This is a genomic window from Halalkalibacter urbisdiaboli, assembly GCF_002156385.1.
GTDB lineage: Bacteria > Bacillota > Bacilli > Bacillales > Bacillaceae_D > Halalkalibacter_A > Halalkalibacter_A urbisdiaboli.
This window is the reverse complement of record NZ_MVJM01000001.1, coordinates 1,157,510-1,215,180: the sequence shown is the minus strand read 5'-3', so window position 1 is coordinate 1,215,180 and position 57,671 is coordinate 1,157,510. Positions and strand designations below refer to the sequence as shown.

The 57,671-nt window shown below is 35.4% G+C and carries 45 protein-coding genes and 2 pseudogenes (2 of these 47 running past the window's edge); 40 read left to right on the top strand and 7 right to left on the bottom strand.

Going from position 1 to position 57,671, the window contains the following annotated elements; genetic code table 11:
- Together B1R93_RS06035 and B1R93_RS06030 are read left to right on the top strand one after the other, a co-directional pair.
- Positions 1-237: the 3' portion of an IS110 family RNA-guided transposase gene (locus tag B1R93_RS06035; protein ID WP_088103039.1), read on the top strand. 1,050 nt of this gene lie to the left of the window's left edge; the window shows 237 of its 1,287 coding nt (coding positions 1,051-1,287); its start codon lies off the left edge, out of view; the stop codon is at positions 235-237.
- A gap of 468 nt (positions 238-705) precedes the next feature.
- The gene (locus tag B1R93_RS06030) at positions 706-1,338 is read left to right on the top strand and encodes a class I SAM-dependent methyltransferase (protein ID WP_088103038.1); all 633 of its coding nucleotides are present in this window, start codon (positions 706-708) and stop codon (positions 1,336-1,338) included.
- A 153-nt stretch (positions 1,339-1,491) separates the two neighbouring features.
- On the opposite strand, the gene B1R93_RS06025 is transcribed toward B1R93_RS06030, so the two are convergent.
- A complete protein-coding gene (locus tag B1R93_RS06025; RefSeq protein ID WP_088103037.1) occupies positions 1,492-2,727 on the bottom strand; it encodes an IS110 family RNA-guided transposase in 1,236 nt (411 codons plus the stop codon).
- A gap of 556 nt (positions 2,728-3,283) precedes the next feature.
- Between B1R93_RS06025 and B1R93_RS06020 the strand changes: the two genes are divergently transcribed.
- From B1R93_RS06020 to B1R93_RS06000, 5 genes and pseudogenes are all read left to right on the top strand, one after another.
- On the top strand, positions 3,284-3,697 hold the full coding sequence (locus B1R93_RS06020) for an RrF2 family transcriptional regulator (RefSeq protein ID WP_088103036.1): 414 nt from the start codon (positions 3,284-3,286) through the stop codon (positions 3,695-3,697).
- Between the two features lie 16 nt (positions 3,698-3,713).
- On the top strand, positions 3,714-4,643 hold the full coding sequence (locus B1R93_RS06015; protein WP_342587505.1) for an NAD(P)/FAD-dependent oxidoreductase: 930 nt from the start codon (positions 3,714-3,716) through the stop codon (positions 4,641-4,643).
- Positions 4,644-4,669: 26 nt separating this feature from the next.
- Positions 4,670-5,239: a class I SAM-dependent methyltransferase gene (locus tag B1R93_RS06010; RefSeq protein WP_088103035.1), complete on the top strand. Its 570-nt coding sequence runs from the start codon at positions 4,670-4,672 to the stop codon at positions 5,237-5,239.
- A 350-nt stretch (positions 5,240-5,589) separates the two neighbouring features.
- Positions 5,590-6,108 carry a spermidine/spermine N(1)-acetyltransferase gene (gene paiA, locus B1R93_RS06005; protein ID WP_088103034.1) on the top strand — a complete coding sequence of 173 codons (519 nt, stop codon included), beginning with the start codon at positions 5,590-5,592 and terminating at the stop codon, positions 6,106-6,108.
- A gap of 22 nt (positions 6,109-6,130) precedes the next feature.
- Positions 6,131-6,755: pseudogene (locus B1R93_RS06000) on the top strand (FMN-binding negative transcriptional regulator).
- Positions 6,756-7,254: 499 nt separating this feature from the next.
- Here B1R93_RS06000 and B1R93_RS05995 read toward each other — a convergent pair.
- On the bottom strand, positions 7,255-8,694 hold the full coding sequence (locus B1R93_RS05995; protein ID WP_088103033.1) for a glycoside hydrolase family 1 protein: 1,440 nt from the start codon (positions 8,692-8,694) through the stop codon (positions 7,255-7,257).
- Between the two features lie 231 nt (positions 8,695-8,925).
- Positions 8,926-9,804: a Cof-type HAD-IIB family hydrolase gene (locus tag B1R93_RS05990; protein WP_088103032.1), complete on the bottom strand. Its 879-nt coding sequence runs from the start codon at positions 9,802-9,804 to the stop codon at positions 8,926-8,928.
- A 294-nt stretch (positions 9,805-10,098) separates the two neighbouring features.
- On the opposite strand from B1R93_RS05990, the gene licT reads away from it, so the two are divergent.
- From licT to bglH, 4 genes and pseudogenes are all read left to right on the top strand, one after another.
- Positions 10,099-10,947, top strand: coding sequence for a BglG family transcription antiterminator LicT (gene licT, locus B1R93_RS05985; protein WP_088103419.1), 849 nt, complete (start codon positions 10,099-10,101; stop codon positions 10,945-10,947).
- Between the two features lie 225 nt (positions 10,948-11,172).
- Entirely contained in the window at positions 11,173-13,119 is a 1,947-nt protein-coding gene (locus B1R93_RS05980) for a beta-glucoside-specific PTS transporter subunit IIABC (RefSeq protein ID WP_088103031.1), read from the top strand.
- 80 nt (positions 13,120-13,199) lie between these two features.
- Entirely contained in the window at positions 13,200-14,636 is a 1,437-nt protein-coding gene (ascB, locus tag B1R93_RS05975) for a 6-phospho-beta-glucosidase (protein WP_088103030.1), read from the top strand.
- 77 nt (positions 14,637-14,713) lie between these two features.
- Positions 14,714-15,079: pseudogene (bglH, locus tag B1R93_RS05970) on the top strand (aryl-phospho-beta-d-glucosidase); the annotation flags it as partial.
- A gap of 555 nt (positions 15,080-15,634) precedes the next feature.
- Here the strand turns inward: bglH and B1R93_RS05960 are convergent.
- Positions 15,635-16,642, bottom strand: coding sequence for a DUF3231 family protein (locus B1R93_RS05960; RefSeq protein WP_088103027.1), 1,008 nt, complete (start codon positions 16,640-16,642; stop codon positions 15,635-15,637).
- Between the two features lie 547 nt (positions 16,643-17,189).
- On the opposite strand from B1R93_RS05960, the gene B1R93_RS05955 reads away from it, so the two are divergent.
- Positions 17,190-17,792, top strand: coding sequence for a hypothetical protein (locus tag B1R93_RS05955; RefSeq protein WP_088103026.1), 603 nt, complete (start codon positions 17,190-17,192; stop codon positions 17,790-17,792).
- Between the two features lie 375 nt (positions 17,793-18,167).
- Here the strand turns inward: B1R93_RS05955 and B1R93_RS05950 are convergent, their stop codons facing one another.
- Positions 18,168-19,169 (bottom strand): helix-turn-helix domain-containing protein, encoded by a 1,002-nt coding sequence (locus B1R93_RS05950; protein WP_088103025.1) that lies wholly within the window; start codon positions 19,167-19,169, stop codon positions 18,168-18,170.
- 372 nt (positions 19,170-19,541) lie between these two features.
- On the opposite strand from B1R93_RS05950, the gene B1R93_RS05945 reads away from it, so the two are divergent.
- From B1R93_RS05945 to B1R93_RS05885, 14 genes are all read left to right on the top strand, one after another.
- Positions 19,542-20,138 (top strand): MSMEG_1061 family FMN-dependent PPOX-type flavoprotein, encoded by a 597-nt coding sequence (locus tag B1R93_RS05945; protein ID WP_088103024.1) that lies wholly within the window; start codon positions 19,542-19,544, stop codon positions 20,136-20,138.
- Between the two features lie 176 nt (positions 20,139-20,314).
- Positions 20,315-21,388, top strand: a complete 1,074-nt coding sequence (locus B1R93_RS05940) for an iron-siderophore ABC transporter substrate-binding protein (protein ID WP_088103023.1) — start codon at positions 20,315-20,317, stop codon at positions 21,386-21,388.
- A gap of 1 nt (position 21,389) precedes the next feature.
- On the top strand, positions 21,390-22,424 hold the full coding sequence (locus tag B1R93_RS05935) for a FecCD family ABC transporter permease (RefSeq protein ID WP_207634121.1): 1,035 nt from the start codon (positions 21,390-21,392) through the stop codon (positions 22,422-22,424).
- Positions 22,421-23,449, top strand: coding sequence for a FecCD family ABC transporter permease (locus B1R93_RS05930; RefSeq protein WP_088103022.1), 1,029 nt, complete (start codon positions 22,421-22,423; stop codon positions 23,447-23,449). Before B1R93_RS05935 ends, B1R93_RS05930 begins: the two co-directional genes overlap by 4 nt.
- Positions 23,449-24,264: an ABC transporter ATP-binding protein gene (locus B1R93_RS05925; protein WP_088103021.1), complete on the top strand. Its 816-nt coding sequence runs from the start codon at positions 23,449-23,451 to the stop codon at positions 24,262-24,264. Before B1R93_RS05930 ends, B1R93_RS05925 begins: the two co-directional genes overlap by 1 nt.
- 318 nt (positions 24,265-24,582) lie before the next feature.
- Positions 24,583-24,855: a helix-turn-helix domain-containing protein gene (locus B1R93_RS05920; RefSeq protein ID WP_165763742.1), complete on the top strand. Its 273-nt coding sequence runs from the start codon at positions 24,583-24,585 to the stop codon at positions 24,853-24,855.
- Positions 24,856-24,994: 139 nt separating this feature from the next.
- Complete coding sequence (locus B1R93_RS05915) at positions 24,995-25,471, top strand: competence protein ComK (protein ID WP_088103019.1); 477 nt, start codon at positions 24,995-24,997, stop codon at positions 25,469-25,471.
- A gap of 63 nt (positions 25,472-25,534) precedes the next feature.
- Positions 25,535-26,329, top strand: coding sequence for a DnaD domain-containing protein (locus B1R93_RS05910; RefSeq protein WP_088103018.1), 795 nt, complete (start codon positions 25,535-25,537; stop codon positions 26,327-26,329).
- Positions 26,326-26,661: a replicative helicase loader/inhibitor gene (locus B1R93_RS05905; protein ID WP_088103017.1), complete on the top strand. Its 336-nt coding sequence runs from the start codon at positions 26,326-26,328 to the stop codon at positions 26,659-26,661. Before B1R93_RS05910 ends, B1R93_RS05905 begins: the two co-directional genes overlap by 4 nt.
- A complete protein-coding gene (gene dnaB, locus B1R93_RS05900) occupies positions 26,654-27,991 on the top strand; it encodes a replicative DNA helicase (protein ID WP_088103016.1) in 1,338 nt (445 codons plus the stop codon). The genes B1R93_RS05905 and dnaB overlap by 8 nt, the downstream gene beginning before the upstream one ends.
- Positions 27,970-28,116, top strand: coding sequence for a hypothetical protein (locus B1R93_RS22930; RefSeq protein WP_165763741.1), 147 nt, complete (start codon positions 27,970-27,972; stop codon positions 28,114-28,116). Before dnaB ends, B1R93_RS22930 begins: the two co-directional genes overlap by 22 nt.
- A 191-nt stretch (positions 28,117-28,307) precedes the next feature.
- Entirely contained in the window at positions 28,308-29,750 is a 1,443-nt protein-coding gene (locus B1R93_RS05895; protein WP_088103015.1) for an NYN domain-containing protein, read from the top strand.
- A 15-nt stretch (positions 29,751-29,765) separates the two neighbouring features.
- Positions 29,766-31,655: a MotA/TolQ/ExbB proton channel family protein gene (locus B1R93_RS05890; protein ID WP_088103014.1), complete on the top strand. Its 1,890-nt coding sequence runs from the start codon at positions 29,766-29,768 to the stop codon at positions 31,653-31,655.
- Positions 31,639-32,364: an OmpA family protein gene (locus B1R93_RS05885; protein WP_165763740.1), complete on the top strand. Its 726-nt coding sequence runs from the start codon at positions 31,639-31,641 to the stop codon at positions 32,362-32,364. Before B1R93_RS05890 ends, B1R93_RS05885 begins: the two co-directional genes overlap by 17 nt.
- A 307-nt stretch (positions 32,365-32,671) precedes the next feature.
- Here the strand turns inward: B1R93_RS05885 and B1R93_RS05875 are convergent, their stop codons facing one another.
- The gene (locus B1R93_RS05875) at positions 32,672-33,568 is read right to left on the bottom strand and encodes an HNH endonuclease (protein WP_088103011.1); all 897 of its coding nucleotides are present in this window, start codon (positions 33,566-33,568) and stop codon (positions 32,672-32,674) included.
- Between the two features lie 327 nt (positions 33,569-33,895).
- On the opposite strand from B1R93_RS05875, the gene B1R93_RS05870 reads away from it, so the two are divergent.
- The 12 genes from B1R93_RS05870 (at position 33,896) to B1R93_RS05815 (ending at position 53,792) form a co-directional block, all read left to right on the top strand.
- Positions 33,896-34,186 carry a hypothetical protein gene (locus tag B1R93_RS05870; RefSeq protein ID WP_088103010.1) on the top strand — a complete coding sequence of 97 codons (291 nt, stop codon included), beginning with the start codon at positions 33,896-33,898 and terminating at the stop codon, positions 34,184-34,186.
- A 14-nt stretch (positions 34,187-34,200) separates the two neighbouring features.
- Positions 34,201-35,154, top strand: a complete 954-nt coding sequence (locus B1R93_RS05865) for a helix-turn-helix domain-containing protein (RefSeq protein ID WP_088103009.1) — start codon at positions 34,201-34,203, stop codon at positions 35,152-35,154.
- Between the two features lie 69 nt (positions 35,155-35,223).
- Positions 35,224-36,036, top strand: a complete 813-nt coding sequence (locus B1R93_RS05860; RefSeq protein WP_088103008.1) for a hypothetical protein — start codon at positions 35,224-35,226, stop codon at positions 36,034-36,036.
- 278 nt (positions 36,037-36,314) lie between these two features.
- Positions 36,315-39,413, top strand: coding sequence for a UvrD-helicase domain-containing protein (locus tag B1R93_RS05855; protein WP_088103007.1), 3,099 nt, complete (start codon positions 36,315-36,317; stop codon positions 39,411-39,413).
- Positions 39,410-42,115: a hypothetical protein gene (locus B1R93_RS05850; protein ID WP_088103006.1), complete on the top strand. Its 2,706-nt coding sequence runs from the start codon at positions 39,410-39,412 to the stop codon at positions 42,113-42,115. Before B1R93_RS05855 ends, B1R93_RS05850 begins: the two co-directional genes overlap by 4 nt.
- Before the next feature lie 2 nt (positions 42,116-42,117).
- Positions 42,118-42,705 (top strand): hypothetical protein, encoded by a 588-nt coding sequence (locus tag B1R93_RS05845; protein WP_088103005.1) that lies wholly within the window; start codon positions 42,118-42,120, stop codon positions 42,703-42,705.
- An 11-nt stretch (positions 42,706-42,716) separates the two neighbouring features.
- A complete protein-coding gene (locus B1R93_RS05840) occupies positions 42,717-43,598 on the top strand; it encodes a hypothetical protein (RefSeq protein WP_088103004.1) in 882 nt (293 codons plus the stop codon).
- Between the two features lies 1 nt (position 43,599).
- On the top strand, positions 43,600-46,860 hold the full coding sequence (locus tag B1R93_RS05835) for an SNF2-related protein (RefSeq protein WP_165763738.1): 3,261 nt from the start codon (positions 43,600-43,602) through the stop codon (positions 46,858-46,860).
- Positions 46,857-49,310 (top strand): helicase-related protein, encoded by a 2,454-nt coding sequence (locus tag B1R93_RS05830; RefSeq protein ID WP_088103002.1) that lies wholly within the window; start codon positions 46,857-46,859, stop codon positions 49,308-49,310. Before B1R93_RS05835 ends, B1R93_RS05830 begins: the two co-directional genes overlap by 4 nt.
- The gene (locus tag B1R93_RS05825) at positions 49,294-50,076 is read left to right on the top strand and encodes a hypothetical protein (RefSeq protein ID WP_088103001.1); all 783 of its coding nucleotides are present in this window, start codon (positions 49,294-49,296) and stop codon (positions 50,074-50,076) included. The genes B1R93_RS05830 and B1R93_RS05825 overlap by 17 nt, the downstream gene beginning before the upstream one ends.
- Positions 50,069-53,143, top strand: coding sequence for a hypothetical protein (locus tag B1R93_RS05820; RefSeq protein WP_088103000.1), 3,075 nt, complete (start codon positions 50,069-50,071; stop codon positions 53,141-53,143). Before B1R93_RS05825 ends, B1R93_RS05820 begins: the two co-directional genes overlap by 8 nt.
- Positions 53,130-53,792: a hypothetical protein gene (locus tag B1R93_RS05815; RefSeq protein ID WP_088102999.1), complete on the top strand. Its 663-nt coding sequence runs from the start codon at positions 53,130-53,132 to the stop codon at positions 53,790-53,792. The genes B1R93_RS05820 and B1R93_RS05815 overlap by 14 nt, the downstream gene beginning before the upstream one ends.
- A gap of 263 nt (positions 53,793-54,055) precedes the next feature.
- Here the strand turns inward: B1R93_RS05815 and B1R93_RS05810 are convergent, their stop codons facing one another.
- On the bottom strand, positions 54,056-54,634 hold the full coding sequence (locus B1R93_RS05810) for an IS110 family transposase (protein WP_245308199.1): 579 nt from the start codon (positions 54,632-54,634) through the stop codon (positions 54,056-54,058).
- A gap of 415 nt (positions 54,635-55,049) precedes the next feature.
- On the opposite strand from B1R93_RS05810, the gene dptF reads away from it, so the two are divergent.
- Both dptF and dptG read left to right on the top strand, forming a co-directional pair.
- Positions 55,050-56,822, top strand: coding sequence for a DNA phosphorothioation-dependent restriction protein DptF (dptF, locus tag B1R93_RS05805; RefSeq protein ID WP_088102998.1), 1,773 nt, complete (start codon positions 55,050-55,052; stop codon positions 56,820-56,822).
- Positions 56,823-56,824: 2 nt separating this feature from the next.
- A protein-coding gene (gene dptG, locus B1R93_RS05800; protein WP_088102997.1) for a DNA phosphorothioation-dependent restriction protein DptG crosses the window boundary here: on the top strand, positions 56,825-57,671 show its 5' portion. The gene runs 536 nt beyond the window's last position; 847 of the gene's 1,383 nt are visible here — the first part of the coding sequence; the start codon lies at positions 56,825-56,827; the stop codon falls past the right edge of the window.

Genomic DNA, 57,671 nt, shown 5'->3' with positions numbered 1-57,671 from the left:
GCCCTTTTGTTTAGAGTTGTCATGCCCCTTGTAGCTAAGAATTCTGCTTTCAAAGCCTTACATGAATACTATACAAAACGTCCTGACAATCCTTTAAAAAAGATGCAGTCACTGATTGCTTTATGTAATAAATTAATACGAGTGTTATTTGCAATGGGTAAAAAGCAGTTTGAGTTTAGTGAAGACAGAATGTTAAGGGATATTCCTCATATGGCTGTATTGCCAAAGGTAGCTTAGTATTCTCGATACAACGTATAAAACATGGCTTTTATAGTAGTTTATCTCAATAATTAATAGACATTTGAAGCGCGGATTAGTCAGTAAATCAACTAAAATACGGACATAGATCCTGTCGGGCAGCATAACTGACATCTACCTCATGGAAAGGTTGGACGAAGGAATTTTGGAGCATAGACTCTGTGAGATATGGGAGGGTTGACCTCCATGAGAAATGTAGACATCCACCAGTGCGACCATACTTTAGCCAAATATCCACTTTTTAGGTATAGTGGTTTGGGTACCTACAGTCTTTTTTGCTTCTCAACTCCAAAATATACCTGAAACACAACTTTATTCCATGTTTTCGGTGTCTATTAAAAATGGATGGCTATGAAATAGTGAGAAAAAACGAGAAATCGAGAGATTTACCTTTCTATATAGAGGGAGTTTAGTAGAGAAGTTAAAAGTTAAAAAGGGGAACATAAAATGAAAAGCACATTTGAAAAGAATATTACTGAGTCTTATAACAAAAAAGCAATTGATAGAAATTCATCTATTTTACAGGATTGGAAGGTTAAAGAAAGAGAAACTTTTTTGAAGTACTTACATAGAGAAAATTATAGCAGTTTACTGGAAATTGGAGCAGGAACAGGGAAAGACAGTCTTTATTTTAAAGAACAAGGCTTAAATATCTTCAGTACCGATGTTTCACCTGAAATGATTAAACTGTGCAAGGAAAAGGGTTTAAATGCTGATGTAATGAGCTTTTATAATCTTGATTTTCCCAACCATCACTTTGATTCCATTTATGCTCTTAATTGTCTACTACACGTTCCAAAAGAAGACATTAAAGGAGTTTTAAATGAAATAAAAAGGGTATTAAAACCGTCTGGATTATTTTACTTAGGAGTTTATGGTGGCGAAAATTCTGAGGGGATTTGGGAAGAGGATCATTATACACCTAAACGATTTTTTTCCTTTTATGATGATGAAACCCTAATTGAATTATTATCAGAGTTATTTTTAATAGAATACTTTGAAGTGGTACCAAAAGAAATAGTTGGCGGAAAATTTCATTTTCAATCTGTTATTGTGAAGAACAAATTGAATACTTTGTGAAGTTATGTACTTAAAGTAAACCAGCTAATAGTTTGTCAACATTTTTCAATAAAAACTTAAAATTCTTCATGTTATACTAAAAATGCGCATGCCAAATAACCTTCCACTAATTAATGATTGGAAGGTTTTGTCTTATTTAGTTAAAAATCTTAATTAGTCTACATCTTGGAAGGGAGTTCTGTTTTTTAATATGGCATATATCCAATGTAAGAGCTTATTTACACAAGCAATAACGGCTACTTTATAAAGTTTGCCTTCATCACGCTTCTTATCGTAAAACGCTCTTAATCTCTTGTTTTTAGGGATGATTTCATCAGTTGTTTTCTGTTTTCGACAATCCCGAATACCAGAGAGGACAGCCATATATAAGGCGTGCCGCAATCTACTTGATCCACGTTTTGTAATACGAACGAGAGTGGCTTTGAATTTACCTGATTCAAATACCTCTGGATCAACTCCAGCGAATGCGACAAGCTTCTTTGGGTGATTAAACCGATCTATCTCCCCAATTTCAGAAATGATCGTAGCAGCGATTTTTTCTCCGATACCAGGGATAGATTGGATAATCTTATATTCTTCAATTTTTTTTGAGAGAGTATCTATCTCAGCGTCCAACTCTGATAGATGCTCTTTGTATTGAAGAAGCATATTAATATACATACTAAGGCTCAGTAAATGACTTTGGTATAGAGCCCTTTGGAATGGATTTCGATCTGCCGCTGCCTTTAGTTTTTGAGCCTTTTCTAATGCCCATCTTTTCGAACGACTTTTACATAATTCCTTGATTCTAGTTGCCAATGTTTCTTCACTAACTGTTAAAATATCCTCTGATGCTGGAAATTCTTTTAGTGTAAGCAAAGAAACAACAGAATATAAGTCACCAAAAACCCCTCTGTATTCAGGAAATATTTGATCTAGCACTGCTTGGAATTGGAGTTTGGTTTGAACATACATCCCCGTTATATTCTCATGTTGCCTTGTAAGATTACGAAGGTTCAAGAGTTGAATGCCGCGCTTCTTGTATGGCTCTAAATCCTCTTTGTAATAAAGCTCACAAAGACGATAGGCATCAATGGCATCGGTTTTAACTTTTCGTAAACTAGAGCTTTTGGCTCTATAAGAGATCAAAGGATTAACGATGATTAATAAATACTGATGTTCCTCTAGAAACTGAACAACTGGTGCATGATAATGACCAGTAGCTTCTAAAACCACCGCAGGTTGTATACCTGTTTTATCTTTTAAACTTTCTAGAAACTCAAGTAATGATCCTAGCCCATCAACATCATGTTTGATACTAAAGCTTTTACGGTAAGGTTTTCCCTTATCTAAAAATGCCTGAACTTCACTTTCCCCTTTTGAAACATCCAGACCCACGACTGGATTCATTCTAAATCTCCTCCTCAAATTGAACTTGCCAGTAACCCCTAATTCCTCCTAGTAGTATCATAGCTTCGCTTGTTATACGAGATCTCAGTCCCAACCAGCCTTAAACATGTTTCTACCAGTAGGGGGTGAACGGTTTACTTTACGGGATCTAAGTCCCACGGGTGCGGACGTTCTACCCTGGCTACTGATATAATAAGACCATATAAAAAAAGGTCAACCAGAAATATTTTCTTATCTGGTTAACCTTATAATACGAACGGGTGCTTTTGTTGAAGAACGGTCAAGAAAATACTCAAACATTTTAATAAAAATTGTACAATACTTCACAAAGAAAGAATCCGTTTTGAACAATCTTTTTTTCAAAACGGATTCTTTTAATTTAAGGTAAGATGTGGGTTTGTGAGGTTTATTGATCAAACTTTATTTTAAAGCTACAGTAGTTTAGTCGAAGTTTGAAAACCTCCAAGTTGACTTCCTTCACGTCTAGTGATAAGCTTTCTGTATTATAGATATTAAGAGTCTTTAATATCTTTTTTTGGAAATAAGGAGGTTATGTATGAGGTATTCAAACGCGACAAACTACGCCCTGCATACGATGGTCCATTTAATGCTACAGCCTGGGGGGAGCTCGGTGGGAGTGCAGGAACTAGCCGAAATGCAGCAACTTTCCCCGACGTACCTTTCTAAGATATTAACCAAACTTACGAAAGCCGGTTTGATCGAGTCGACGCCTGGCGCGAAGGGAGGCTATAAAATCTCCAGAACAAAACATGAAATCTCCTTTTTGGATGTTATTAATGCAATTGAAGGAGATACTAGCTTATTCGACTGCTCCATTCATCATGAAGGCTGCTTGATTGAGAACGTCATGAGGCAGGCAGAGAAAAATATGAAAGCTGAACTGAAGTCAAAGCTTTTGAGCGATATTGCTAAAGAGGCAGAATCCAAACAGATAAAAGAAAAACGTTAAATTTATTTTTAAAGGAGTGTACAAGACGATATTAGACTGCGCTGTGATTGGCGGAGGACCGGCTGGACTGAATGCTGCTTTAGTACTTGGAAGATCAAGACGTAAAACTATCCTGTTCGATGACAACAAACCGAGAAATGCGGTGACTTCCGAGTCCCACGGGTTTATCACAAGGGACGGTATACATCCGCAGGAATTCAAAAGGATTGCCCAGGAAGAATTAAGCAGGTACCCGGACGTGAGGATCGAAAAGCAACGGGTGCAACGTATAAATAAAGAAAACACCTTGTTCCAGGTGGAGATAGAGAATGGGGAAGTATACAGTGCGAAAAAGATCATTCTCGCAACCGGCTTTAAGGAAGTCCTTCCGGATATCCCGCGGGTGAAAGAGTTCTATGGCAAGAGCCTGTTCAGCTGTCCTTTCTGTGATGGCTGGGAATTAAGAGATCGGCCGCTGGCAGTGATCGCAAATAATCAAAAGGCGTTTCATATGGCGAAATTGGTATCCAACTGGACGAACGATTTAATTATTTTCACCAACGGCAGTAAAGTACTTTCGCTTGAAGAACAAGAATTGCTCAAAAGCAAAGGCATCAGTATTAATGAAAAGAAGATCGCTGCATTCATTGGTAAAGAGGGGATGCTGGAAAAAATCCAGTTTGAAGATGAAACAGCAGTGCTCCGTGAAGGAGGGTTTATAGCTACGGAATGGAAACAGGCAGCTTCTTTTGATTCTTCACTCGAATATACATTAAACGAGCAGGGCGGGATTGTAACTGACAGCTGGCAACGCACGAATACGGAAGGGGTGTTTGCTTGCGGAGATACCCGAATTGCCGGTCCCTCCCAATTAATTATTGCGGCGGGGGAAGGTTGTATGGCTGCCATGGCTGTGAACGGAGCACTAATAGAAGAAAAATTTAACGAGGAGAAACAGAACGCCTAAACAGAGTTTAAAAAAGGAGGATATATATGCATCACTCTTATTGTAAGCACAGCAAAGGAAAGGTATCGTACTTGGAAAGTCCCGAACGAAGAAAACAATTCTCCCCGGAACAGCTGCTGAACATGATTCCTTTAAAAGAAACGGACAGCATATTGGACTTTGGCGCTGGAACTGGTTATTTTTCCATCCCTGCGGCGAGAAGGATCAAGGGCAACGTATACGCACTAGATATCGACGCTGCCATGCTGGAAATAATAAAGGAGAAAGCCTTGGAGGAAAAGCTCACGAATATTGTCCCGGTACAGGGAAGTATGGAGGCACTTCTTTTACCTGATGGCTCTATCGATATGATCATTGCTTCTCTAGTACTGCATGAAATTCAGCCGCTGGCACCGCTGTTACAGCAAATGAAAAATGTACTGAAAAAAGAAGGCTATCTAATCTGTCTGGAACTTGAACCAAAAGGAAGTTCCGAGAAAGCACCGAGAATTACCTTGGAAGGAATGGAGAGAGAAATGAAAGAAGCAGGATTCCAGGTAACAGAGAAATTCTTCCCAGCAGAATCTCTATACATGCTCGTTGCGCAGAAGGCGTAATAACCGATTATTTTTTTGTTTAATTAAAGATATTAAGTGTCTCTAAAGTATTTAATTGATTTTTCATCATAACATTTAGTTGACAAGCTAGTTTGCTTGCCCGGTTTCTAAACGTATACGTAGTTGAAAGTGTTTTTATTTCGCTTATCTGTCAACTACAATTCGCGGTGATGAACCATTTTTTTAAACTAACGAGAGCATCCCTTCAACAAGGGGTGCTCTTTTCTATGCTAACAAAAAGGAAATTAATGTTAAAATAAAGAAAATTTAAATTAATGGCTTCATTGAAAAGAAAGAAGATAAACATAACAAAAGAAATTATTGATGATATAAAGGAGTGAGAGATTAATATGACTGTAAAAATAAAAAAGTGCAACCTTGAAGATTTACAAATACTCCAGCAAATAAGTATCGAAACATTCAATGATACATTTAAAGATCAGAATTCACCTGAAAATATGAAAGCCTATTTAGAAAGAGCATTTAACTTAAAACAGTTGAAAAAGGAGTTGTCCAATCTCTCATCGGAATTCTTTTTTGTCTATGTTAATAATGAAGTCGCTGGATATTTAAAGGTAAATACCAATGATGCTCAGTCTGAAGAAATGGATGAGGAAGCACTTGAAATCGAAAGGATTTATATAAACAACAACTTTCAAAAATATGGGCTTGGTAAATATCTGCAAAATAAAGCTATGGAAATTGCGATGGAACGTAATAAAAAGAAAATTTGGCTAGGCGTATGGGAAAAAAATAAAAATGCTATTTCTTTTTATAAGAAAATGGGGTTTGTCCAAACTGGAGCTCACTCTTTTTATATGGGTGACGAAGAACAAATAGACTTGATAATGACCAAAACACTCGTATAACTTTTTTGAAAGGTGGATTATTATGTATATTCCAAAAAATTTTACGGTCAACAAATGTTGATGAAATATGGGATTTTGTCCAGGAAAACTCCTTTGGTACGATTGTCACAACGGAACAAGGGAAACCAATTGCCACTCATTTGCCATTGCAGTTAATTAAAGAAGGTGATACGTGCTATATAACGGGGCACATGGCTTATGGGAACCCTCAATGGAGAACATTTGAAACCTGTGAAGAAGTATTGGTGATGTTCCAAGGACCTCACGCTTATATCTCTTCTTCTTGGTATAAGCAGGAAAATGTGCCGACATGGAACTATCAAGCTGTACATGTATATGGAAAGGGAAGTATTTTAGAGAAAGATGAGTTAATAAAAGCTTTAACAATAATGTTGGAGAAATATGAACAAAATCGTGAAAATCCAGTTTTATGGAATAAACTTTCTCCTGAACTATTAGAAAATCAACTAAAAGGTATTGTTGGTTTTAAGGTTAAAGTAGAAGGAGTTCAGGCAGCATATAAATTAAGTCAAAACCGAAGTGAAGCGGATTATAATAACATCATTGATAAATTACGAAATGAAGGAAATCCAAATTCGAAACAAATGGCAGAACTGATGGAAAAGAGATTAAAAGATAATATATAAGCCAACTTTTATTCAACACGCAGGCAAGAATTAAAGAACGAAACGGAGCTACTTGATTGGCAGCACTCTTCAGATTGCGAAAGATTGAAGATTGCGTTAGTTGAAAAAGCTTCTTCTAAAAAAGCTCGTCCTTTGCTGCGTAGTACAACGATACTGGCAATACACAACCATTAAGAGACGATTATGCTTAGCGTAATCGTCTTTCTTCTTGCATAAAGAATAAAAGCCCTAGCAAGATACGAAGAAAATTAGCGAAACGTTGATATACCGCACTTTTTTAGCACACAAAGATATTACACACTCTTACCTTACGGGCGGGATGATGTGATTCATGCTTCAAATCTCATATAAATAAGAAAGGTCTTCCATTAGTTCAGTTCACGTAAACTATAATGGAAGACCTTTTCTATTGTAAATGCATTAATTTGGATATAATTAATGACCGGAGAAGGAAGGAAATTAGGAGCCGTATTAGCTAATCCTCTCTGCTCTTTCTCTATTATTCTAATTCTTTCCCATTTGTCGCAATCACATTTTTATACCAGTAGAATGATTTTTTCTTTTTACGTTCAAGAGTTCCACTGCCGTCGTCGTACTTGTCAACATAGATAAGTCCGTAGCGCTTCGACATTTCGCCGGTAGACATACTTACTAAGTCAATGCAGCCCCAAGCTGTGTAGCCCATTAATTCGACACCATCTTCAATCGCTTCACCCATCGCTTTAATATGCTCACGTAGGTAATTAATGCGATAATCATCATTGATGCTGCCGTCTTCTTCGACAGTGTCGTAAGCGCCAAGACCGTTTTCAACGACAAAAAGAGGGACACGATAACGGTCATAAAGTTGATTTAATCCAATTCGTAGACCAGTTGGGTCGATTTCCCATCCCCAATCACTCGCTTGAAGATGCGGGTTTTTTACACCAGCGATCAGGTTTCCTGAAGCCTTTTCTGCTTCTGTTAGCTCTTTCTTTTCCGTACGAGACATATAGTAGCTAAGGGAAATAAAGTCAACTGGGTACTGTTTAAGTGTTTCTAAGTCGCCTTCTTCCATTTTGATGTTGATACCATTTTCTCTAAAGAAACGCTTGGAGAACGCTGGATACTCCCCGCGAACATGGACATCCCCACAAATATAGTTGAAGACTTGTTCTTCTTTCATGGCATGAAGGACATTTTGCGGGTTGCAATCATACGCGTAAACAGGCATATAAATTAACATGCAACCGATTTGAGAACCAGGAATGATTTCGTGGCATGCTTTTACAGCTAAGCTGCTCGCAACAAACTGGTGGTGTAAGCCTTGGAAGCTTTCTTGAAGACGAACATCTTCTGTTGCCGGGGAGAACCCAAGACTCATTATAGGAAGATGTGTAGCTCCATTGATTTCGTTAAAGGTTAACCAGTATTTCACCTTGTTTTTATAACGGTTAAATAAAATAATCGCATAACGCTCAAAGAATGAGATCACTTCACGGTTTCTCCAGCCGCCATATTCTGTAATTAAATATAAAGGCATTTCATAGTGTGAGATGGTCACAACTGGTTCGATCCCATGCTTGAGGCACTCATCAAATACACGGTCATAAAAAGCTAGACCTTCCTCGTTTGGCTCAAGCTCATTTCCTTTCGGGAAGATACGAGACCAAGCGATTGACATACGATAAGTTTTAAATCCCAATTCAGCAAATAATGCGATGTCTTCTGCATAACGGTGATAGAAATCAATCGCGTCGTGGTTTGGATACGTGTACTTTTCTGTATCAATTTTAAAATCGAATCCAGGTTTCGAGATTACATTTAAACGGACTTTTCCACCAGGCATCACATCTGCCAGGTTCATCCCTTTGCCGTCTTCAAGATACGCACCTTCTACTTGATTGGCAGCTGTAGCACCGCCCCATAAAAAACCTTCTGGAAATTGATAGTTAGTCATATAGAAAACCTCCTTGATAAATTTAGAATGAATACTTATTCACCAGGATAAAATAAAAAAAACCTAAATCACGTAGGAAGACATACTAGTCTCATAGATACGTGATTTAGGTTTTGCCTGTGTGCACAGTTACAATCCTAAATGGGTGTTTGTTTATTTGCGATAACTATAACATGGTTTTTTTGAGCTAGCAAGGATTTTTGCAATTCCATAATTGAAACGGTAGGGGCCTTACCGAACCGTCTTCCTAATACCGCCTTTAAGTACCTCTTCAATCGCAATGGCGACCCCATGTTCAGAATTCTTTTTCGTTGTGAAGTCACAGATTTCTTTAATGCCTGGAGCCGCATTTTCCATTGCGACACTGAGCCCAGCCACTTCAAGCATCGAATAATCATTGAAATTATCGCCAATGGCCATGACATCCTCTAGTTCAATCCCTTGTCTGCTAGAGTAGAAAGCGAGAGCAGCTCCTTTATTGGCATCACGATGGTTAAATTCAAGATTTTGGTGACCGGATGAGGTGATAGAAAGATCATGTTCACCTTTTAACTGTTCACGGATTCTTTTTAAGGCATCATCTTCTAGAGAAAAAGTAAGAAATTTAAAGACGTCAATGTCGTCATTATTAAAAATATGGTCAAAATCATTAACTGTTTGAATCTTTTCATCTTGGAAACGCTGCTTTACTTTTTCTATAATTACGTCTGTTGCAACGTCTGGATAATGGGCTTTCATGACATCAACCAATATATGAATAAAGGCATCCCGGTTAATAGAATAGCCTCCAGCACTTGTAAAGATTTCAAAATAACTTGATTCACTCGTACATGCGAGTTCGATTTTTCTACATGCTTCTTTGTCTAAAGCAATATTACGAATCAATTCACCATCCTCTAAATAAATTTGTGCTCCATTTAAACAAATAATCGGACACGATAATCCAGCTTCTATTAAAGGTTTTGAAGCAGCCTTGTAAGAGCGGCCTGTTGCGATCACGACCTCGATCCCTAATTCCTGTGCTTTTCGGATTGCTTTTATACTTTCTGGGCTAACTTCGCTTCTTTCATTTAATAATGTTCCATCCATATCTGTTGTGATTAATTTCATTATTTTCACCTCTCTATGACTCTATAATAACTATGGATAAAGCATAAACTAGTTTTGAAAAAATGAAAAATAATTATTTTGGATGAGTTGTTGACAATAATTAATTTGCCATGGTATAAAATTAGTAAGCGATTTCAATTAAATATTTTCTTAGACGGATTGTTACTGTTCGGCAGGCAAAACCTAAGTTTGTTTCGGAGGCTCTTTTTGGGGTATTCTGTATACAAGGTTGGGTTTTTTTTATATCCATTTACAGACAGACCGAGACAAAACAGAAGTAGGGCGGGTTTGATGATGAAGATTAAAAAAGTATTTAATAATAATGTCGTAATAGCGAATAACGAGCAAAACCAAGAGGTTGTCGTGATGGGTCGGGGACTTGCCTTTCAAAAAAAGGCTGGAGAACCAATCGACACTACGAAAATCGAGAAAACCTTTGTATTAGAAAAAAAAGGTGTTTCTGATAAATTAGCTCAGCTATTAAGCGATACTTCTGAAAAATATTTAAATATATCGTCAAAGATTCTAGATTATGCCAAATCGCGATTGCCATACAAATTGGATGATCATCTGTATGTGGCTTTAACAGATCATATTAGCTTTGCCATAAGCAGGCATAAGCAGGGGATTGATTTAAAGAACCCTCTCTTATGGGAAATAAGAAAACATTATAAGCTTGAGTTTCAAGTATCCTTGAAGGCGTTAGCTATTATTCAAGAGGAAACAGGAATCTTATTTGGTGAAGATGAAGCTGCATCGATTGCACTTCATTTAGTCAATAGTCAGTTATCCGGTGAGAATATGGCTGAAGCTGTCCAAGTGACCGAAATGGTCAATAATATCTTAAATATTGTTAAGTACCATTTCGGAATGGAGTTAGATGAGAGCTCCATTAACTATGAACGATTTCTCACTCATCTTCGCTTTTTCGCTATGAGGTTTGTACGGAAAGAGCGAGTGGAGGAAACTGAAGACAATTTTCTTTATGAACAGCTAAGTAATAAATATACTGAAGCCTTTCGGTGCAGTGAAAAGATTAAAGTGTACCTAGAAAAGAGCTATAATTGGGATATTTCTAAGGATGAAGTTATCTATTTGACGCTGCATATTCACCGTGTTACACAGCGGCACCAGCAAAGCTGAGGACGAGTAAGCAAAGTTTCAAGATGTACTAGCAATTATATTTTTCTTGTAAGAGAAAGCGTTACCTTAATCATAAATTAATATCTTTACCATGGAATGTTACCTTAAGTGGGCTTAACCTGGTCTGAATGTGAAGCACAAATGCTACTTTTCTGTGCGCTCAATCGGATCAGGTTTTTTATTTACAAAAAATACAAAAGATAAATGAGAAAGTGGGGGTTAGTCATGAAATACGAACAATTAGCCAAGTCAATTATTGAAAAAGTTGGCGGAAAAGAAAACGTGAAAAGTGTTGTTCACTGTATTACAAGATTACGTTTTAAGTTAAAGGATGAAAGCAAAGCCCAAACTGAGGCTTTAAAAAATATGGATGAGGTCGTAACCGTCATGAAAAGTGGTGGACAATATCAGGTCGTCATTGGGAATCATGTTCCTGATGTTTACAAAGCAGTTGTTGACGTTGGTGGATTTACAGACCAATCGCAGAAAAATGAGGAAGATACAAACGAAGAGAAGGGTAATCTTCTTAGTCGCTTTATCGATGTAATCGCAAGTATCTTTACACCAATCTTAGCTGTACTAGCAGCAACGGGGATGATCAAAGGATTTAATGCATTGTTTTTATCAGTTGGTTGGTTAGAATCAACTGATGGAACATATCAAATATTAAATATCGTTGGGGATTCATTGTTTCATTTCTTACCGATATTCTTAGGTTACACGGCGATGAAGAAGTTTGGTGGATCGCCATTTATCGGGATTGCCATTGGGGCATCGTTAGTATACCCAGCGGTTAATACACTGATGACAGGTGACCCGCTTTACGTATTATTTGCAGGGACGATGTTTGAATCTCCTGTATATGTAACGTTCTTTGGTATACCAGTTATTTTAATGAATTACGCTTCCACCGTAATACCAGTCATTCTTGCAACATTCTTTGGAGCGAAGATTGAAAAGTGGTTTAAAAAAGTTATTCCGGATGTTGTCAAAACATTCTTAGTACCTTTCTTTACATTGCTTGTTATCGTACCATTAACATTTATTATCATTGGTCCAATTTCTACATGGGCTGCACAAATTATTGGTCAAGCAACGGTATTCGTTTATGATTTAAGTCCAGTTATTGCAGGTTTATTTATCGGTAGCTTCTGGCAAGTATTAGTTATTTTCGGGTTACACTGGGGTCTTGTACCAGTTGTCATTAACAACTTATCAACATTTGGTGCTGATCCAGTATTAACAATGATGTTTGCAGCTTCGTTTGCACAAATTGGTGCAGTTCTTGGAGTTTATTTAAAAACGACAAATAAAAAAATAAAGTCACTTAGTATACCGGCATTCATTTCAGGGATCTTTGGTGTAACAGAGCCCGCGATTTACGGGATTACCTTACCGAAGAAAAAACCATTTATTATCAGTTGTATAGCTGCTGGTATTGGTGGTGGAATCATCGGATTTTTCGGAACAAAAACTTATATGATTGGTGGACTTGGAATTTTCATGATCCCATCATTTATTGGTCCAAATGGCCTTGATATGACCGTATGGGGTGCTTTAATTGCTATGGTTGTTGCATTCGTATTGGGTACAGTCTTGACGTATTTATTTGGTGGGGTAAATAAAGAAGAAACTCCACTTGAGAAAACAGAAGCAACGGCTTCAGAAGCTCCTGTAGAACCATTAGAAGAAACAACAGTAAACAGCATAGTAGAAGCAAAAGGTGAAGTGGTTTCAAGTCCATTTGTAGGTCAAGTACTCTCCTTATCAGATATTAAAGATGAAGCCTTTGCAACAGGTGCACTTGGGAAAGGTGTTGCTGTTGTACCGATAGAAGGAAAATTAGTTTCGCCTGTATCAGGAACGATTTCTGTCTTATTCCCAACAAAGCATGCTATTGGTATTACTTCTGATAATGGGGCAGAATTATTAATTCACGTTGGAATGGATACAGTTCAATTACAAGGTAAGTTCTTTGAGGCTCATGTGGAACAAGGAGACCGTGTCGAAAAAGGTCAACTTCTAATTGAGTTTGATATTAAGGGAATTCAGGAAGCTGGATTTGAGATTGTGACCCCTGTAGTCGTAACGAACCCAGATCAATATAACTTGATGACAACAGAAGAAAAAGAAGTAAAACATGGTGATAGTCTCATTACCTTAATTAAATAAGAATCGTTAAAATGATTGAAACCAGAAGGAAAAATCTGAGACCTCCCTTTTGGTTTCTCTTAATTGAGAGGAGTTTTATTTTGTCTACTTATCAATTTCCAGAGAATTTCTTATGGGGTGGCGCCATCGCTGCGAACCAAACAGAAGGTGCGTATCTAGAGGATGGGAAAGGCTTAACGTTAGTTGATTTATTGCCAACCGGGGAGAAACGGTGGGATGTAATGTTAGGCAAGCTTGACCAATTTACACCAGAAGAAGGAGAGTTTTATCCTTCTCATGAAGCGATTGACTTTTACCATCGCTATAAAGAGGACATTGCTCTTTTTGCCGAAATGGGATTTAAAGCATTGCGTGTTTCGATTGCTTGGGCTCGTATTTTTCCAAATGGCAATGATGCAGAGCCGAATGAAGCGGGCTTACAATTTTACGATGACTTATTTGATGAGCTACTAAAACATCGGATTGAGCCTGTTGTGACCATTGCTCACTTTGATGTTCCAGTCAATTTAATTAAGAAATACGGAAGCTGGAGAAATCGCAAGCTCGTAGGGTTTTTCGAAACGTACGCGAAGACGATTTTGGAACGTTATAAGGATAAAGTGAAATACTGGATGACCTTCAACGAAATTAACATGCTTCTTCATCTGCCTTTTGTTGGTGCAGGACTTGTTTTTGAGGAAGGAGAAGATCAAAAGCAAATCAAGTATCAAGCAGCCCATCATCAGCTAGTGGCAAGCAGCTTAGCAGTAAAGGCGTGTCATGACATCAATCCAGATGCAAAGATCGGCTGTATGCTTGCAGCAGGCATGACGTATTCGTACACGTGTAATCCAGATGATGTCATGGACGCGATGGAAAAGGATCGTGAATCGTTCTTCTTTATCGATGTACAATCTCGCGGAGCGTATCCAGGTTATGCGAAACGTTTCTTTAAAGAAAATAACATTACGATTGAAATGGAAGCCGAAGATGAAGCTTTATTAAAAAATCATACCGTCGATTATATCGGTTTTAGCTATTATGCAAGTCGTGCCACAAGTACCGATCCGGAAGTATTGAAGAACCAAACCGCTGGTAACGTATTTGGGTCAATTGAAAATCCGTACTTAGAAAAGTCAGAATGGGGCTGGACGATTGATCCTAAAGGCTTCCGTATTACAGCAAACCAATTATACGACCGCTATCAAAAGCCTTTATTTGTCGTAGAAAATGGGCTAGGTGCCGTGGATGAAGTGAACGCAGAAGACAAAGTGAACGATGACTACCGTATCGAGTATCTCCGAAAGCATATTGCCGAAATGGGTGAAGCCATTGAAGATGGAGTTGACATCATCGGTTATACAAGCTGGGGCTCTATCGATATTGTTAGTGCTTCCACGGGGGAAATGAAAAAACGATATGGGTACATTTATGTCGATAAAGATAATGAAGGAAATGGTTCTTTAGAGCGTCTGAAAAAGAAAAGCTTCGATTGGTACAAGCAAGTAATTGAATCAAATGGACAGAGCTTAGATTAATCAATGAGGTGAAATAATGAGTAAATTAGCAAAATTCCCAGAAGGCTTCCTATGGGGTGGTGCGGTTGCAGCCGATCTTAAGAACCGTTTGTAACCAATTGTATGATCGCTATGAAAAACCACTTTTCATTGTCGAAAATGGGTTAGGTGCTGTTGATGTTGTGGAGAAAGATGGAACTATTCAAGATGATTATCGTATAGATTATTTACGTGCTCACATTGAAGAAATGAAAAAAGCAATCGGTGACGGCGTAGATCTTATCGGTTACACATCATGGGGGCCAATTGATTTAGTAAGTGCTTCAACGGCTGAGTTGAAAAAACGTTATGGCTATATTTATGTAGATCGGGATAGTGAAGGAAAAGGTTCTAATGCACGCTTGAAAAAGAAAAGTTTTAACTGGTACAAAAATGTCATAGCAACCAATGGAGAAGAACTTTAAGGAAAAAACAATGATGACTGTTCGCCATTGCTGAATCAGCTAACGTTAATTTCATAGTATATGATGTTGTTTCTTCAGAAGTAGATGAGATCTCTTTGTTTGTCTCCTCTTTTCCTTCTGAAGAAGATTCTTTAGCCTGTGATCCACATAAAACTAATGCCATTATCAAAAGACGGTTCTGTATTGGTGAACAGCTCCCGTCAAATAACCCGTCTTACTCAGGCTCGAGCACCGCCCATTGTCATATGTTGACGTGTATAAGCATTCCTCGCCTCTGTAATAACTAACAAATTAAAGTACTTGCTGCACAGTACAACGATATTGTTCAAAAATTACCTACCTAAGAGACGATTACGCTCGGTGTGATCGTCTTTTCGCATTTGACTAAATACTGTGTAATAAATGTTTTCACTTTTTTGAGACATTGTGAATGAGAAGGAGTTAACAAGATGTGTCAATCATGATGAAATCTAATTATTGGAGAATTTTAGCCCTCATTCGAAAAACGAAGATCTGCTCAATTTCAGCAGACCTTCGCTTTTTATGTCAAAAAACCTAATTTCCCGCCAACTCCTTCCTATTCGGAGCGTGTGGTGGTTCTTCCATCCATCCCCGTTCTATTAAAATGTCTGTACCATCCTTCCCGTACTGCAAGATTTCAGGAATTAGTTTTGAATATTCAGTAGCGAGATCTAATCGAGTTGATGTACTTAATGCATGACCAATATAGGTTATTCCTTGGGTATTGAGCATAGTTACAAGGTTCATGATGAGCTTTTCTGAAAAAGGAGAAGAAGTAGAAGTTGACACCTCAGAGTTAATCATTATAGTGCCAAGCAGATCTTCATTGATTAAGGTTTGGTTTAGGAACTCAATTTGTCTCAGAGCTAACTCTTTTCCTTTTGTTAAAAATTTTTGGATTTGTTCATCTTTCACCACTTGAATAAAACCAGTGAGTAAGATTAGACCAAAATAGTTCCTTTCAATATTAAAAAACATTTCAGATAGTTCAAGAACATTTAGTGGGCGTTTCTTTTCGAGCCATTTGGATAAAAAAGTTTCCTTTTCTTTAACAAATTCAACTTTATCGGGATACGGGATCATTGATGGGCGATCGTATATCCCTTTTGAAAGCATAAGATTTACTGATGTATTATAAAGATCCAATGTAGAGGTCAAACACTTAGAAAAGAAAGTCCGTATATCTTCACGGGCAACGTTAGATAATAGCATACCATAGTTCATCAAACCCATACGACTCATTCCGTATGTGTAACTCACAGGAAATAAATCAAAAAACAAAGGTGGTGCTGAAAGATTCAAATCTTCATCGGAAAATCCCTTGGGAATAGGGATGTTCTCTTTTTCAAAAATGCTCTTTATTTCCTCGATATGTGTTTTTGATAAATCTAAGGTTAGTTTAATTAAGGGTTTAACATCTTCGTTATTCGAATGGTGTAAGAAATGCTTTGTGAGACAGATAGATAGACTATCGTTGATATATGTAGTCCATAATCCTGAAATTTCAGTTGATGATAAACCTACAGTATGTTTTGTATCCATTAAAGATCTCCTTTTTTAGATTTTTTCTCTTTTAAGTATGCTCATGGCTAAACTATTTATTCTTTTTATTTGTATTTGTGTAGAATTATGTAGAACTAGAGAAGAACAAAATAGGTTTTTACAGTTAGTTAGCGAAATTTCTATAAAGAATACAAAAAGTGGGTAGATGGAACTTTATCTGTTTTTTAAAATTAAAATAAGCTACTTTAATGGATGAAATCTAAATTCAATTGATGTTAAAAGAGATACTTTATCAGAATGATTGGTCATTTATCTTTCAAAAGATAGAGGATGCTGATATTGATAAGTTAAAAACGGGAGACTTTAGCAGTGTAAACTTTAAAACGTTAATTAAAAGGTTAAAAGATGAATGCTATATAGAACTTAACGCGTGAGTATAAGTTATTTGATTAACAATACGAGGAAGCGTAAGCAACAGAAGGGGTTTTCTTTAGTTGAAAAAGATTTAACTGTGGAAGAGGTTCTAGAGGAACGTAAACGTGAACTTGAAGTAAGGAAAAACCAGTTGGGGTAGAGGAGGTTTAGAATGGTTCAAAAGTACAATAGGGAAGATGAACTTAAAGAACGATTTAACCAGTTCATCTCATCCAAAGTCACTGGTGAAAATATAGACTATTATTCAAAACTATCAATAGAAGATTTTGTAGATATAAAAACCGCGTTAAGCGATATTAACAATATTATTACATATAAAACCACAATCCGTTTTATGGACTGGTTAAGAGAATATTTTTCTTATGTAGATGCTAATTATCAGGTTTATTTAAATGAGGTGTTGGGAGCAAAGCCAAGTGGTAATGGCTATGATATCATGGTGACTGGTGATGTAAATATCATAGCTGAAATCAAGTGTAACAAGCCTATTAACAGTGGGTTTAAATTTGGCTCTGCAAAGAGGAACGGTATTATTAAGGACATTCAGGGTTTGCTAAAAGGAAAGTCGAAGGTAAACTTTGACCCGAAATCCGCTTATAAGTTCCTAGTAATCTATGATTTTGGTGAACACACTTTAAAAGCTACAGAACATCTAATCAAGAACATCCCTTCTGAATATAGGGGGAAAGTTGAATTATATACTTACCAAACTCAATTGACGTTGGATAAGGTATATGTCGTGTTCATTAAATAATGACTTTATTTGATATTAGGTTTTAAATAGTTTGGAGGGTAACTTGGATTTAAATAAATTAATTCCATCTAGGTTACCTCATATTACGAACAGGAGAGTTTCTGTGACAGTGCAGATTTTTTTGCTGCACAGTACAACGATATTGTTCAAAAATTTCCTACCTAAGAGACGATTACGCTCAGTGTGATCGTCTTTTCGCATTTGACTAAATACTGCGCAGCAATAGTTTTAATTTTATAATTAAGTTGTTTTAAATTATGAGACAGTGAAACGATTAGTAAGTGTGATATTCTTCTTTTTTGCTTCATGGGCAAATTCCATGAAGCAAAAAGTACACACGTTCTAGAAATTCTTTTAGTAGTTCGTGTTTGTCCATTATTTTATCTTTCTAAATTTTAACGGAGTTTTTCCATAAGTCTTTTTAAACATTTTAGAAAAGTTTGTGGAGTAGTTATAACCAACTTTATGAGCAATTTCTTCAATACTTAAATCGGTAGTAGATAAAAGGTTTGCAGCAATAGACATTCTTAGGTTATTTATATATTCTCCGATGGATGTGTGATAAAGCTTTGAAAATCCTGCCTTTAACTTTTGTTCATTTAAAAATACCAGTTTACTTAAAGCCTTAATAGTAGGGGGATTATAATAATTTTTTTGTAAAATATCATGGGCTTTTTTAATAGCTTGAATGTCAGAGTAGGTTAGTTTCATTATCCTGTTGGTACCAATATGGATATTTCCATAGTCAATTTGATTTGTAAAAGCATTCTCTTTAGATTTTGTAACTTCATTTATTAATATAGCGATACACTCTAAAATCTTACTTTCTAAATAAATACTAGTTAAAGAATTTTCGTGATCTAAACCTTGTAATTGTCCAATGATTTCAATAATATCCAAGGGTAGATATATATAAGTATAGTTTTGAATTAATGATTGAAAATCAATGATATTTGCAAAGTTCGGCTTTAAAATTTCGTTAAAATAGTTTTCGTGAATAGTTATTTCAGTTCCTTGAAACTGTTGTCCTTTTTTCCACGTTGTTGTCACATTAAGATCTTTTTCTAGAACCAAAAAAGATGAAGGAGTAAAAGTATATACAGGATTTTTTTCAATCTTAAACTGTGTTACACCTTCATAGACAACCCCAAACCTCATCAACAGCTCCGGATTATCAAGTATCAGTGAGAAATCCTCAGGTATTTTATAGTCAGCAATGTATAAATCATAATAACCTTCTCTTGAATAATTAATAAGGTGCCCAAGATCAGGTCTTGTTTTATTCGTGTATAAAGTATAATATCCACACTCTATTTTATTGAAAGATAGTTTTTCTAAAAAACTAGATTTAAATTGTTGGTAAGACGTTATGATCATTTTTTATTCTCCTTTTAAAAAGTATATTCCATAGTGTTCTGTTATTCAATTAGATGAGTTGCAAAAATGATTAAATTAGGTGTAAATATTACGATGATAATGATTATCATATACAATTAACTTTGCACTTGAGTTCAACCTTTTAAATGATTCTTATAGGTAGGATTTTCTGTTTTCAGCCAGTATGATTTTACTAATTTTTGAAACTGTCATTTGAAGGTAAAATTTTACTTAGGACTCAAAACCAGTTGAGCATTCCTGTTACTATTTTGTTGGAAGCCTGGTTTATATTACTATCAGACATAACGTAAGAGATATCGTATGCTAGAAGTTAATTCTACTTTGTTATATACCTAGAAAAGAGTTGATTTAATGGAGAAAATAAATTTTTCTCGTAGTGCAATACAATCGGAGGAGGAACTTAGAGAAATTATTGGGAAGCCACATGAATTAGTAGTAAAGAAGAGTATTTCTTTTTTAGATGAGCATTGCCAAAAATTTATATCCATGTCACCACTTTTTTTTCTTGCCACAGCTAATGGAGAAGGAAAGTGTGATGTTTCGCCACGAGGTGATTTGCCAGGTGCTATTAGCATATTAAATAAACATCAATTAGTAATACCAGATCGTCCTGGAAATAGAAGGCTAGATTCAATTTTAAATATACTTTCTAACCCTAACACGGGTCTTGTATTTATAATTCCAGGGTTAGAAGAGGTACTACGTATTAATGGGCGTGCAGCGATTATTAAAGATAAAGAAATTTTAAATAAAATGAGTTTAAAAGGTAAAACACCATTACTAGGGATAGGTATAGATGTAGAGGAATGTTTTATTCATTGTCCTAGAGCAATAAAGGAATCGAATATCTGGAATTCTAAAACATGGCAAAAATCAGGGGCTCTCCCATCAATTTTGGAGATATTTAATGAGCATTTAAAAATAAATGGGGTTGAATTAAAGAACTAGTTTTTAATGAATAGTAAATGAAACAAAATGCAATAGCTATTATTTTGTAACCGAATTTATTAACTATTGCTCCGATCCTCACATAAATTTCTATTGACTAACAATATTTTAAAAAATATAATAAGTGATATTGATAATCATTTTCAAATTAACTTGTGATAAGGAAGGTCATACAAATGAAGGCAAAACAAAACAATTCATTATTAACATTAACAACACTACTAATTGCTATGCTTATGTTTGCACTGGTTGGTTGCTCAGGTCAGCAATCAAGTTCAGAACCAACAACGAGCGAGCCGACTAACACGGAAACAACTGAATCTGAAAAGGCAACAAATGAATATCCAATCGTGATCAAGCATGCATTTGGGGAAACAGTAATTGAAGAGAAGCCTGAACGCATTGCTACTATTTCATGGGCAAACCATGACGTTGTTCTTGCTCTTGATGTTGTGCCTGTAGGGTTCTCAGCTGCAAACTACGGAATTCAAGATGATAGCGGAATGTTACCTTGGACTGCAGAAAAATTAAAAGAACTAGGTGAAGACAATCCGAATATCTTCCAAGATACTGACGGTTTAGATTTTGAAGCAATTTCAGATACTAATCCAGATGTCATTCTTGCAGCATACTCAGGAATCACTCAAGAAGATTATGATACTTTAAGTCAAATTGCTCCAGTTGTGGCATTTGAAACTGGCCCTTGGGTAACTTCTTGGCGCGATCAAATTAAATTTAATTCCATGGGTATGGGGATGGAAGAAGAAGGTAAACAACTTATTGCGGATACAGAGAAATTAATTCAAGATAAAGCAAATGAACATTCTGAAATTAAAGGTAAAAAAGCTGCATTTGCTATGATTAATGCTACAGATTTATCTAAATTTTATGTTTACACACCTGCAGACCCGCGTGGGGAGTTCCTTGGTGAACTAGGAATGGAATACCCTGAAAGTCTTATGAGTCATATTGCTGATCCTAATAGTTTTTATATCGAATTGAGTGCTGAAAATGCAGATGCACTTAATGATGTTGAAGTTTTAATCTCATATGGAGATGAAAATACATTGGAGGCACTGCAAGCTGATCCAATTCTTGGGCAAGTTCCGGCAATCCAAAGAGGATCTGTTGCAATTATTGGAGATAACACTCCACTAGCAGCGGCTGGAAATCCAAACCCACTTTCAATTGAGTATACAATTGATGAATACTTAAATTTAATCTCAGAAGCAGCTAGTAAGTCAAAATAAAATGATTAACACATCCGTTTCAGAAAATAAGCAGTTACTTATGCCGAAGAATTTTATAAGAGTTCTGATACTCCTTATTATTTTACTCGGTATATGTGTATTGGCATCTCTTGCCTTTGGCTCTCGTACAATTGGATGGACTGAACTAATGACTGGTTTATTCAACCCGGATGTACAGTCCCACGAAGCAAATGTTGTTCGCCAAAGAATTGCTAGAACTGTATTTAGTTTGATGTGTGGTGCTGCATTAGGGGTTTCAGGGGCTCTTATGCAATCAGTTACTCGCAATCCTATTGCAGATCCTAGTATATTAGGAGTCAACACAGGGGCAGCTCTCTTTGTAGTTTTGGGGATTTCCTTTTTAAATATCAGTTCTCCAAGTCATTTTATATGGCTTGCACTAGTAGGAGCAATTATAACTGCCATTTTTGTGTTCGGAATTGGTTCTATGGGGAGTGGCGGTGCCACGCCCCTTAAACTTGTTTTAGCGGGGGCTGCTACAAGTGCAGCATTATCCTCGCTAGTAATCGCAATTATGATTCCCCGCACAAATGTTATGGATCAATTTAGATTTTGGCAAGTTGGCAGTGTTGGATCGGGAGACTGGAGCTCAATCTCTACGTTTATTCCTTTTCTTATTTTTGGAATACTAATAGCATTATTTACGGCTCCAGGGCTGAACGCATTAGCATTAGGTGATGAAGTTGCTCAAGGTCTAGGAGTACATACTGGAATGCTTAGACTTATTGCGGCTTTTGGCGGTGTTCTATTGTGTGCTGCAGCTACAGCTCTAGCTGGTCCTATTGGCTTTATTGGGTTATTAGCTACTCACGTAATACGACTCATTATTGGACCTGATTTACGCTATGTTATCCCTATGTCAGCTCTTTCCGGTGCCATTATTTTAACTATATCAGACATAAGCGGCAGGATTATTGGGAGTCCTAGTGAGCTGGAAGTTGGTATAGTTACAGCATTTATTGGGGCTCCTATTTTAATCTTACTAACTATGAAAGCGAAAATGCGTGCATTATGATGAATGAAACTATGAATCTTATTATAGAAGGTAGAAAAAAGAGACGTCGTCGTTTTATACTTGTGACTGCTTTACTTGCAATCATCGCCTTAGCACTTTGCTGGACTATGCTTATGTTAGGTAACACTATTTATTCAGTTCAGGATGTAGTACGTGTCCTACTAGGTGAGGATGTAAAAGGTGCATCATTTGCAGTGGGCACGATACGTTTTCCGAGAATGATTGCAGGTGTTTTTGCAGGATTTGCCTTCGGAGTTGGTGGATATATATTTCAGACCATGTTGCGAAATCCTTTAGCAAACCCAAATGTCATTGGAATAACAGCTGGGTCAAGTGCAGCCGCTGTTTTTTGTATCATTGTACTAAATGCAAGTAATATGGTTGTTTCTATTACTTCTGTTATTGGTGGACTTGCTACAGTGGTAGTTATCTTTCTACTATCAAAAGGAACTTCATTTTCTATTGGTAGATTAATATTAATAGGAATTGGAATTCAAGCAATGCTAAACGCTGTCATTTCCTATTTATTACTTATTAGTAAGCACCACGATCTTCCTACTGCAATGAGATGGCTAAGTGGCAGTCTAAATGTTAGAATGGAGAATCTTTATACTCTAATCATTATAGTTCTTATCTTCGCACCTATTATCATCGCACTCGGGAAACGATTAGATATGTTAGAACTTGGTGAGCAAGCAGCAACTTCACTTGGAGTTGATACTAATAAAACAAGACTTATACTTGTTATCAGTTCTGTACTTATCATTGCATTAGCTACTGCGGCAACAGGACCAATCGCATTTGTCGCATTTCTTGCTGGACCTATCGCAAAAAGACTAGTTGGTGTTGGGTTTTCAAATATTATTCCAGCCGGTCTTGTTGGGATCATTTTAGTTTTAGCATCTGATCTTATTGGACAATTTGCATTTACTGCTAGATACCCTGTAGGTGTAATCACAGGGATTCTAGGTGCGCCTTACTTGATCTACTTGCTAATCCGAATCAATCGAAAGGGAGATTTATAATGAAACCAACACATATTTTTCAATCTGAAGGAATCACAGCTGGATACGATAATCAAACAATTCTACACGATGTTAGTATTTCAATTCCGAGCAATAAAATAAGCATTATTATTGGAGCTAACGGATGTGGTAAATCTACATTACTTAAGACGATGGCTAAGCTTATTAAACCTACTTCTGGGCAAGTGACCTTAGATGGAAAACCAATCAATAAAATTCCACCAAAACAATTGGCTCGTGTGTTAGGCCTTTTGCCTCAATCACCTATTGTTCCTGAGGGAATAACAGTTGCAGATTTAGTAGGACGAGGAAGATACCCACACCAAACGTTTCTAAAAGGTTGGACAAAAAAGGATTATGTAGCTGTTGCTGATGCAATGGAAATTATGAATATCACTGAATTTGCCGATCGAAATATTGATGAGCTTTCAGGGGGTCAAAGACAGCGTGTATGGATTGCAATGGCACTGGCGCAACAAACAGATATATTGTTTCTTGATGAACCAACAACTTATTTAGATATCACCTATCAAGTCGAAATTCTTGACCTGTTAACAGATCTTAACCGAAAGCGTGGAACAACAATTGTAATGGTTCTTCATGATATCAATTTGTCAGCACGTTATGCAGATCATATCTTTGCTCTTCATAAAGGAAAGCTTGTCACAGAGGGCGAACCATCAAAGGTTATTACAAATAAATTGATTAAGGATATTTTTGGTCTCCATTGTACGGTAATTCAAGACCCCGTTTCGGGCTCTCCTTCTGTGGTACCAATTGGACGACATCATAATAAATTGAGAATGTACTCTTAAATAAAGACAAATAACCCTACGAAACAATTTTTCTCATAGGTTTTGGAGCTCCCCTCGTTGGTGGAGCTTTTTGCGATCTAAACGGGCTTAAAGGCAAAATTTCGCCTTTACTTATGATACGGTGCCACCATTTCTTACGGAGGGATCAAGATGTGGTTCTCTTAAAAAGAAGCACAAGAACCGTCCCTATGATTCTCTAAGATTGCACCCGAAAAAAAATTTAAAAACAATTGTAAATAATACCCAAAATACGGCGTATAAGCCGTGGTGTCCCTTTTTGATCAGATAGATAATGTCTGTAAAAAAGGGGCTTTCACCTTGGATTTCGAAGAATCAATCACCAAACAAATCGGCAAAACCATTCGAGCTAGGCGTAAATCCAAGGGATATACCATTGAGGACTTAGCTTATCACTCTGAAGTGAACGATAGTACAATTGAACGAATCGAGCGTGGCAAAGCAACAGCGAAGATTCCGACGTTGTTCAAGATTGCGGCGGGATTAAACCTGAAATCTCCGTATGAATTACTTGTTGATGCTGATAAGAACATCTATCCAAAACTAAAAGAAGAACTAAAAAAAGACGATTAATTAAACGTTTATTTAAACCCACCATCTTTATCTCTCTTCCCGTACCTCTACTAATTAAGTAGACTACTATTACCTGTCAGATTTCCCTTCTTCTTTTTCCTACCCCTCATATCCATTAATCCCTAGGAGTTGATTTTCATTGATTGAAACGATTCTCTCTCACTATGAAATCACGAAGGACACGATGGCTTTGATACCAGCGAGGCAGATTCACTATTGCACGGTAGCGATAGAACCCCTGCAGCAGCATCATGTGAACCAACTAACCCTCACAATGATTAAGGAAGCTTGCCTCCCCGGCGGTTCCACTTACGATGGTAGAAGGTTAGCGGTCATCTCGCAAACGGGTGCACAGAACAAGGTTCCGATTCCAATTAACCCGATGGAACTCATCTATGCCTTTCCAACCTCATCCCCTTCAAACCCCGACTGTATTTGGATCTTCTACACACATGTCAAAACCATCAAACCACACCCGAAACAACCAACTTCTTCGCTTGTTGTATTTAAAAATTACCATGAAATCGAAGTCCCAGTTAGTCTTCAAGTGTTACAGAGGCAAATGCAGCGAACGAGTTACTGTATGGTCAGGTTTTCAAGGTGGGAAGGCGAATAAGTTTTTCCTGATTTATTGGCGTATAGAAAAATTAAATATATCCATATACAAGGAGGATGTAGTGTGGCTAAATTTCGTATGATCCAAACGGGGTTCTGGAAAGACCCGAAAGTGATGGAGGAGATGACGCCGGAGGATAAGTTCTTTTTCATGTATCTTCTCACCAATCCGCAGGTGACTCAAATTGGCATCTACCGAATCACGAAGAAACAAGTGGCATTTGAGACGGGCTTCTCGATTGAAACGGTGCAGCTGTTATTTGATCGCTTCTTGCACCAGTATGAACTCATTCGTTACAACGACGAAACAAGGGAGCTTGCGATCAAGAACTGGGGCAAACACAATCTCGCGCGTGGAGGCAAACCAATGCTTGACTGTATTCAAAAGGAATTAGAGGATGTGAAGGATCGCTCTCTTATTGACTATGTTGGACAAGCAGTGACCAATCCATCGATTCGGGAGCTTTACACGACCTTCACCGCCGAAAACGACGATACGGCGACGTTACGTGGCCAAAAAGAAGAAGAAAAACAAGAAAAAGAACAAAAACAAGAACTATACGCCACCGTATTCAGATTCTACGAAGACAACATCGGTGTCCTAAATCCGTTTATCGCAGAGTCTATTGCCCTCTGGTTAGAAGAGTTAAGCCCTGAAGTTGTGATGCTAGCGATAAAAAAAGCGTTGATGAAGCAAAAGCGCTGGGATTACGCAGAAGGAATCCTTAAAAAATGGGTTAACCAAAACCTAACAACACCCCAACTTATCGAAGCAAATGGAAAACACTTCCAACAGCGCCAACCTCAAACGACCTCAACTGATTTACTCGAACGAGTGAAAAGAGGTGACTTCTCATGACAAATGAGGAAGCAGCCGAAGTTCTCCTAACGATCCGCGATGTGTACCCATCCTACGAAATCACCGAACGAAAAATGAAAATCTTCGTCCCGGCCTTACTGAACATGGACTTTTCTGGCGTGATGAAACGTTTAAACGAATACATTATGACTAATCCATGGCCCCCAACGATTTCCGACATTGCCTCCTATCCAATTCAAGAAAACGAGATTTTGAGAAAAACAAAAGAATACGAAAAAATGGCCTCCGAGGATCCACCAACGAAAGAGCAAATCCAAGAGCTTCAAGCTCGCTTCCAACAGCTTGTTTTAACGGAGAGCGAAGATGAGTGAGCAACCGACCATTGCTGAACAAGCCGTCATTGGAGCGATCCTCATTGATCCAGAACTCATTAAGGAATGCAGTCTTCAGGAAGAACATTTCTATGAAAGTCAGCATAAAATCATCTTTCAAGCGATGCTCACATTAGAACAAAACGATACCCCACCCGATTTGGTTGCGGTTGTCACCGTTTTAAGCGAGTCACTCGAACAAATCGGGGGAGTGGCGTACCTATCTGATCTGATGAATGCCGTCGCCACAACAAGCAACTTCAAATACTACGAAGAACTAACCCTCGAGCATTTCAGAAAACGGGCGGCGATAAAATTAACCGAGCAATTTTACAACGAAGCAAATGATGAAACAATCTCTAGCCTCATTACCGATCTGCAACAGCTACAAGAACTGACGATGAAAAAACAACACCGCACGAAAAATGAAATCCTAATCGACGTCGTCAACACGATGCACGACCCAACAGACGAAATGCTCGGAAGACCGAGTGGCATCATGGATCTCGATAAAATGACCGGAGGCTGGCAAAAACAAGACCTCATCATTATAGCCGCAAGACCATCCGTCGGAAAAACAGCATTCGCCCTCCATATGGGCGCCGTCAACTGCCGCAAAGGAGGAGTCACGATTTTCTTTTCCCTCGAAATGGCAGACAAACAACTAGCGATACGATTGATTTCAGCAGAAGGAAAAATCGACGGCATGAAATGGAAAAACCCGACCCGCTTATTTTCCGCAGCCGATTATCGCCAAGCCGTCAATGCAATCGGAGCCATCGAAAAGTGGGACGTTGAAATCATCGACAACCCGAGCATAAAAGTCACGGAGATCCGCTCCAAATTAGGTGAAATGAAACGCCGATACCCGAACCGCGATCTCCTTGTTATCATCGATTACCTCCAGCTCATCCAGTCCCCAAACAAACGAGGAGAAAACCGCCAACAAGAAGTATCCGACATCTCACGCTCATTAAAAGCCATCGCCAGAGAACTAGACGTTCCCATCATCGCCCTTTCCCAGCTATCAAGAAAGGTCGAGACCCGCCAAGTAAAAAGACCAATGATGTCCGACATACGAGAGTCCGGCAGTATCGAGCAGGACGCCGATATTATCGCATTTCTATACCGAGACGATTACTACGACAACGAAACCGAACAGCAAAACAAAATAGAAATTATCGTAGCCAAGCAACGAAACGGACCCGTTGGCACGGTGGAGGCTTTATTTGAGAAGGAGTATGGGAGGTTTTTGAATCTAGCAAAAAGCAGAGCTAATGAAGAAAAAAATGAAATGGAGGATGGAGAATGGGAGAGATTCGGGAATTAAGAATAGCGTATGAATTGTCATTGTTGAAAAAGCAGATTTTGGAGATTAGGTGGGAGAATGAGCGATTAGTGAGGGAGAATGAGTTGTTGAAGCAGCAGGTGAGGGTTTTGAGGGGGAGGAGGTAGGAAGGTTTTTAATAGCTTCTCATCTTCCTGGTGTAGTAGTGACGGCAGCTGTCATTTTTTCTAATAAGTATTCTATAGGTTAGAAAAATCAAAAATTCGACAAAAACTACCTTTTTTCTTTGGGTGATTGTAGTATATTTTTACTAACGATAAAGGACTACTTCAATTGACAGTAGTCAGAAAGGTGCGTTATGTCACATTCTAAGTTAGAAAGTACCATTAGTATTCTCCCGTCGTTCCTTGACAGTGAACATCGGTTTTCTTCTTTATCTTCCTTATTATTCTATACATATCGCTCCCATTGTATTACGTATGAGAAATGTAGTGGAGATACAAATATTATTCAGGAGCCAATTTATTCATTTGAACAGTTGAATGTGTTAATTAAGCATTATGAACAAGGTGGAAGAGTTATTCCAGAGTCTAGTTTAATTAGTTTGTCAGATTATCAACATTTACATTTCTCAGACGTTCATGATGTCTATCAATCCTATACGAAGCAACTTAAATTTCTGCAAAGTGTAAAGAGTAATGAATTTCTTGACCTTTCTTTTTATCAAAGTTCAGCATTAGTAACTCATATAGATTCGCTTAATGACCGACTAAAGGAAGCAAGGAGACATCAATTTAATGATATTCCAATTTATATAATACCGGAAAAGGAAATTTCATCAGATTTCAATCATATTGAACAAATGGTGAGCAATCCTAGATGGATCCTGCAATTAATTTCGTTTTTTGCCTCCTTAACCAAGAATCAAATTACTGTTTCGGTGGAGGACATTAGTTTTGATTCGTTTCTATATAATCCAAATGGGATGATTGCTGCTTTTATTAGTTATGATTTGCTAAAAATTCGCCCTAATATGTCTCTAGAAAAAATCACTGATACGAACTTGCGTGGCTTTGCTAAACTAATTTGGTCTTTTTTTGATTATAGTGCCAGAATGCTTCCTGATAATACAGTAATGCCAAAGCATGATAGTTTGCTTTATAAGCTATTACAGCGAATGAAGTCCGAGACAGACTTCGAATTTAATAGTTTTCAAGAAGTTGCAAATTTTATCAAAAACCCGGACTTAACTTCGAAACCGAGACGTTTTGGCGTGTTTTTAGATGTTGCAAATATTTACACAGGGTTACACAACTTAAAAATTGATTATCATTCACTTGTTCTCTCTGTTTTTGGATTAGAGGCTAAGGGGCGTATTAAAGAAGAAAATAAACATGCCGTTTTATTTTATCCGGTTTATGAAGATGAAGAGAAAACTAATGATGTATATCATTCTCAGAAGCAGTTAAAAGAAACGTTAGAAAACGAATTTAGTTTTAGAGTACATGAAACAAATAATGGTACACCTAAAGCTAAAAGAATTGTTAATGGAAAAGAGTCAGATGTGGATGACGAGGCATTAATAAAAAAGATGGAGGAAAGGTTTGAATATTTAGATCATATTCTGTTGCTCTCAGGAGATGCACACTTTTATGAAATCCTAATGAAGTATAAACAAACAGAAGGGAAAACAGTTTCAATCATTTCAATACATGAAGACGATACTTCAAATCGGATTCGGACTGATTTTAAAGATGAACATAAATTTATAACGGAGTATGCAGATTGTATCATTATTTAAGGAAGGAAGATCAGCTTGGAATTTTTGTTATCAAACTTAGTTATTTTCATCACAATTACCCTATTATGTACGATCGTCACGATAGCGGTAATACAGAACCAGAAAATTTATTCCTTTATAAGAAAACAAAATAACGCCATTGATAGTTCCCATGCTAGTTCTGAATTATTGCGAGATATTGAGAAAAAATTTAATGATAAAAGTAAAAAAACAGAAAATAAAATAAATATTCAGTCGTTTATTGAAGAATATATGACTGAATTTAAAATGCCACAGAATAAAACGACGATTGTTCAAAAATTAAAGTTAATTCAGATGACAGTCTCACTCTCAATTTTGGTTGGGGTATTGGGTACGTTTATCGGGTTAGTTATTGCTTTAAGTGGAATTAATTCTGAGCAAATGGGAGAATCGATTACGAATGTTTTAGATGGCGTACATACAGCTTTCTATACGAGTATTGCTGGGATACTATGTTCAATCATTATCAATTTATGGACAAAAATGAAAAACTCGGAACAGCAATTGATTCAAGTGATGTTAAGAGTAGAAAATTATTTAAATTTAAAAGAAAGTCGAACCCTTGATCACAAATTAGTAGACGCAATGGGAGATGTAAAAGCAGCAATTCAAGAGATGAATCAATCGTTTGTGGATATTCAAACGTTTTCCATAAGTTTTGAGAAAGCAACTAAAAACATGAATGAATTTAATGGTGTGTTTTCTGATAACACTCAAAAACTTCAAAACGTTTTTGGAAATATGGAGCTGTTCACAGAAAGTTATAACAACCATATGGACCAATTAAATGTGAACTTCGAAAAAGTATTATCATTTTTTGAAAAACAAGAAGAGATCCAGTCGTATTCAGTTGATCTTATGCAGCAAACATCAAAACACATGGGACAATACATGAGTGAGCAAACAAACATTCAAGCGGAAAATCGAGAAGCAATTACAAGTGCAAATGAATCGATGAGCAAGATAGGTCAGGAAATTGAACAATACTTTTCGGTTCAGTCAGAAAAACAACATGATGCCTTTGAAGCGATGTCTAGCTTTTATGAAGATAGTTTAAAACGACAAAGTGAACTAGTAGAATCACAACGAAAAATAGAAATGAAGAATTCAGCATTAATTGAAAATGTAGAACAAGCAACCAATACGATGAAAGATATTTTAGAAAATAGTTCGTTTGAACATTTGGGCCGATTAACTAAAATCTTCACAGAAAACATGCAAGAAATCCACGAACAAACCAAACAAATGATGAACTATTTTCAAAACGTGGATGCATTACAAAAACAATATCAAGATTACTACTTACAAGTGGTTCAACATATTGAAGCACAAACGACCAATCAAAAACAACATCAAGCTGAATTTAGTGAGTATTTGTCGCAAATCCTTTCACAAAACAAGGAAGTACAAGGAACCTTTACTGAAACAGTTGATCTCTTTAAGTCTTTTGACAATAACAATACCGAAGTCGTAAATGAAATGAAGAAACTTATCCTCCATACTGAAAATATCGTTACAGATGGAACGGAACTGTTTAAAAAACAATCTGAAGAACTGCAACAGTCATTAAAGCAATTCTCTGACCTTTCAACGAAAGAATTGAAACGCCTTCTAGAACAATTAGATGATAGTTTAGGTAAAGGTGTGAAGGATAGTATTAATCAATTTAAGACTTATGTGGATGTCACCAATAAAATCATCAAAGAACAATTATCATCAATGATCAATCTCTATGATTCACATTTAGGTACAAATGATTTGTCAATAAGATCTCTAGATAAGACGATGGTAGATTTAAACAAAAGCATCAATGGATTAAATGAACACCTAATCAACCAAAAGAACAATACAATACAGGATGAGCGTTATGAATCAAAAGTATAAACGTCTTTTAGATAACCGTTCAGATGATAATGACTTTTGGCCGTCTTTTACAGACGTCCTTTCAACGATTCTTTTAGTTGTATTACTTTTTCTAATGGCTATTATTATAAGCCGGGAGGATGTATTAGCGGAAAAGGAACGAAAAATTGATGAACAGGAAGAAATCATCAACTATTTTGTCGGAATTCATTCGGATATTATCGAGGATCTCGAAGCTGAATTTTCACAAACTGAATTAAAAATTGAAATTGATAAAGAGACAGGAGCTATTAAGTTTCAAAATGACTTGTTATTTGAAACGGGTAAGGAACAAATCAGGCAAGTCTTTAAAAATGATTTGGCCGTCTTTATCCCGGCATATTTTTCAATTTTATATGGTAAGTACTCAGACCATATTGCTGAGGTTGTCGTAGAAGGCCATACCGACGATGTAGGCACGTTTATGAACAATTTAGAATTATCACAGCGACGCGCATTCAGTGTTGTTCAATATATTTTGAGTGATGAGTTTGGGGATTTTCCTCATAAAGAGCTTGTTAAAGATAATATAACCGCAAACGGTCGCTCAAAAAGCCAGTTGAAATATCTTGAAGATGGAAAAACAGTAGATAGAGAGAATTCACGCAGAGTAGAATTTAAATTTCGATTGAAAAATGCAGAGAATATTGAGGAAGTAATAAGAGAGTTAAATACAAGTACAAATCAATGAGATTTGTAGTATGTAACAGCAAGAGACTCCTTTTTACCGACCGTAGATTTTTCTGGTAACAGATGGTCGACCGACAGATATGCAAATTGGTGATCATAAATGGAAAAAAGTAAAAGAACAACTCAAATTTGGAGAAGACAAAGGAGATTTCCTCTTTTTTGCTGTTGGAATTGAGGATGCCAACATGTTTCTTCATCTTTTCGTCCACGGGGAGGTATTTCAATTTTTAAGTCTGATACAGCCTATTCTTCAAATTCTATAAAAAAGTAGTACAAACCATGGCTGTTGGGTTGTACTACTAGCATTTTTATCTATTCTCAGTTCCGCCACCCCAAATACTTCTGCCACCAGTATGTGCAGTTTGTTGGTGTGTCTCTTCATCAACTAGTTGCAAGACACCAGGTTCTTCATTGTGATGCCAGTCGTACCCCGGAGGAGTCTGCCCATTTGCAAGTCCTACAACATCAGATTGAGATAAACCAAGTTCTTTGGCAATGTTAGAGTCTTCCTGAATCGATTGATATAATGTTTCGTTTGCAACGTTGAAGTGAACACGATCGCTCTCTAAATATATTTCTTCAGCAAGGATCACACTAAATTTTGATTCAAAGACTGGAAACGTACCGTCGATCTTATCGCCATTAGGTAATTGTATCGTTTTTTCTTCAAACGGGACCCCTGTCTCTGGGTGTATCTCACCAGTTAAATTTCCGTTACGAGTATCAATTGTCTCAGCTTCGGCCGTATTCGGTCCATCAACGAAATCAACCACGCCAATGGCTAAACCAGCAACAGCAGCTACTTTACCGAGATTTTTCGCGCCTGAAATTACTTGATCTTTATCTTTTATGATGATTCCATTAAATGTCGTTCCCACGTTTCTAGCCGTATAGGTAATCGATGATCCTAGTCCTTTTAATGTTCTCCCAGTAGAATCCTTAATATCTCCCCATCCTTGTTGTTTATGATAATCATCCTTGGTTATCACGCCATAGGCTCCTTGTATCGACCCGTCAGCAAATTGAGTAACAGAGTCGATGGCTCCTTGTGAAGCATCAACGACACTATGACCAACCTCGCCTAGATAACTTCCTAATTTCTCATGTTTTTTAGATATCGCTTTGCTTACCAAAGTAACTCCAGTTTTAGCGGTCCCTCCACCAACAACATTAACTACTTTGCCTATTCCGCGAATTATGCCCATATGTAATCTCCATTCTTTTTAGGGATTATTTAACATCAATTATAGCATAATTCGGATTGGTTGTGGTTCAAATTTACTATGTTTGTTTAGATGAAACATTATTAATCTTATTAAATCACTGAATATCCAACAAAAAATTACAATTCTTCAGTATAATAGACATAGATATTTGAAATGATAGGCGGATTTTGTAATCAGTAAAAAATATAGAATTGAGGTGAAATGATTGAATAATCAAGTAGAAAAAGGGTTTATTCGAGGGGTAAACTTTTTTGAAGGATTGAATGGATGTTTTATCACTGAATTAAAAAATAAGGTTGACCGTTAATGATTACTTGTCCAAACCAAGTTCCATGGTCTAGTGGCTTAAAGGCCCAATATAATGAATCTGAAAACAAAATGGGTTACCTATTCCCTCAAAAAAATGGCATTAAATTAGCAGTAGATTTCCCATTACATACGCTAACGAAAGAAACTGTTCAATCAATTATTAATCCAACCAATCAGATTTTATATATTCCAAGGGAAAAAAGAGCACCAACAGAAATGGTTGACCTAACAGACCAGAAGCTTAAAGAATTCTTTCAAGAGATTATCGACTACGCGAATCAAGTATAAAAGGAGAGACTAAGATGCAGCAAAAGACCCTAGAAGAGCTGTTAGATTGGGAAGATAACTGGCTCGATCGCGATGGATTAGATGAAGGGGAAGAGCGGAATGCTTGGTTAGAGGAAGGGGTAGATTTGTATAAACAGTTTATACAATTAGATAAGAAAGAACCGCGCTATTCAATTACGCTCTCTGAATTATATTTAGAAGTAGGTCGAGATGAGAAAATGAAAAGAGGTAACCAACTTGCTGCCTATGAAACATTGAGACTTGCATCGATTCATGCATCAACTAAACCGGATGCATTTTATCATTTGTCTTTCGTATTAGCGAAGGAAAAAAGAAAATGGGAAGCGGTATTATTTTACGGCAATGAAGCTTTAGAAAGAGGGTTAGTCGGAAGTAAACGAATTAAACTTCTTTGTAACCTGGGACTAGGTTACGCAAGACTTGGATATATTGATAAAGCATTTAAGTTGTTTGAAGAAGCAAAAATGTTAGATGAACATCACGAGCATGAGTGGTTTATTGAGTTATATTCTGACAAAATCAAAGAAAATAGACGAGAACCGATTTTGTTAAAAGAGTCAAATGAAAAGAGAAGATTTGTATCTAGAGACAGCTATAAGGATGTTATAGAAGACGCAATGAACGGAAAGTGTGTTGTATTAGATTTAACTAAGGCTGATAAGTATTTTCGCGCTTTCAAAGATGATGTTCACTTAGAACGAAAAGAAGCAGAAATTCTAGGTTTCATCATGGACCACGCATTGTCATCATGTTCGAAAGAAAGTATTGAAAAGTCTATATGGGAAGAGCGCAAAGTAAGTGACTCAACCGTTAAGAAGTACATGTTAAAGATACGAAATAAACTTTCACAAGCTATGGGAAGAGAAGATATTAAAGACTCCGTTTTAGTAACAACTAATAAAGGTTACGAATGGAGAATAGATACACCATACTACGTCCTCCGTTAGGCCGGTTACGAAAGAGTAACCGGTCTTGTTTTATACTTTGGATACAAAGAAAACAGGAGGTTGCTAAATATGAACTTAATGAATTTAGAAATGATGAATGGAACAGAGCGTGTGGTTGAGGCGTTACAAATGAGAGGAGTATTTATTGAGGTTAAACATGACATTATTATTCTTACTGAGAAGAACACAAAAGAAGATATAAGAAAGGTCCGTGAGTTACTAAATAGCCTGAATATCCCAACATTTTGGGGAGCAGACGATAAATTTCAAGTGTTAGTAAATCGACTCCCAATTGCGATAATGAAAAGAATCATGAACTTACGTGGTCATGAGTTTCCAGTAAGAATGGAAGGGTACCACTATCTTTGGAGGGCATTTGCTCAAAGACGATATGGGATTAAAGTTAGTGCGTTAGACTTAGATCCACAGGTTGCAATGATGGTAAAAGTATTAAATTTAGCTGGTATCATAACATTAGCAGGCTGTAATGGCCATCATCGCTATTCACCGAACTTCCAACTCTCAGGTGTGTTCCAAGGAGCTTGGTTTGAAGTTATTCAACATAAATATCTAAAAGAATGCAAACTTCATTATAAATGGAACGTTCATTACGGAAACCGCTCTGGCTCTAGTTTCAGTGCAGAAAAAGATGAAAACACTACATGGGACATGAACAAAATCTATCAAGATACGATCCAAATGGCGACAATTTTGCTGAAACATGCTGATGAAATCCGTGAGTTAAAGAGTAAGACATTTAAGCGGGACGGTATTATGAAAGAAACGGCTAAGAATTTTGTTAAAGCAAAGGATTATGTAGGGCTTGTAGAGTGGATGAGAAGAAGTGCTGATGAGACAATGACAGCCTTAGGTCTTACTTGAATTGCGATGTCATCATATAAAAAACAAAACAGAAAATATAAGAGACTTTCTCCTTTGATAGCTTTGAAAAAGCAAATGAACTCCCGTGATTACTTTGGAAAGGGGAAAAAGATTGTAATTTATAGACTTCTTTCCATAGTAATCCAAAGTATATGTCAAACGACAGGTTGATTTTACATGTATCCCTATTATTGTAAGATAATAAGGAGTATAATATTATTTATATATACATCCTTATACCTGGTTAGTTATATAAGGGTAACTGTGAGGTGTCGTCTATGGCAATTATGTATCCAGAAAATTTAAAAGATTTTAAATACGAAAGTGAAAGGTTCATATATTTTTTTCTGAAGGAAAACTTACCAAATAAATTCATTGGCTATTTTAATTATTTTATAGAGGAAGCAGAGACTGACTTTTGCTTGTTGGTCCCCGAAATAGGATTTATTATTTTAGAAGTGAAGGCATGGGAAGGACATAATATTAGTAGAGTTGATAGTGAAATGACCTATTATTTAAACAAGAACGGTATCGAAGAGAGTGCTTATTCGCCTCTGAAACAATGTAGAAAGTATTGTTTTAAACTTGCAAACAAAATTAAAGAATCAATGGGGATAGATACGTTTGTTGCACCCATTGTTTGTTATCCCAATATGACAGAAAACACGTTTCAGGAAAAGTCATTGAATATTGTTTCTGAGAGAAGTGTCACTTTGTTAAAGGAGGATTTTGATAAGCCAGAATTCTTTATGGAAACCTTAATGAAAAAGGCGAAGCTAGTAAAAAGAAATTCTTCAACAAGAATAGATGAAAAAGTTCATCACCAGCTTAGGAGAACATTCGAAACAGAAGAACAAATAATAAAAAATCCAATCACATCTTATAACTTATTTGTTAGAGATACTCAAAAGAAACTCTACTCAAAACTCATCTTTATTCCGAGACATAATCAGATAAATAAAATCCAAAAAACAATTAAAGAAGCATTAAATGACTGGAAGCTGGGCATTAAGATAATTATATTAACTGAAGTTGGAAATATAAACACAATAATATACGAACAGCTAACAACCAATCAATCATTTCAATATTTAGATGAATATACTTCATTTCAACTTTATGACAGAGAAAAAAAAATGCTGAAGCAACGAATTTTCCATTTAGAAATTTACGAAACAATTTTAGATAATCCAAAGGAAGACTTTGTTATCTATGATGGGTTGATAGAGGATCAGAAGATAAATGATGTATTAGATTATTTTAACGACCATTCTAATTTCAACCTCAGTCAATACCAGGTAGAGCACGCTAGTATTGATAAACATATATTAGTGTCAGCCGGTGCAGGTACAGGTAAGACTCATTCAATGATCTCAAGAATTAGCTTTTTAGTTGCCAAGAATCACTTTACCCCTCATGAACTTCTAAAGTCAATATTTATGATTACTTTTACGAATGAAGCTGCAAACAATATGAAATCAAGGCTCAATGAATATTTTAGCAATATGTTTATTGTTACAGAAAATACACTCTTTCTTTCATATATGGAAGTTGTAGCTAAGATGAATATTTCGACAATACATTCTCTAGTGAAAAAAATCATCCAATATTACTCTGTTTATTTAGGGGTTGGAACGGAAATTTCCATTCAGTCTGGGATTTATGAGCGACGAGAAGCTGTAGTGAAGGAATTAAATAAATTAGTCGCAAGTAATGAGAATTATCTAACTTGTACCATTCAATATGATAAGTATGAGCTAGTCAAGACCGTAGTCACTCTGCTAGATAAACTAGACAAAAAAAATGTAGATTTATCTATTAACTACAATTTTGGTACAGTCAAAAATCATCAAGATTTGTTTAACCTATTAATTGAAACGGCGTCAAATGTACAAACCAATACGATTAGCAAAGATATAGAAAAAAATACTGTTCAATTGAGTAATTTAATGATTTATTTATTTAAAATACTAGAACAACTTCAAAATGCACCGTCCGTCGACCACGCTATCAAATATTTGTTTGTTGACGAGTTTCAAGATACGGATGATTTTCAAATTGATGCAATTAAAAAGTTTCAAGCTCTATTTGGTTTCCGTCTCTTTGTTGTAGGAGATATAAAACAATGTATTTATAGGTTTAGAGGTGCAGAAGATAACGCATTTGAACTTCTTTTAAATGGAATGATGAACTGGGAAAAAACTTTTTCGCTAACGAAAAATTACAGAACATATGATGAACTGTTGCAAGAGTATCACCATCATTTTTTAAACCTAAAAAAGCTGAATTTACTTAAGTATGATGAGGCATTACAAGGTGTTGAGAAATCGGGTGAACCAATTCGAATGAACTCTCTCACTTATAAAACGGAAAATGAATTCGAACAGCGATTAGTAGAGACAATTAATGATTTGGAAAATAACGGAATAGAAAAACAATCCATCGCAATCTTAACAAGAACGAACTCAGAAATTGAACAAATTAGACAAATTTGCAAAAATTACGGAATCGAGGTTGAGACAGATATTGCTGACAATCTATATAAGTTGGAATCCACTGTAGACTTATACAAATTAGTCTTGGCATTACAATTCAACAATAGTCCGAAGCATCTATACGCACTTTCTCTTTCTAATTTTTCTAAGAAAATTAGTAACCGAATTGTTTATTCACATAAAAATAAACCGGTATATATTACACAACTCTTTCAGGAAAATAAAATAATCCCTGGTTGGAGCGATTACGTTAACAGATTAAAAAATGAACCAGTTATTAGGGTAGTAAAGCAAATCATCTATGACTTGAAACCTTGGAATCATTATATTCACCAGTTCAATTTGAAAAATGAAGAAGAAATATTGCAAAAGAAAAAACATTATAAGAAAAACATGGACCTTTTAATCGAAACGATTATTAAGAGAACGAATGACGAGTATATGACAATTAACAAAATCAGTGATTTCTTATATATTATGATTTTTGCAAATCAACATGAAGATGAGAGAACGGTCGAACACATTAACAAAAAGAAGTTACTTTGTACTACAGTTCATAAATCCAAAGGTCTAGAATATACCCATGTTATCTTACCTTATTGTGAGTCTGAATTAGAGTCAATAAGTGGTAATGAAATGATTGTTAGTAGCAAAGATATTGGGCTCCAATTAAGAGTCGGGGAAACATTTATTGCAAACGATATCTTCTTTAAAGAAAAGCAAGAAGAGATGGGGTACAAGGTTCAAGAGGAAGCTAGAATTCTTTATGTAGCAATGACAAGAGCAGAGAAATCTTTTACTTGGTTTAAATCCGTAAATTGCGACCCGGATATTAATAAATCATGGCGAAAGTTATTAGAAGGGGCGGGGACGCCAAAATGAAGCTATTAACTTATAAAAACCCCTTTGAGTTACAGGGTCACGACCATTGGGACGACATAAAAAAGTTTCCGCACTTATGTGTATCACAAACCTTAGTCGAGGGATTAAAAGCCTACTATGGTCGTGAACAATTCTCGTTAATCTGTACCATCGATAGCTTTTTAAAGCAATTCTATAGTGAGTGGCACGGGAATAATGAACAAAAACTACTACAATACATCTATTTATCAAAGGAAATAAAAAAATTAGGTAATGACCAAATCAGGAGTTCTTTTACCCACAATCGCAATGATATTTTAGAATCTATTAGATTCATTATTGAATGTGGTATCACCCCTGAGGATTTTCGAAGTGTCCAACACTTGACGATAGAACAAAATTATTTAGTGGGTATCTATGAAAAGCTAATAAACTTTGATTGCTTTCAAAGACTTTTTCATCAATCGGAAAGAGGGATGGAAGGCTTACAATTCTGCACATATGAAATATTGCTTACTGAATTAGAACGAGATTTACATCTTAAAGAAGCTGACAACAATCAAGATAGAATTCAAAACATAACCAAAGAGTTTTCTAATCTAAAAGAAGACAAAAAGAATAAAAATGTCCTTGAACACATCTTGAATTTGCTAAGTAAAGAACTGCCATTTGATAAAGTAGTTATCCATGGTGTCCATCAGTTTACTCCCTTAATTCATAAGTTTGTTACTAAACTTGAGTCCATGGGTGTGGAGGTAATATTTCTATTTAACTATTGCCAAGAATTTCAGACGATTTATAGTACCTGGGGGGAAGTTTATTCGTGGACAAAGAAAGATATTGTTTCCTCGGGTTCTCTATTTGAGGTGAAGGCAAGGGCTTTAGGTGAAAATATTGGTTCTACTTTCGAAGGAAACGTTAGGAATGTTAAAAAGACTGGAGAGTCTTTACTGAAATTTACTAACTTAACTGCTTTTACTGACTACGTATCTCCCATTTATACAAAAGCAAAAAAAAGCGCGGAAGAAGCTGCAAAAAATAATAAGATAAAAAAAATAGAAATTATTAAAAATATGAAAGAGCAATTCTATGCTGTTGATGGAAGTGAAATGAATGAATTGCTAAAGGTTTATTTTCCGGAACATTTTGGAGGAAGACACTTCTTGTCCTATCCAATTGGTCAATTTATTTTAGGGATTTACAACATGTGGAACCCGGACAAAAAAGAGCTTGAGCTAGATGCTAATAATTTAAAAGAATGTTTAGCACTAAATATTTGGAAATTTAATCAAGGCCTAACCCCATTACAAATGTATTATGACCTTGGATTGTATTTTAAAGGGGCCAACACACTAAAAGAATATAAATCTCGTTTAGAAATTGTCAAAAAAACAGTAAGTGGCAAAGAAAGAAATCGAACACGGAAGCTTTCATTTTTCAGGTACACAGAAAGCGATATTGACGATTTTATAAGTGTAATAGAATATATTGACAACTTTGCTTCCCAGTTATTTAAAGAAGGGCAAGTGGATTTAAAAGAACACTATCAAGGTTTAATTGAATATCTTTCAGAAAACATGAATAAAAAAGAAATCAGCGCAAAAGAAGTCGCTTTTATTGATGACATTAAAAAACGTCTAGATTTAATTAATATCGAAAATGTAGTTGCTGATATTGAAGATATAAAAGAAACGTTACATTTTTATTTGGCGGCCCAAGAAAACAAGGACCAGGAAGCCGAGTGGATTGTTAGAGATTTTGAACAAATTGATGGTGGGGTACTGCTAGCAAAAGCAAGAGAAGAGAAGAAAAGACTCGGTATTATTCCGGCGTACCATTTTGCTGGGTTATCAGACGAAAACTTATTAAATAAAACGAAAAAGTCACTTCCTTTTCCTATTACGATTGACATGATTGAAGGGATAAACGATGTTGCTTCGATCGTTGCCACTAGTAAAAAGGAGTATATTCATTTTTTACGATTCTCTTTATTTTATGGGACGTACTTCCTATCACCGATAAATTCCATAAAACTAAGCTATATTGAAGAGCTAGATGAAGACCAGGCACAACCGTATTCTATTTTACGAATACTCGGTATACCTAGTGAAAGTTTCGAAGAGCATAATGAATTTGAGAATACTGAACCGATGTTACCTTATAATGAAAATAGTACTGTATCCATTGATCCAAATATGGACGCATCTATGAAACGTTCCGGTCAGGCGTGTTACTTGAAATTTTTATTTAATCATTGCCTAGATGAATTTACGTATTATAACGATGAATTTAGTCTTCAGTATGTTTCAAAATTATTAGCTACTTACACTTCGATAACAAGGTATAGGGAAAAAGGTACTTCTATAGATTCTACATTAAAACAATTTAAAAAACTTTTCCCATTTATGGATGTGTTAGACCATAGGCAGATAGAAAAAATGGTAGAGGGAAATATCACTAGTGACTTGCAAGAGAATTATATTGATACAAAGTTAGAGTTTAAATACGCTAGCTGGAAAGATTCTCAGATGAATGTTCTGTCACATATCTTAAAAGCTGCTAATTTAAGTGATTTTGAATACAACCGGTTTATCAAAGACTTAGATCGATTCATAAACGATGATGACTTTCCGTTTTTGCCAAAGAAACATCATTGGAAGATATGTGATATTTGTAATCAAAAGTATGTATGTACGCATGGGTTGAAAGTTAAGGAGAACTAACAATGTCAAGAAAATTACTAACACTTGCAATATCACAAAGTGGAGAAGATGAGTTTTTTGTTATTTGTTACGATGAGCTTAAGTGCCGGTTAGTTTCTATTGAGCTTCATAGAGATGAGATTATTAAACATGATAATGTTTATTTTGATATCGGGGCTGTGACAGAAGTAGAAAATTTAAGAGAAGGCGATTTCGTTTATCCAGTTGGTGCAAGATCGATTACCCACCGATACTCTCGTCAGCAATTGAAAGACTTCTTTGATAGAGAGGCTGTAAATATTGAAGCTTTTAAAATTAATAGGAATGTAGAAAAATTTTCAATTATTAAAATTACGTCTGTTCATGAACTATATGTAAGAACGGGTAAATTAAGAATGAAGTTCTGGTCCAACGGAGTCCGTAATGATTATATTATTAAGGACGTTCGTTGGGTCTCCTACGTAGAACGTCATCTGATGAAAAATTCCTTGCTTGAAAGATTAGATGACTACAAAAACTTGGTAAATAATAAACAGAAATCAACATTCGCGATTTTGTATAAGTATGAAAAGTATAATGTTGAATGGATAGCAGGGTTACACTGGTTATAGTGAGGAATAGAATGGAAAATTTATTAATTATCTATGTAGAGGAAACACAGGTTAAATTCATCTTCGGTCCTGCTTCAATGTATACTAATATCACTTTTGAAAAGGTATTGTACGAATACAAATACTCAGAGTTAGGATACAAAACCATTGAAGCGGATATTGCGTATGATATTCTTGTCGAACAACAATTAGAGAATAGTGAATTAGAAAATGAACTTATCTCTTATTTTGAATGTTTGCTTGTAGGAGATTCAGCTGCACGTACTTCGGGGCAGCAAAAGCTTTCAAATCAGCTAAAAACTATCTTGGAGCAAGCTAAAAACAGGTTGGAGCAGGAAGATATCACTTATTTTGAAAAAAGTGATATTAATGAAAAGCTTGAGGAACTCATTAAACGAGTAAAATTTTACTTGTATAAATATGTTATCGAGGAAATTATTCTAGTATGTAAATGGGAGTTAGCTTTTTTGGTAGAAAAACCTATAAAAAGTGTGTTTGACCGAGACTTAAAACTTGTTAACGAACTAACGTATTCGATATCTACTCAAGTTGAGAGAACAACTAAATCAAAACAAATTAATTTAAGATACTTAAACGATATCCATCCAATCATGAAGCTGGATACTCTTGAAAAAGAGAAGACCGGCAGCGTTTCATTTCCAGTGAAATTTGCATTAGATACCCATGTTAATTTAATGATTTTCGAGGAGTGGAAAGAGAAGGGGATTAGGAAAGAACGTGCTTTAACACATTACTCCTTTTATTTACCATTCTTTTATACCGATGATGTCATTCGATTGACTTCAACTTACTTACCTAATAAAGGTTATAGTTTTGAAGTTGTCCATGTGGAAACCGGGGAAAAAGACACTTTTAGTTACGAGGATGATTAATATGAAAGAAGTTCTTTTAGAAGAAGGAATGTATGTAAGATGTCCTTTCGATAATGAAAGCGAAAGTGATCCTAGAGCATTTATCTTAGGAAAAGTGATAGCTTGCAACGAAGAATATGACGAAGTTAAAGTTCGTTTTTATGACCACGATGGGCTTAGAGAGTATTTACCAACACTTCCGATAGAACTGACTTATAGTAAGTTGGCAGTTACTAGATCATCTATTCAAAAAAGTACCGAAGTTATTTATTTTATTAATAATGTCCAGAAGAAAGGCATCCTCTTAGATGAAGTGAAAAGGAAAAATGTCCCTTTTACTTATTACTATATCATGGATCAAAACAGGCCTATTATAGTTTGTGAAACTGACATAGATGCCTCTTTTCAGTTGGGAAGTATAAACCCAATCTATCAATTATTATCCTATGAATTCCAAAATCCTAAGTGGTATTTAAATCGACAAGTGGTGAGCAAATTCTCTAACTCTTTGGAAAATGCACCTATAGGATTTGAAACCTTAGTTGGTGCCCGTGCTTATTTATTTCCACATCAAATTGATACAATTATGCGAGCATCGAAACAAAATAAGTGTAGATTAATGTTAGCAGACGAAGTTGGCTTAGGAAAAACAATTGAAGCATTGATTATAGCAAGTACATTGAACCGAAAAAAAACAAACTTTAAAACAATAGTCATTGTTCCTGAAACGTTAATGAGACAGTGGCAAAATGAGTTTGAGATTAAGCTTTGGATGGCTGCAACAATCTATGATGAAGGTGATATTAGCGACTTAGACGATGTTGCTATAATCCCTTTGGAAAGGTTAAATAATGAGAAATACAAAGGAATATTACAGAGAAAATGGGACTTATTGATTGTTGATGAAGTCCACAAAGTAATTTCGAACAATGCTATTTATAACACTATCTATGAATTATCAGGTCGTGTAGAGAATGTACTTATTTTGACGGCTACACCTATCACCGCCAGACGGAGTGAATATTTACATCTGTTAAAATTACTTAAGCCAGAAATGTATCATAATATATCTCTTACTCAATTTGGTTCACTAGTAGATAAAAATAATAAGATAAAAGAACATGTTTGTGAAATCAGAAACTTATTAGAAGAATTCTACGATACATCTGATGAAGATACTGGATTGCTTGAAGACATTATCTCTGAATTAGAAGAGATAAATGATTACGTTGAGGATGATTTTATAAACTCGACCTACGATATGATAAGCGAAGATGAACCCGATAATGCTATAGCTTCCATTCACACATTGCTTGAATATCTTGCGGAATATTACCAAATCGACCGAGATATTATTCGTCATAGACGTGACGAATTAAAAAATAAGTTTGCCAATAGAACGTTATTAAAACAATCGTATATGATGCAAGATGCTAATAACAATTATTATGAACTTGAAACCTATGTATGCGTTATAGAATTAATAAATCAATTAAAAGAAAAAAATCTGGCTGATAGTAATATTGTAAAAGAGCTATTTAACCGAATGTTTTCTTCCCCATTTGCACTAAAATCTTATCTTGAACTTCATTCACCAATAATTGACTGTGGACCTATCTATAATGAACTAATAAACAAGCTACATCAGTATGGAGAAGCTGTTCATAAAGAGTTGGAAGACCCAGACTACTTTTTAGATAACCCTGAATTAATTAATAGTAGGGTGACAAAGCTACTGGACTACCTTGACCAAGAAGCCTACGATAAAAAAGTTGTAATATTCACGAAATATACAGAATCCGCAAAAATGTTGGAAAGAATGTTAGAAATTTATACTGGGTCTGAAAAGTTTAGAAACTTTTATGCGGGAATAAGTAATAAAGAACTCTCGCAAAATGTATATGATTTCCAAACGAGGCAAGATGTTAATATTTTGTTATGTGATTATACAGCTGGTGAAGGAAGAAATTTTCAAATCGCAGATGCTATTATTCACTTTGACTTGCCATTTTCACCTGCCGAAATTGAACAAAGAATTGGACGTCTCGACCGTATTGGTAGAGACGTAGAAAAAAATGTTTTATCTGTTGTTTTTTATGCTCAGGATAGTCTTGAAGAAGACTTATTAAAAATTTGGGCCAGTGCATTTAATATCTTTGGCGAATCATTAAGTGGATTAGAAATTGCTTTAGAAGAATTTGAAAATATTATTAATGATTATTTACTGAATTTAAATAATCGAAATTTTGAAGTTATTCTTGAGGAGTTTCAACAAAAGACAGTAGCACTAAATAAAATACTTCGTGAAGAACGGTTATATGATGCAAATCGACAAATGAGTAGGCGTTTGCAAAGAATGATCGAGAACTTGATTCATACGATTGATGACAATCAAGGGAAAAACCTTTCTGATGCTATGAATGCTTGGGGGAGAATGGTTGGATTTAACGGTGAAACAGTCCTGAAAAATCAAACGCCACTAGCAAAATTCTCTCCTCAGTCCTTTAGTTATGGTTCATTTAAAAAAGCGCATTATGTCCCTTTAGAGACGGAAGAAATTTTAAAACGTTCAAACAATCCTAATGAAATTATAGGAACCTATGATAGAGATATGGCCATTAAAAATGAAGAATTGGCATTTTTTGCCCCAGGGGAACCTATTTTTGATTCGTTATTATCTCATGCTAGTGCATTTTATAAAGGGACATGTTGTGCAATGGAACTAACAGGGGACTTTGATTTTAGTGGGTTGGTATTTAAATGGAAGACGAGCTTTCGGACGAGGTATTTATTAGAAAATGATATTCCATTGGAAAATTTAAATTTAATAAAAGGCTTTAACTTAGTAAAAACAGAAGCGGACTTAGTAAGAATTTCTGGAAATGAATCAATAAGTGTTGATGTAATAGAAGATTTAATAGCTTCTAGAAACCAAAGCTTAATTACTCACCTGGGTCGAAGAGGTGGAAGGGTTAGTGAGATTGACCAATTTATTGAATTATACCCTCCAAAAAAGTGGGAAAAATTAGTGATCAAAGCGCATAACGAAAGTCTCGGGCATGTGAAGGAAAAGGTACAAAAAAGGTTGGAAACGGTTAGGAAGCAATTTTCTAGTTATTACAGTCTTGAAAACCATGGACATCAACAATCTCGAACATTCTATGAAGACAAAACAGTGATAGATACTGCAAGTAGTGACTTGTTTAAGCTACTTGTTAAAGGAATCCTTAACTGCAAGTATGAATTAGATTCCGTCTATTATGTTAGGGTGAGAAAACAATGATACGCTATAAAACTCTCTTAGAGGATGTTTTTGCAGGAAGGGTAAAACCTAAACGCGCCATAGATCAACTTAATGAAAGTAAAGCAGATTCTCCAATCGATTATGTTGTGAGGCGAATACTAAACTGCTACAGCTATTATTTGCAAACGGAGTCTGGATTACGCGATTTTCTCGCCAATCTAAGACAATACCTCTTAATAACAAATAGTAGATTGCAGATGCCAGAAACGCTATATAGAAACATTTTAACTAGTATTCAGTATTTTGGAATAAGTCCTTTCCATTTCGATGACGTAGTTGAAGTTTCATGTTCTGCTGAATTTCCGTCATGGTTAGAAGTTGGTGAGGAAATTAACAGTGTATATAAATATCAACCTGCTCCAGAAAATCGTGTTGCAGGAGATGGTTACCTGTTTCATATGACAGGATATGAAGAATACACATCCAAAGGGCAAAAGTATCTTGCACATGCAGCGATAACACAAAAAGAAGGTAGTACGTTAATAGCAGCGTTAAGAACAGGTGGGGGAAAGTCACTCGTTTTTCAAATGCCAGCTTTTTATGACAAGTCTGGAGTAACAGTTGTCATTGTGCCTACTGTTTCTTTAACTATGGACCAGCAACAAAATATAGCAGCTGCTTATACAGATAACGAACTAAGTGTCCGTGTAATCCACTCTGGAGTTTCAAACAAAGAAAGAAAAGAAATCGAAAAAGAGTTAAAGGATGGAACCGTCTCTCTGGTTTTCACTTCACCTGAGGTCGTCCTAAGACCTTGGTTTAAACAAGTATTATTTGATTTAGCAACCGATGATCAATTAAATCGGTTGGTTATTGATGAAGCTCATATCATTGATGAATGGGGAGATTTGTTTAGAATTGACTTTCAATTGCTAGCTGTAATAAGAAAAAAACTATTAGAGTTAACAAATGGTAGATTAAAGACAATTCTTCTTTCAGCAACATTATCAGAAGAGAGTACAGAGCTTCTCAAAGAATTATTTTCTGAAAAAACAAATCTAGTAGAAATTAGAACGGACACTCTGCGTGATGAAATTCAGTATTACTACAAACACTGTGAAGGAATTTCAAAAAGAAACCAATATTTCAGGGAGCTTCTACCTAAAATTCCAAGGCCATTTATAGTGTATGTAGGAACACGAGCCGACGCTGAAAAGTATGCATCCATTATTCAGGATGAACAATATAATCGTGTGGCTGTCTTCACAGGAGATACCAGTAATGACGATAGGCAAGAAATTATTTCTAGATGGAAAAATGATGAGATTGATATTATCATTGCTACATCTGCTTTTGGTGTAGGTATGGATAAAAAAGATGTAAGGGCAGTGGTTCATTTATACATGCCTCCAAGTATCGACCGCTTCTATCAAGAAGTAGGTAGAGGTGGACGGGATGGATTTCCTAGTTTATCAATATCTTTATTATTTCAGCTCGAGGATATTAAATTAGTGAATCACTTAACGAACAGTAAAGTATTAACGACGGAGAAAATTAGAGAAAAATTCATTGACCTAATACAACAACCTATATCTGTTGAAGGTGGAGATAAATTAGTAGTAAACACAATGGTAAAACCGTTAAACCGCATGGAAGAATTTACAGGTAGATTATTCGCAAACTGGTACGGGTATGTTTTGTTGTTCCTTAACCGGAATAATCTAATTGAAATCTTAGACGCCGAGTGGATAGCAAACTCTGAATATAATGTCATGATAAAAATTAAGGATTTAGACATTACAAATCCAGAATCTGATTTTTTAGCTAAAATTGAAATCCCAAGGGAAGCAGAACGAAATAAAATTAATGACCAAGTTGCTTATATAAGAAAGATGTTTAAGAAAACCAAAAATACTTGTTTTGGCCTCCACTTTGAAAATGTTTACCCATATACAACACGAGCATGCCGGACGTGTCCATCATGTAGAGAGAAACAAAAGAGAGCTATTTTCAGCAAGCAGCATATTACAATCAGTGATGGTCGAAAAGGCTTTCTAAACTATTTAAAGCACTATAGAGCTAGTGATGCATTGATGCTAAGAGAAACGATTTACGAATTTGAAGGCGAATTTAATCCCCTCTACCTATCAGAACATCATTTTGACATGATATTAGTGGAGGATAGAAACGAAGTAATGTTCAATTATCTAAATAAATCAGATGTAATTGTTTATGAGTTTGATGAAGTGCTTGGTGGGGATGATATCATTCTAAGTGGAGTGATAAGTGTTGTTATGAAAAGCAGCTCATCTAAAACAGACAAGATATATTCCTATATAAAAAATAATCAGAGGCACATGGAAAACAATAAATATATCTATATCTCAAAGAAAGATTTAATTATTAATAATGAGGCACGAAAACTACGTGATTTAGTAGATGGACCAATTAAGTATTGTAGCGGAGGTCTCCATGCAGATAGATACTAATTTTAAATTAGAAGTATTGCCGGAAAGACTATATGCACTATTAAAGTTAGTTGAATATAAGCAATATACTCGAGAGGAATTAAGACATTTAGTTCAACCCTTAAATAATGAAGGAGAGTTGAGCAAAGTTTTAAGCTATGCAAAAACATGTGGATGGGTCTCTGAAAACAGTGATGGAAAATATGGGTTAAAAATCGAAAAGGGTGATATACAGTCGATACAAACCTTTAGGAGAAAATTAAACTCTATCTTATTTTCTGGTGATAAGACAATTTTCTATGTATTTACGGAGTGGGTTGTGGGGCAGGATGAAAAGCTTCTAGGTATAAAGGTTAATGATTATACCAAGCAGAATCCAGCTTTAGTTCAAGAAGGAAATCCAAGTTTCCATTTACAATGGCGATTATGGGCTGTATTTTTGGGGATTGGTAATCTGCATAATAAAGTCTTCGTTCCTAATTCCTCCTTGAGAATAAAAGACATCATTCAGTACTTTGCCGGTGAGTTAGCTATAGATAAGCCAGTACCTTTACAAGATTTCTTTGCGTGGTTAAAAAATAAATGTCCTGAATTTAAAGGGTGTTTAAAAGATAATTCTATATCTGTTTTTCTTTCTATGGCTTTACGAGACTTGCATGATCAAGGGGTAATAAAACTAGAGTATCATCAAGATTATGTAAATATCTGGAGTTTAACACCAAGTGTATTTCATGAAGTAGACCAAAGAGCAACCCATATTAAAATAAGGGGGGAGCATTTTGAATAACGAACAACTACTAAAGCGGTTAGATGAAGTTATAGTAAATGATGCTACGTATACGTCCCCAGCGGAATTTATGGCTACTCATTTACCTTTTGCAGGATTGAAATATACTTCCAGTGGCATAGGTAATGATATAGAAAAGAGTATAAACGAGGAAGACTTTTTCTCCGATTATTTAATAAAGGAAGCGAATAAACACAATTTTCTAGTGGTTCAAGGAGATAGTGGTTCTGGTAAGTCTCACTTTATCCGTTGGGCAATGGAAAAATACATGATAAATAAAGATTCAAATGAAGTTATTGTTTCGATTAAAAGGCATCAAAACACATTAAAATCGGCAATTATGCAAATCTTACAATCAGAGGCTTTGAGTGAAATTAATAACGAAGAAATTCTAAAAAAATTATCTCTGGCAAAAGAATTGCTTGATGATTCCGAACTTCTTTACTCCATAAAAAATAACCTATTAACAAAATTAGAAGCGAAAACAGATTTTACGGATTGTATCCTCAGTAAAAGAGAATCTGATAAATTAATTGAATTTGTTAAGTGTAATTATGCAATAGAACATTTATTTGCAACTGAAAATGGACCTTTCACTAGATTATTTCATAAAATTTCGTCAAACGCTAAAGATGAACGTCAAAATGAGTTTGATGCTCGATTTACGCCGGAAGATTTTAATATTTCTATAGAGTTCAGAGAAGGAATAGAAGACTATGAAGATGTTACACGGAGTGCTAGTAGCTTTGCTAAAGATATCTATCGTAAGGAAGACTTCAGAGAAAGAGTAAGTGAATATTTAAACACTTATATTGATTCAGTAATTCAACTTTGTCTTCAGATGAGTGGAGAAGATTTTAGACAAATTATCTATGATTTGCGAAAACATTTAAAGCAAAATAATAAGGTATTAACTTTATTTATTGAGGATATTACTTCATTTACTGGAATAGATCGTTCTTTGATTGAAGCGCTAAATGTATCGAATCATAATAATGATGAAATTTGTAGACTGTTTTCTGTTGTAGGCACTACAACATCTTACTATAATTCATTTTTTCCGGATAACTTAAAACAACGGGTAACTGGAAGAATCTTTATCGAATTAGACTCATTATTTGCAAGAGAAGATGACGTGGTGATTTTGGCTGCACGTTATTTAAATGCAATTAATACAAAAAGCGATGTGTTAAACCATTGGTTGGCAACGGGAGCAAATACGACTAATTTGCCTATTTCTAATCTATATGAAAAGCATAGCTGGAGTTCTTTTGAAGACCCTTTGCTAGGGGAAATTAGCTTATTTCCTTTTAATAAAAGAGCGATCTTACATCTATATGAAACATTAGAAGAAAAGACACCACGTGTTTTCCTCAAACAAATTATTAAACATGTATATGAACGTTACTTGCAAAACCCTATGAACTTTCCTGGTAAGTGGCAGGATTTTAGAAACTATTATGATATTCCACAATGGGCGGAAGAGCTGCATAAAACATTATTAGATAATCAATCCCCAGAACATGCAGACGAACTAAGTTGTTTACTTAGAGTTTGGGGGAATAGAACTGCATTTAGAACTGAAATTGATGGTGAAGTGAAAATAGGGGATTTACCATTAGATGTGTTCGAGGCGTTTCACCTTGCACCTATTAAAGGAAAAGAGCTTCAGAGCGGCTCAGTGCTGCCTACTCCACCGGTAGCAGCCAAAAAAGAGCCTAAAAAAGAAAAAAACTCACCAGGTGTTCATTCAAAATATGAGCAAGAACGAATGGTACTACGCCATTGGTTTGAACAAAATGGTGCACTGTCAAATCATAAAATAATTAGGCTTGAAATAGTGAATTTCTTAAATTCATTCATCCCATGGCAAAATTACGGGGTTTCTACTTTCTTAGTAAGTAACTTTTTTGGAAATAATTCGATTAATCGAGTTGGAATTGAAGGTCAACCAGTAGAGATAAACACCTCGGGGTTGGTCTTAGAAAAAAACAAGATAAATTATCAGTTTATGGAGTCTATCTTGGCCTATAAATTTTTGGGGGAAGGCACATGGGAGTTCTCTAACTCTACTGATTATTTATTGCTTGTCTATAACTGGATTTCAGAATACATGGACCATTTGGTTAAGATTATAACGACTACTGAAGAAGACGTTTCATGGAATATGATGAAGTGGGCGGTTTATAACCAATATTATCTCTGTGTTTTAAATGGCCAAATAGATGGGAGAGAGACAGTAGAAGAACTGTATCTTAAATTGATGAATACATCTCAATTAAACGGTGACACGGATCATTCACAGATGTGGCATACTCAATTAAAATCATTAAAGGAACAGGACATAAAAAATAATAATGAGTTCTTAATTAAAAACTCTAATATTTTATTAGGTGAAGCCAAGGTGGATTCTAATAAGCTATATATTAACGCTCAGCCAATCTTACAGGAGATTAATGACTTAGTTTACACAAATTGGACTTTAGACAATATGCCTAATGTCTCTACACTAAATTCTCAACTTTATGTTTCCTACAATTTAGCAAAACAACAGAGGGATTTACTACCTAAGCTTATAAAATCTGAAGTTGACCAATTTAACACTGTAATAAGTAGAATAAAACAATATGTTCAGGTAGATGAGGTCGAAAATGCATTCTACAAGATCAAATCATTTTTAGAAAATACTTTACGAGGGAAAGCAAAAGAGTATTATTCTGAAGAGGATTTCAAACATGTTTTAGTTAGCGATGAAGAGATTCATCAACTAGCTGAGGAAATTCGTTTTGCTTTCCTAAAAATAGACCAGGATTATAGCAATGAATTTGAGAAATTAGTGGATATATCTAAGTTTTCATATCAATCATTAGTTGATTATCTAACACTTCTCTTAAAAACGGACCAGCTTGTGACACAGTTCTCTAACAAATATAATAGCTTAATTAACTCTAATAAAAATCAAGTAGAAGATTATAATAATAATCTTGAAAACCTGAAAAAGACTATTACGAAGGTAAATAAATCTTTAACGACTTTAGGAGAAAATGAAGAATATGCTATTAAATAAAATTGATGAGACTGTTGATTTAATTACTACGGGGTTAAATTTAAATGATATAAAGCAGAATAATAGACAAGTGGAGAATTTATCCAAATTCCTCGATGATATCTATTTAGTAGGATTACGAGCTAATGAATTAAGAATGGAATTTCTAAAAAGGGATATTCAAATTGATTTCCCTTTTAAATCTAAGGGTTATAGCAGAAAGTTGAAACAATTAACAGAGACAATCGAGTCTGGTACTATACCTACAGAGAAAGAGATTGCTGAGATTAAATTAGGTTTGACAAATTACCTTGAAAATTTAGAAGTTAAATGGAAAGAGGTAGCAAGTGAAAAAATAACACCAATAATAAACACTTTATTGATATTAAAAGATTTATTAAAACATGAACAACAAGTAGGAGTACTTATCAAGAATTTTAAATCACTTCTTGAGAGTAGACCCGATGAAAAAAGCTTTGGTCAATTGGAACAAGGAATCAGTCAGGGTAACAGTATTATTTCAAACCTCAATCTTAATAACGATATTATTCAATTTCTTGAAAAAGTTTATAAAGCAGAGGCAACCGTCCAACACCTAACACCAGAAGTATTGGAATGGTTAAAAAGTCATAAACTGCTTAATGACCTAAGAATAAGCTTTAAGTCTTAAGTCTTTATAGTAGTTATTATAATAAGAAAAAAACCCCCCTTGTGTAAATTTTTATAACATGGGGGTTTTTTGATTTACTATTTGCTTTTTTTCTTTTAAATCTGTAATAAGTTTGGCATAATCACGCACTTGTTCACATCTTACATCTTCTTTCGTAATTTCTGGATAAGAATCTTTCACTACGTTAAGTAGTTCTGTACCCTTTGCTTCGTCACGTGTAAGGGATATATTCTTTTTTGTATTGGTTTTTATTCGGTTTCTTATCACGGTTTTTGAACAGGGCATACTTCATCTGGGTGTGGATTAAGCTGAGCGATATTCAAAAAGAGTGCAGAACGTTTGGAGAGAAGACTTTCTTGTGCAGGGAAACTAAGCTGTAAAATAGTGTGCATGCGGCTATATAGATTTGTCATTTCACTATCTAATTCATCATAATAACGTGTTAGTGCACGCATTTGTTTATAATAGTTTTCTTCCTGATACGTCGTTGAACGTTCTGTCTGAAAATGGGATTTAGCGAGCTGCTTATGAGCATCACTTGTGTCCGTCTTATGACGGTGCATCGAAGACGTTTTTAGATTAGCTTCTAACGGGCTAACTCTATGATAGGTATAGCCTTCTGTTTGAAAGAAGTATTCTAATGGTCTTGGATAAACTCCTGATGCTTCAAATACAATTTCAGGTGCTTGACCATCCGGTTTAATTATTTCGCAAATTTTTTCATTTAAGGCTTTAAAGGACGATTTATTATGTTTAATTTCGCCTTCATATTCACATTTCTTGTAGTGGTTATAGATAACCATCGTACTTTTCCCCATTACTAACGTCGAATGCCAGTACATGTTTCATATTCATTTCTCCTTATTTTGCCAATCATAGAAGTCTTCACATTGCCTTATCGATTCCACTTTCTTTTACTCGATCTCTTATGGACCCAACATACTATACTGATTCAAATAAGGGTGTGAAGTTAGCCGGTTTTTGATACGGACTCAATAACGGTCCTAGAGGCTGGTCGGCCTTACTTCACTTCTATTATAAAAAATAGTAGCACAAACCCTGGCCAGGGTCTGTACTACTAATGTTAGTATGTTTTATATGTGTTTAGACTTAAATTTTCACTTATAAGTATAGGATAAATTGGTCGTTCTTTAAGTTCATTTTTTTCCTTTTGAAGTTTAATAGAATTTTCGTTATAATCTCAATAAGGAAAAAATACCTAGTAATAAAAAAAACTGTATTGTGTAGGTGTTCATAATGGTAGCTACGAGCAATTGTTTAATAAGTGAGTTAGCTAAACTTAAAGAATCTTCAAAAGAAGCTGTTGAAAACATAGATAGTTTTAATGATTTTAAAAAGTACATGCATATCAAAAGAAAGTCGGAGGAAGAATTAACGAATATTATTAGGAATATTCTTGATTCATCGAAACCTCAGCTAGTACTAGTTTGTGGGAGTGTGGGAGATGGAAAATCTCATTTACTTTCATATTTAAAGGAAATGATCCCTGAAATTAATCAGAGTTTTTATATTCATAATGATGCTACAGAGAGTAACGCACCAACGATGACTTCAATGGATACATTAAATGATGTCTTAAGCGGTTTCTCTGATAAGGCTTTAGAAAATGGATTACAGAATAACCAAAGGCATATTTTGCTTGCGATAAATTTAGGAACACTAAACAATTTTTTACATTCCGAATATGAGGATAATTTCACACGATTAAAGGAGTATGTTATTTCCAAGCGTATTTTAGAGTCGGTTGTCGAAGATAATTCGTATGAACCAGATAGTTACTTTCAATTTGTTAATTTAAGTGATTACCACTTGTTTTCATTAACAGAGAAAGGGCCTACATCACAATTCATTTACGATATGTTAGATAAAATTTCTTCATCGTCAGATAAGAATCCGTTTAACAAAGTGTATCTTGAACAATGTTCTCAAACATGTGCGATTCGAGAAAATTGCCCCGTAAAGTACAACTATGAACTCATTAAGATGGATAAAGTTAAAGATGCAATTATTAGTTTTATTTCCGAACTTAGTTTGAAGTACAAGACGATTATTTCCTCTCGTTCATTATTAAACTTTATATATAACATGTTAGTTGAGTCAGAGCTTGGACAGATTAGTTCTGAACAAGACTTGAAAAAACATATAGAGAAAATGTCGTTTGAACAGTTCTTTTCATCATTACTACCCAACCTCTTTTTTGACTTCAGTCAGCTTTCAGAAGTTTTTTCTAATTTAACTTTGATTGACCCAATTAATAAGCGTTCTGAAACATTAGACTCAGTGATTATAACTTTTTATAACTCAAGAATGACACTAAGTTTATTTGAAGAAAATGTAAGTGACAAGCTATTAAGGCATAATCGAGTTCAACGCGATCTTGATATTATTGAGCAAAAATATAAGAAAACAGCTTTGAAAACATTGTTAAGGTTTTATGCTTTTTATCCAAATGAAAATTCAAAGTTGGATTTCCATGATTCTAATTACACGTCGTTTTCTCGAAATTTATACTACTGGAATAAAGGAAGCAGGGGCCAACTTAAGGATCTTTACCGGAACGTTATTCATAGCATTTATGAATGGAATGGTCGGAGTGAAGCGGGAAGAATTAACCTATATCCTGGAAGGAATCAATTAAAATATACGATAAGTCAGTTACTTGAAATAAAACCTGAAGTGAAAGATTTAACTGAGCGAAATGAAGAAAACTTATCTAAATTTTTGTCTTATTTTGTATTAAAGTTCAAGGTCTTAACTGCTGATGAAATTTTCTCAATTAGAGTGGATTATCCTTTATATGAACTGTTAATGAAGATTAATGAAGGATATCGACCAAATAAGCAAGATAAAAACAACTTTGTTAATTTTGACGATTTTATTAATAATATTATTCGTTTTGGGGACCAAGAAGATAAATTACAATTTATTGAGAAAGTGGGAAGTAGATTAAAGAAGTATGAATTAAGTTACGATGAGGAATTTGAAACATTTGAATTTAAGGAGATTTAACTATGGCGTATCGAATCGACTTTAAAGAACTCAGTGAAACATTTAAGTTTTCAACTGATGAGAGCAAAAAATCTCTTTTAACACATAGTGCTGGGAAAAAAATTAAGTTATTACCTTATACAACCAGTGAAATTATTATAGATAATTTTCACGGTGTTGTAGGGGGATTTTCTAGAGTTACAACAGGAAAGAAGAGTGTTGATTATGATAGTGAGCAACTTATCGGTGAGGCAACTGCTAACGTTGAAACAGGTAAAACCGGAGAAATTGCGGCTATTATTAGAGAGTTACTTTTTCATGAAGATGGAGAATTAGTTAATGCACATCCTTATTTCTTTAACTATATTAAATCAGAGAAAAATGAAATGAAAATTGGTCAATTTTTATCTGATATTTTTATTAGCGAGGATGTTAAGGAGAAAATTGTTGAATTAAATAAAAATGAGCCTCAAAATGTCTTGTTAAATCTCATGTATAAGTCTCTACCGAAGATGGAGGAGTTAAGTAAATCAAATAAATCGACTTACACTCTTTATCTAGCCGAAATACAAAAGCAATTTGAAGAAGATATAGTGTTCTTACTTCAAAACAATGATTTATTTCTAGAACACTTTGAACAGCTTTTACGGTATTACTTTTTCTACTATGTTAGCCAATTTATTTTACATCTTGATAATTTTGAGGATGGAAAAGAAAACATTGCCGTCTACTATAACTTAGATTGGGAATCAAGAGGAAAGTCAAGAAACAGTTATAAACAGGGGTGGAAGGTTATTGCCCCTAAGCTGCCAAAACTTTTCGCTCATATAAATTGTTTAGAAATGTTAAATCATATGCAAGGTTGCGAAG

What these genes read in the sequence shown, in the direction of transcription:
- B1R93_RS05935 (WP_207634121.1), top strand. Translation starts at nt 21,390, where the DNA reads ATGATTAACACATCCGTTTCAGAAAATAAGCAGTTACTTATGCCGAAG.
- B1R93_RS05835 (WP_165763738.1), top strand. Translation starts at nt 43,600, where the DNA reads ATGAAAGAAGTTCTTTTAGAAGAAGGAATGTATGTAAGATGTCCTTTC.
- B1R93_RS05990 (WP_088103032.1), bottom strand. Translation starts at nt 9,804, where the DNA reads ATGAAATTAATCACAACAGATATGGATGGAACATTATTAAATGAAAGA.
- B1R93_RS06025 (WP_088103037.1), bottom strand. Translation starts at nt 2,727, where the DNA reads ATGAATCCAGTCGTGGGTCTGGATGTTTCAAAAGGGGAAAGTGAAGTT.
- B1R93_RS05830 (WP_088103002.1), top strand. Translation starts at nt 46,857, where the DNA reads ATGATACGCTATAAAACTCTCTTAGAGGATGTTTTTGCAGGAAGGGTA.
- B1R93_RS05865 (WP_088103009.1), top strand. Translation starts at nt 34,201, where the DNA reads ATGCAGCAAAAGACCCTAGAAGAGCTGTTAGATTGGGAAGATAACTGG.
- B1R93_RS05850 (WP_088103006.1), top strand. Translation starts at nt 39,410, where the DNA reads ATGAAGCTATTAACTTATAAAAACCCCTTTGAGTTACAGGGTCACGAC.
- B1R93_RS05875 (WP_088103011.1), bottom strand. Translation starts at nt 33,568, where the DNA reads ATGGGCATAATTCGCGGAATAGGCAAAGTAGTTAATGTTGTTGGTGGA.
- B1R93_RS05905 (WP_088103017.1), top strand. Translation starts at nt 26,326, where the DNA reads ATGACAAATGAGGAAGCAGCCGAAGTTCTCCTAACGATCCGCGATGTG.
- B1R93_RS05815 (WP_088102999.1), top strand. Translation starts at nt 53,130, where the DNA reads ATGCTATTAAATAAAATTGATGAGACTGTTGATTTAATTACTACGGGG.
- B1R93_RS05870 (WP_088103010.1), top strand. Translation starts at nt 33,896, where the DNA reads ATGATTACTTGTCCAAACCAAGTTCCATGGTCTAGTGGCTTAAAGGCC.
- B1R93_RS22930 (WP_165763741.1), top strand. Translation starts at nt 27,970, where the DNA reads ATGGGAGAGATTCGGGAATTAAGAATAGCGTATGAATTGTCATTGTTG.
- B1R93_RS05930 (WP_088103022.1), top strand. Translation starts at nt 22,421, where the DNA reads ATGATGAATGAAACTATGAATCTTATTATAGAAGGTAGAAAAAAGAGA.
- B1R93_RS05885 (WP_165763740.1), top strand. Translation starts at nt 31,639, where the DNA reads ATGAATCAAAAGTATAAACGTCTTTTAGATAACCGTTCAGATGATAAT.
- B1R93_RS06030 (WP_088103038.1), top strand. Translation starts at nt 706, where the DNA reads ATGAAAAGCACATTTGAAAAGAATATTACTGAGTCTTATAACAAAAAA.
- B1R93_RS05945 (WP_088103024.1), top strand. Translation starts at nt 19,542, where the DNA reads ATGGAGAAAATAAATTTTTCTCGTAGTGCAATACAATCGGAGGAGGAA.
- B1R93_RS05860 (WP_088103008.1), top strand. Translation starts at nt 35,224, where the DNA reads ATGAACTTAATGAATTTAGAAATGATGAATGGAACAGAGCGTGTGGTT.
- B1R93_RS05895 (WP_088103015.1), top strand. Translation starts at nt 28,308, where the DNA reads ATGTCACATTCTAAGTTAGAAAGTACCATTAGTATTCTCCCGTCGTTC.
- B1R93_RS05845 (WP_088103005.1), top strand. Translation starts at nt 42,118, where the DNA reads ATGTCAAGAAAATTACTAACACTTGCAATATCACAAAGTGGAGAAGAT.
- B1R93_RS05940 (WP_088103023.1), top strand. Translation starts at nt 20,315, where the DNA reads ATGAAGGCAAAACAAAACAATTCATTATTAACATTAACAACACTACTA.
- B1R93_RS05955 (WP_088103026.1), top strand. Translation starts at nt 17,190, where the DNA reads ATGGTTCAAAAGTACAATAGGGAAGATGAACTTAAAGAACGATTTAAC.
- B1R93_RS05995 (WP_088103033.1), bottom strand. Translation starts at nt 8,694, where the DNA reads ATGACTAACTATCAATTTCCAGAAGGTTTTTTATGGGGCGGTGCTACA.
- dnaB (WP_088103016.1), top strand. Translation starts at nt 26,654, where the DNA reads ATGAGTGAGCAACCGACCATTGCTGAACAAGCCGTCATTGGAGCGATC.
- B1R93_RS06010 (WP_088103035.1), top strand. Translation starts at nt 4,670, where the DNA reads ATGCATCACTCTTATTGTAAGCACAGCAAAGGAAAGGTATCGTACTTG.
- B1R93_RS05855 (WP_088103007.1), top strand. Translation starts at nt 36,315, where the DNA reads ATGGCAATTATGTATCCAGAAAATTTAAAAGATTTTAAATACGAAAGT.
- dptF (WP_088102998.1), top strand. Translation starts at nt 55,050, where the DNA reads ATGGTAGCTACGAGCAATTGTTTAATAAGTGAGTTAGCTAAACTTAAA.
- B1R93_RS05810 (WP_245308199.1), bottom strand. Translation starts at nt 54,634, where the DNA reads ATGTACTGGCATTCGACGTTAGTAATGGGGAAAAGTACGATGGTTATC.
- paiA (WP_088103034.1), top strand. Translation starts at nt 5,590, where the DNA reads ATGACTGTAAAAATAAAAAAGTGCAACCTTGAAGATTTACAAATACTC.
- licT (WP_088103419.1), top strand. Translation starts at nt 10,099, where the DNA reads ATGAAGATTAAAAAAGTATTTAATAATAATGTCGTAATAGCGAATAAC.
- B1R93_RS06020 (WP_088103036.1), top strand. Translation starts at nt 3,284, where the DNA reads ATGAGGTATTCAAACGCGACAAACTACGCCCTGCATACGATGGTCCAT.
- B1R93_RS05960 (WP_088103027.1), bottom strand. Translation starts at nt 16,642, where the DNA reads ATGGATACAAAACATACTGTAGGTTTATCATCAACTGAAATTTCAGGA.
- B1R93_RS05825 (WP_088103001.1), top strand. Translation starts at nt 49,294, where the DNA reads ATGCAGATAGATACTAATTTTAAATTAGAAGTATTGCCGGAAAGACTA.
- B1R93_RS05980 (WP_088103031.1), top strand. Translation starts at nt 11,173, where the DNA reads ATGAAATACGAACAATTAGCCAAGTCAATTATTGAAAAAGTTGGCGGA.
- B1R93_RS05925 (WP_088103021.1), top strand. Translation starts at nt 23,449, where the DNA reads ATGAAACCAACACATATTTTTCAATCTGAAGGAATCACAGCTGGATAC.
- B1R93_RS05950 (WP_088103025.1), bottom strand. Translation starts at nt 19,169, where the DNA reads ATGATCATAACGTCTTACCAACAATTTAAATCTAGTTTTTTAGAAAAA.
- B1R93_RS05840 (WP_088103004.1), top strand. Translation starts at nt 42,717, where the DNA reads ATGGAAAATTTATTAATTATCTATGTAGAGGAAACACAGGTTAAATTC.